This is a genomic window from Citrobacter sp. Cpo142, from assembly GCF_030332425.1.
Classification (GTDB): Bacteria; Pseudomonadota; Gammaproteobacteria; order Enterobacterales; family Enterobacteriaceae; genus Citrobacter; species Citrobacter portucalensis.
Genome location: NZ_JAOWHW010000115.1, coordinates 1 through 57,671, shown reverse-complemented (window position 1 = coordinate 57,671; position 57,671 = coordinate 1). Strand labels below are relative to the sequence as shown.

The 57,671-nt window shown below is 51.9% G+C and carries 50 protein-coding genes and 1 pseudogene (1 of these 51 running past the window's edge); 38 read left to right on the top strand and 13 right to left on the bottom strand.

Going from position 1 to position 57,671, the window contains the following annotated elements; genetic code table 11:
• The 3 genes from OGY18_RS12145 to queF form a co-directional block, all read right to left on the bottom strand.
• Positions 1-82, bottom strand: partial view of an HAAAP family serine/threonine permease gene (locus OGY18_RS12145; protein ID WP_003034073.1) — the 5' end (the start) only. Its footprint begins 1,208 nt before the window's first position; only the first 82 of its 1,290 coding nucleotides appear in the window; its start codon is at positions 80-82; its stop codon lies off the left edge, out of view.
• A 560-nt stretch (positions 83-642) separates the two neighbouring features.
• Positions 643-2,007: a nucleotide 5'-monophosphate nucleosidase PpnN gene (gene ppnN / locus OGY18_RS12140; RefSeq protein ID WP_003034076.1), complete on the bottom strand. Its 1,365-nt coding sequence runs from the start codon at positions 2,005-2,007 to the stop codon at positions 643-645.
• Positions 2,008-2,120: 113 nt separating this feature from the next.
• Positions 2,121-2,969, bottom strand: a complete 849-nt coding sequence (gene queF / locus OGY18_RS12135; protein ID WP_003825665.1) for an NADPH-dependent 7-cyano-7-deazaguanine reductase QueF — start codon at positions 2,967-2,969, stop codon at positions 2,121-2,123.
• A gap of 68 nt (positions 2,970-3,037) precedes the next feature.
• Here queF and syd point away from each other — a divergent pair, with 68 nt between their 5' ends.
• From syd to OGY18_RS12085, 10 genes are all read left to right on the top strand, one after another.
• Complete coding sequence (syd, locus tag OGY18_RS12130; protein ID WP_003825668.1) at positions 3,038-3,583, top strand: SecY-interacting protein; 546 nt, start codon at positions 3,038-3,040, stop codon at positions 3,581-3,583.
• A gap of 632 nt (positions 3,584-4,215) precedes the next feature.
• Positions 4,216-4,545, top strand: coding sequence for a YqcC family protein (locus OGY18_RS12125; RefSeq protein WP_003825670.1), 330 nt, complete (start codon positions 4,216-4,218; stop codon positions 4,543-4,545).
• The gene (truC, locus tag OGY18_RS12120; RefSeq protein WP_003825671.1) at positions 4,545-5,327 is read left to right on the top strand and encodes a tRNA pseudouridine(65) synthase TruC; all 783 of its coding nucleotides are present in this window, start codon (positions 4,545-4,547) and stop codon (positions 5,325-5,327) included. Before OGY18_RS12125 ends, truC begins: the two co-directional genes overlap by 1 nt.
• Before the next feature lie 19 nt (positions 5,328-5,346).
• Positions 5,347-5,796 (top strand): flavodoxin, encoded by a 450-nt coding sequence (locus tag OGY18_RS12115; RefSeq protein ID WP_191213990.1) that lies wholly within the window; start codon positions 5,347-5,349, stop codon positions 5,794-5,796.
• Positions 5,797-6,119: 323 nt separating this feature from the next.
• The gene (locus OGY18_RS12110) at positions 6,120-7,790 is read left to right on the top strand and encodes a DUF8093 domain-containing protein (RefSeq protein WP_286553143.1); all 1,671 of its coding nucleotides are present in this window, start codon (positions 6,120-6,122) and stop codon (positions 7,788-7,790) included.
• Complete coding sequence (locus OGY18_RS12105) at positions 7,768-8,184, top strand: hypothetical protein (protein ID WP_191236034.1); 417 nt, start codon at positions 7,768-7,770, stop codon at positions 8,182-8,184. The genes OGY18_RS12110 and OGY18_RS12105 overlap by 23 nt, the downstream gene beginning before the upstream one ends.
• A 525-nt stretch (positions 8,185-8,709) precedes the next feature.
• Entirely contained in the window at positions 8,710-10,062 is a 1,353-nt protein-coding gene (gene gudP, locus OGY18_RS12100) for a galactarate/glucarate/glycerate transporter GudP (RefSeq protein WP_166465432.1), read from the top strand.
• A gap of 2 nt (positions 10,063-10,064) precedes the next feature.
• A complete protein-coding gene (locus OGY18_RS12095) occupies positions 10,065-11,405 on the top strand; it encodes an enolase C-terminal domain-like protein (RefSeq protein ID WP_286553140.1) in 1,341 nt (446 codons plus the stop codon).
• Between the two features lie 20 nt (positions 11,406-11,425).
• Positions 11,426-12,766 carry a glucarate dehydratase gene (gudD, locus tag OGY18_RS12090; RefSeq protein ID WP_003034111.1) on the top strand — a complete coding sequence of 447 codons (1,341 nt, stop codon included), beginning with the start codon at positions 11,426-11,428 and terminating at the stop codon, positions 12,764-12,766.
• A gap of 82 nt (positions 12,767-12,848) precedes the next feature.
• Complete coding sequence (locus OGY18_RS12085) at positions 12,849-13,991, top strand: glycerate kinase (protein ID WP_286553138.1); 1,143 nt, start codon at positions 12,849-12,851, stop codon at positions 13,989-13,991.
• Between the two features lie 178 nt (positions 13,992-14,169).
• On the opposite strand, the gene barA is transcribed toward OGY18_RS12085, so the two are convergent.
• Entirely contained in the window at positions 14,170-16,926 is a 2,757-nt protein-coding gene (gene barA, locus OGY18_RS12080; protein ID WP_286553136.1) for a two-component sensor histidine kinase BarA, read from the bottom strand.
• Between the two features lie 57 nt (positions 16,927-16,983).
• Between barA and rlmD the strand changes: the two genes are divergently transcribed.
• The 5 genes from rlmD to eno all read left to right on the top strand — a co-directional run bounded on the left by rlmD (position 16,984) and on the right by eno (position 24,787).
• Positions 16,984-18,282 carry a 23S rRNA (uracil(1939)-C(5))-methyltransferase RlmD gene (rlmD, locus tag OGY18_RS12075; RefSeq protein ID WP_008785684.1) on the top strand — a complete coding sequence of 433 codons (1,299 nt, stop codon included), beginning with the start codon at positions 16,984-16,986 and terminating at the stop codon, positions 18,280-18,282.
• 100 nt (positions 18,283-18,382) lie between these two features.
• A complete protein-coding gene (gene relA, locus OGY18_RS12070; protein ID WP_286553134.1) occupies positions 18,383-20,617 on the top strand; it encodes a GTP diphosphokinase in 2,235 nt (744 codons plus the stop codon).
• Between the two features lie 130 nt (positions 20,618-20,747).
• The gene (gene mazG, locus OGY18_RS12065; RefSeq protein WP_003825693.1) at positions 20,748-21,539 is read left to right on the top strand and encodes a nucleoside triphosphate pyrophosphohydrolase; all 792 of its coding nucleotides are present in this window, start codon (positions 20,748-20,750) and stop codon (positions 21,537-21,539) included.
• Between the two features lie 224 nt (positions 21,540-21,763).
• Entirely contained in the window at positions 21,764-23,401 is a 1,638-nt protein-coding gene (gene pyrG, locus OGY18_RS12060; protein ID WP_003034127.1) for a glutamine hydrolyzing CTP synthase, read from the top strand.
• Between the two features lie 87 nt (positions 23,402-23,488).
• Positions 23,489-24,787 carry a phosphopyruvate hydratase gene (eno, locus tag OGY18_RS12055; protein WP_003034129.1) on the top strand — a complete coding sequence of 433 codons (1,299 nt, stop codon included), beginning with the start codon at positions 23,489-23,491 and terminating at the stop codon, positions 24,785-24,787.
• A 55-nt stretch (positions 24,788-24,842) separates the two neighbouring features.
• On the opposite strand, the gene OGY18_RS12050 is transcribed toward eno, so the two are convergent.
• Positions 24,843-25,667 (bottom strand): MurR/RpiR family transcriptional regulator, encoded by an 825-nt coding sequence (locus tag OGY18_RS12050; protein ID WP_286553132.1) that lies wholly within the window; start codon positions 25,665-25,667, stop codon positions 24,843-24,845.
• 165 nt (positions 25,668-25,832) lie between these two features.
• Between OGY18_RS12050 and OGY18_RS12045 the strand changes: the two genes are divergently transcribed.
• From OGY18_RS12045 to queE, 3 genes are all read left to right on the top strand, one after another.
• Positions 25,833-27,389, top strand: a complete 1,557-nt coding sequence (locus OGY18_RS12045; protein ID WP_286553130.1) for a maltose/glucose-specific PTS transporter subunit IIC — start codon at positions 25,833-25,835, stop codon at positions 27,387-27,389.
• Positions 27,389-28,078 carry an N-acetylmannosamine-6-phosphate 2-epimerase gene (locus OGY18_RS12040; protein ID WP_286553128.1) on the top strand — a complete coding sequence of 230 codons (690 nt, stop codon included), beginning with the start codon at positions 27,389-27,391 and terminating at the stop codon, positions 28,076-28,078. The genes OGY18_RS12045 and OGY18_RS12040 overlap by 1 nt, the downstream gene beginning before the upstream one ends.
• A 71-nt stretch (positions 28,079-28,149) precedes the next feature.
• Entirely contained in the window at positions 28,150-28,821 is a 672-nt protein-coding gene (gene queE, locus OGY18_RS12035; RefSeq protein WP_003034139.1) for a 7-carboxy-7-deazaguanine synthase QueE, read from the top strand.
• Positions 28,822-28,912: 91 nt separating this feature from the next.
• Here queE and queD read toward each other — a convergent pair whose 3' ends face one another.
• Complete coding sequence (queD, locus tag OGY18_RS12030) at positions 28,913-29,275, bottom strand: 6-carboxytetrahydropterin synthase QueD (RefSeq protein WP_286553124.1); 363 nt, start codon at positions 29,273-29,275, stop codon at positions 28,913-28,915.
• 305 nt (positions 29,276-29,580) lie between these two features.
• On the opposite strand from queD, the gene cysJ reads away from it, so the two are divergent.
• The 3 genes from cysJ to cysH all read left to right on the top strand — a co-directional run bounded on the left by cysJ (position 29,581) and on the right by cysH (position 33,928).
• Positions 29,581-31,380 carry an NADPH-dependent assimilatory sulfite reductase flavoprotein subunit gene (cysJ, locus tag OGY18_RS12025; protein ID WP_148361526.1) on the top strand — a complete coding sequence of 600 codons (1,800 nt, stop codon included), beginning with the start codon at positions 29,581-29,583 and terminating at the stop codon, positions 31,378-31,380.
• Complete coding sequence (gene cysI / locus OGY18_RS12020; protein ID WP_149281298.1) at positions 31,380-33,092, top strand: assimilatory sulfite reductase (NADPH) hemoprotein subunit; 1,713 nt, start codon at positions 31,380-31,382, stop codon at positions 33,090-33,092. Before cysJ ends, cysI begins: the two co-directional genes overlap by 1 nt.
• 101 nt (positions 33,093-33,193) lie before the next feature.
• A complete protein-coding gene (gene cysH, locus OGY18_RS12015; protein WP_003825712.1) occupies positions 33,194-33,928 on the top strand; it encodes a phosphoadenosine phosphosulfate reductase in 735 nt (244 codons plus the stop codon).
• Positions 33,929-33,973: 45 nt separating this feature from the next.
• On the opposite strand, the gene OGY18_RS12010 is transcribed toward cysH, so the two are convergent.
• The gene (locus OGY18_RS12010) at positions 33,974-35,017 is read right to left on the bottom strand and encodes an aminopeptidase (protein ID WP_286553122.1); all 1,044 of its coding nucleotides are present in this window, start codon (positions 35,015-35,017) and stop codon (positions 33,974-33,976) included.
• 402 nt (positions 35,018-35,419) lie between these two features.
• Between OGY18_RS12010 and cysD the strand changes: the two genes are divergently transcribed.
• The 12 genes from cysD (at position 35,420) to rpoS (ending at position 45,246) form a co-directional block, all read left to right on the top strand.
• The gene (cysD, locus tag OGY18_RS12005; RefSeq protein ID WP_003034152.1) at positions 35,420-36,328 is read left to right on the top strand and encodes a sulfate adenylyltransferase subunit CysD; all 909 of its coding nucleotides are present in this window, start codon (positions 35,420-35,422) and stop codon (positions 36,326-36,328) included.
• A 9-nt stretch (positions 36,329-36,337) separates the two neighbouring features.
• On the top strand, positions 36,338-37,765 hold the full coding sequence (gene cysN, locus OGY18_RS12000) for a sulfate adenylyltransferase subunit CysN (protein ID WP_166465434.1): 1,428 nt from the start codon (positions 36,338-36,340) through the stop codon (positions 37,763-37,765).
• Positions 37,765-38,370, top strand: a complete 606-nt coding sequence (gene cysC / locus OGY18_RS11995; RefSeq protein ID WP_003034157.1) for an adenylyl-sulfate kinase — start codon at positions 37,765-37,767, stop codon at positions 38,368-38,370. Before cysN ends, cysC begins: the two co-directional genes overlap by 1 nt.
• A 47-nt stretch (positions 38,371-38,417) precedes the next feature.
• Positions 38,418-38,741 (top strand): DUF3561 family protein, encoded by a 324-nt coding sequence (locus OGY18_RS11990; protein ID WP_003825718.1) that lies wholly within the window; start codon positions 38,418-38,420, stop codon positions 38,739-38,741.
• Between the two features lie 214 nt (positions 38,742-38,955).
• The gene (ftsB, locus tag OGY18_RS11985; RefSeq protein ID WP_003034163.1) at positions 38,956-39,267 is read left to right on the top strand and encodes a cell division protein FtsB; all 312 of its coding nucleotides are present in this window, start codon (positions 38,956-38,958) and stop codon (positions 39,265-39,267) included.
• 18 nt (positions 39,268-39,285) lie between these two features.
• A complete protein-coding gene (gene ispD / locus OGY18_RS11980) occupies positions 39,286-39,981 on the top strand; it encodes a 2-C-methyl-D-erythritol 4-phosphate cytidylyltransferase (RefSeq protein WP_286553119.1) in 696 nt (231 codons plus the stop codon).
• Positions 39,982-40,036: 55 nt separating this feature from the next.
• Positions 40,037-40,516: a 2-C-methyl-D-erythritol 2,4-cyclodiphosphate synthase gene (ispF, locus tag OGY18_RS11975; protein WP_003034167.1), complete on the top strand. Its 480-nt coding sequence runs from the start codon at positions 40,037-40,039 to the stop codon at positions 40,514-40,516.
• Positions 40,513-41,562, top strand: a complete 1,050-nt coding sequence (gene truD, locus OGY18_RS11970; protein ID WP_126317487.1) for a tRNA pseudouridine(13) synthase TruD — start codon at positions 40,513-40,515, stop codon at positions 41,560-41,562. The genes ispF and truD overlap by 4 nt, the downstream gene beginning before the upstream one ends.
• Entirely contained in the window at positions 41,543-42,304 is a 762-nt protein-coding gene (gene surE, locus OGY18_RS11965) for a 5'/3'-nucleotidase SurE (protein WP_003825728.1), read from the top strand. Before truD ends, surE begins: the two co-directional genes overlap by 20 nt.
• Complete coding sequence (locus OGY18_RS11960; RefSeq protein WP_003034172.1) at positions 42,298-42,924, top strand: protein-L-isoaspartate(D-aspartate) O-methyltransferase; 627 nt, start codon at positions 42,298-42,300, stop codon at positions 42,922-42,924. Before surE ends, OGY18_RS11960 begins: the two co-directional genes overlap by 7 nt.
• Before the next feature lie 184 nt (positions 42,925-43,108).
• Entirely contained in the window at positions 43,109-44,191 is a 1,083-nt protein-coding gene (gene nlpD / locus OGY18_RS11955) for a murein hydrolase activator NlpD (RefSeq protein WP_223240872.1), read from the top strand.
• A 62-nt stretch (positions 44,192-44,253) separates the two neighbouring features.
• On the top strand, positions 44,254-45,246 hold the full coding sequence (gene rpoS, locus OGY18_RS11950; protein WP_000081498.1) for an RNA polymerase sigma factor RpoS: 993 nt from the start codon (positions 44,254-44,256) through the stop codon (positions 45,244-45,246).
• 142 nt (positions 45,247-45,388) lie between these two features.
• On the opposite strand, the gene OGY18_RS11945 is transcribed toward rpoS, so the two are convergent.
• A complete protein-coding gene (locus tag OGY18_RS11945; protein ID WP_191236041.1) occupies positions 45,389-45,793 on the bottom strand; it encodes a MarR family winged helix-turn-helix transcriptional regulator in 405 nt (134 codons plus the stop codon).
• A 160-nt stretch (positions 45,794-45,953) separates the two neighbouring features.
• Between OGY18_RS11945 and OGY18_RS11940 the strand changes: the two genes are divergently transcribed.
• From OGY18_RS11940 to OGY18_RS11930, 3 genes are read left to right on the top strand one after another with little or no spacing between them, the layout of a single operon-like run.
• Positions 45,954-46,547: a non-oxidative hydroxyarylic acid decarboxylases subunit B gene (locus tag OGY18_RS11940; RefSeq protein WP_149281301.1), complete on the top strand. Its 594-nt coding sequence runs from the start codon at positions 45,954-45,956 to the stop codon at positions 46,545-46,547.
• Positions 46,547-47,974 (top strand): non-oxidative hydroxyarylic acid decarboxylases subunit C, encoded by a 1,428-nt coding sequence (locus OGY18_RS11935; protein WP_003825816.1) that lies wholly within the window; start codon positions 46,547-46,549, stop codon positions 47,972-47,974. Before OGY18_RS11940 ends, OGY18_RS11935 begins: the two co-directional genes overlap by 1 nt.
• Positions 47,975-47,984: 10 nt before the next feature.
• Positions 47,985-48,221: a non-oxidative hydroxyarylic acid decarboxylases subunit D gene (locus tag OGY18_RS11930; RefSeq protein WP_126956672.1), complete on the top strand. Its 237-nt coding sequence runs from the start codon at positions 47,985-47,987 to the stop codon at positions 48,219-48,221.
• A 92-nt stretch (positions 48,222-48,313) separates the two neighbouring features.
• On the opposite strand, the gene mutS is transcribed toward OGY18_RS11930, so the two are convergent.
• The 3 genes from mutS to OGY18_RS11915 all read right to left on the bottom strand — a co-directional run bounded on the left by mutS (position 48,314) and on the right by OGY18_RS11915 (position 52,385).
• Positions 48,314-50,881, bottom strand: coding sequence for a DNA mismatch repair protein MutS (gene mutS / locus OGY18_RS11925; protein WP_148361533.1), 2,568 nt, complete (start codon positions 50,879-50,881; stop codon positions 48,314-48,316).
• Between the two features lie 206 nt (positions 50,882-51,087).
• Positions 51,088-51,600 carry a YqeJ family protein gene (locus OGY18_RS11920; RefSeq protein ID WP_003825820.1) on the bottom strand — a complete coding sequence of 171 codons (513 nt, stop codon included), beginning with the start codon at positions 51,598-51,600 and terminating at the stop codon, positions 51,088-51,090.
• A complete protein-coding gene (locus tag OGY18_RS11915) occupies positions 51,600-52,385 on the bottom strand; it encodes a winged helix-turn-helix domain-containing protein (protein ID WP_003825821.1) in 786 nt (261 codons plus the stop codon). The genes OGY18_RS11920 and OGY18_RS11915 overlap by 1 nt, the downstream gene beginning before the upstream one ends.
• A gap of 455 nt (positions 52,386-52,840) precedes the next feature.
• On the opposite strand from OGY18_RS11915, the gene OGY18_RS11910 reads away from it, so the two are divergent.
• A complete protein-coding gene (locus tag OGY18_RS11910) occupies positions 52,841-53,446 on the top strand; it encodes a helix-turn-helix domain-containing protein (RefSeq protein WP_071687043.1) in 606 nt (201 codons plus the stop codon).
• A gap of 42 nt (positions 53,447-53,488) precedes the next feature.
• Here OGY18_RS11910 and OGY18_RS11905 read toward each other — a convergent pair whose 3' ends face one another.
• A complete protein-coding gene (locus OGY18_RS11905) occupies positions 53,489-54,862 on the bottom strand; it encodes an HlyD family type I secretion periplasmic adaptor subunit (protein ID WP_149384692.1) in 1,374 nt (457 codons plus the stop codon).
• Positions 54,849-57,041, bottom strand: a complete 2,193-nt coding sequence (locus OGY18_RS11900; protein ID WP_286553110.1) for a type I secretion system permease/ATPase — start codon at positions 57,039-57,041, stop codon at positions 54,849-54,851. The genes OGY18_RS11905 and OGY18_RS11900 overlap by 14 nt, the downstream gene beginning before the upstream one ends.
• 234 nt (positions 57,042-57,275) lie before the next feature.
• On the opposite strand from OGY18_RS11900, the pseudogene OGY18_RS11895 reads away from it, so the two are divergent.
• A pseudogene (locus OGY18_RS11895) lies at positions 57,276-57,671 on the top strand (transposase); the annotation flags it as partial.

Genomic DNA, 57,671 nt, shown 5'->3' with positions numbered 1-57,671 from the left:
CCAGCATCCACATGGTGTCTGTTTTGCGCCATGCGCTGCGGGTCTGGCCCGTAACGATAGTGCTGGTTTGAGTGTTTTCCATCTATTTCTCCTGGAGGAAGCTTAAAAAGTCGGGTTTGGGGTCAATCCAATGAGAAAGTACCCGACTGTAAATCGAAATTCGTTGAGCGATTTTTATATAATTTTTCGCCGTAATAATTTTCGGGCGGAAAGATACATTTTAGTAATGAATGTATCAGTGATCGGGATCCCAAATGCAATAATCCACCTTTTATGTGGATAAATTTGGGCCATTAATCTGTTAAAAAATAGTCAAAGCGAATTTACGGGCGCGAAGGCTAACATTAACGACATATCTCATGAAAGCGAAGGCGCGAAGATAGGCGTGTTCAGCTGTAAAAACTGTTGTTTTTAGATGATTTCGGCGACTAATAATAATTTTCTAAGATAAATCACGGTTGGTTTTTCAAGGTAATCGTTTGCGTGGCTCGCTGTTTTTTATGAATCATCACTGGCATTTATATGATTGTCGGAGCTATGTGACTGGTATCACTAAAAAAAGCCGGGAGGCAAGTGCGCCAAACCCGGCTTTGATATGGACAAAACTGTCACCGCTATAGCGCTGCTAGCGGGTGTTGAAGGTTAGGCGCAGATCTCGTAACAAGGGATATACGCAGTGCCCGGTAACTTCATACGATGTTGTGCAACAAAGCCCTGCAAGAGATCGTCCATGCGGCGCATCATTTCACGATCACCGTGGATTTTATACGGGCCAAACTCTTCAATAGCGCGGATGCCAACTTCTTTCACGTTACCCGCCACAATACCGGAGAATGCGCGACGTAGATCGGCCGCCAGTACTTCAACGGGTTGATCCGGGTACAGCTTCAGGTTGGCCATGTTTTCATGAGACGGTTCGAACGGCATTTGCAGATCGGGCGCGATACGAATCGACCAGTTAAAGCTGTAAGCATCACCTGTGTCGCGACGGTTTTCTTTCACCAGCGGCATCGCTTTTTTCATCAGACGCGCCACTTCCGCTGCATCGTCAATGATAATGCGATAGTGGCGACGCGCATCTTCCCCCAGCGTGTGCACGATAAATTCGTCCAGCACGCGGAAGTAATCCGCACTCTCTTTTGGTCCGGTCAGGATCAGCGGTAGTACCTGATCTTTGTTCGCTGGATTCATCAGGATCCCCAGCAGATACAGCAGCTCTTCTGCTGTCCCTACGCCACCCGGGAAGATGATAATACCGTGGGCGATACGCACGAACGCTTCCAGACGTTTTTCAATGTCCGGCATGATGATCAGTTCGTTTACCAGCGGGTTAGGCGGTTCAGCGGCGATGATTGACGGTTCGGTCATGCCAATAAAGCGGCTGTCTTTGTATCGCTGCTGGGCGTGGCCGACCGCAGCGCCTTTCATTGGCGCTTCCATCGCCCCCGGACCGCAGCCGGTACAGATGTTTAGTTCGCGCAGGCCCAGTTGGGTGCCGACGCGACGGGCGTACAGGTATTCATTCTCGTTGATTGAGTGACCGCCCCAGCAGACGACCATGTTCGGCGCTTCACCAACGTGCAGCGCCCGTGCATTACGCAGGATCGAGAATACGAGGTTGGTAATATGCACCGAGCTTTCGAGATCCAAATGCTGAAAACGACCAGCGTTATGGATCTGGCCATTGACGAACAGAATGTCACGCAGCACGGCAAACAGGTTTGCCTGTAGCGCACGAATAATGCGTCCGTCAACAAACGCATCTTCAGGTGGGTTGATCAGTTCCAGCTTCACGCCCCGTTCGCGGCGCAGTACGTTAATATCGAAACTTTCAAAGCGTGACAGCAGTTCTTTGCTGTTGTCGGTCAAACTGCCGGAGTTCAGAACGGCAAGCGAACAGTTACGAAACAGTTGATACAGGTCGCTGCTGGCCGTGCGTTTAAGCATATCGACTTCCAGCTGCGACAACATGTCCATTGAGCCAAGCGGGCTAATATGTGTAATCAAGTAAACTCCTTATGGGACGCAACACGTCATTCCCTATTGATTACAATAGCCCTGGCTTATGACCTTTCACAACCTTGCGCGCGGAATCCGACACGCAAAATTGAGAAAAAAGATTACTGACGTACCAGACGACCGGTTGCCGGAGTGAAATCGGTGTTGGTGCGCCATGGGTTAATGTCCAGGCCGCCACGTCGCGTGTAGCGTGCGTAGACGCTCAGTTTCTCTGGCTGGCAGAAGCGCAGAATGTCATTGAAAATACGTTCCACGCACTGCTCATGAAATTCATTATGGTGGCGGAAGGAGACCAGATAACGCAGCAGCTTCTCTCTGTCGATTTTCCGTCCACGATACTGAATTTGTATGGAGCCCCAGTCGGGTTGATGGGTAATCAGACAGTTGGATTTCAGCAGGTGGCTGACCAGCGTCTCTTCCACTGCTTTTTCACCGCTCACGGCATTTTCCAGATACGCAGTGCTGAACTGGTAGTTGTCGATGACGATATCCTGATTGTCGATACAGGTCCCATTAAAGTGGGCTATCGGCTGCCCTTCCAGTTCGTCAAGGCGGTACAGCGCCACGCTGACATCACCTTGAGCGCAGGCGCGAAGATCGTTTTCCAGTGTCTGGCGTACCGCGTCCCAGGAATCAAAACGCGTCTGGTTAAAACTGTTCAGGTAAAGCTTAAAGCTTTTCGACTCAATCAGATTTACGCTGGTGTAATCCAGTTCCACGTGACCGACCGCGACTTGCGGTAAGCCGTTGGCATTCAGCCACGACAGTTCATATAGCGTCCAGATATCCGCACCGTGAAAAGGCAAGTTATCGGCCTTTAAATCCAGCGGGTCGCGATTCAGGCTGCGCGGAACGCCCTGCAACAGACTTGCATCGTAATTGTCTCGGTAATCCGTTGATTTACCAAGAGTCAGGCCGTTAAGCGCCTGATGATTTTCATAAGAGGACATGTTTCACCGTCATAAACCAGATACACTATGCGACAAGTGTATCCTGGCTTTTGTGAAGAGAGAAATCAGTGGACGAATTGACAGCGCAGGCGTTGATAGCCTTTACGACGCGTTATTGCGACGCATGGCATGAAAAAAACAACAGTTGGCCGCTCAGCGAAGAGCTGTATGGCGTACCTTCTCCGTGTATCATTTCTTCCACAGACGATGCCGTATTTTGGCGGCCTCAACCATTTGTCGGCGAAAATAACCTCAATGCGGTTGAACGGGCATTTGATATTGTGGTACAACCTGCCGTTCACGCTTTTTACACCACCCAGTTTGCTGGTGATATGCACGCGCAGTTTGCGGATGAAAAGCTCACGCTGCTGCAAACCTGGAGTGAAGATGACTTCAGGCGCGTTCAGGAAAACCTGATTGGTCATCTGGTTACGCAAAAGCGCCTCAAGCTATCACCTACGCTTTTTATTGCCACACAAGATAATGAGCTTGACGTCATTTCGGTGTGCAATCTGTCCGGTGAAGTGTGCAAAGAAACGCTGGGAACCCGTAAACGAACGGTGCTGGCGGCCTCACTTGCGGAATTCCTCACTCAACTTAAGCCAGTTCTGTAATCCAGTTTGCCCTGAATCTTGTGAGAGATCTCTTACAAACCCTGTAGGACATTGCCAGGTGATAAGTAAAGACTTAATGAATTGATAAAATAATAATTTATTATTATTCAATTGGTTAGTGTTTTATTGTCAACTTTCATACGAAAATAATCGTAAGGGTAAGCCTGTAAGCATCTTGTAAGACAAAGCGAAACAGGCGATTCTATATCTGTCGACAAGGAGTCGCACAACGAAGAGAACATCAGGATGATGGCTCTTCGACAGGACACACCAGGACGGTGTTGCAAGGACAGGCTTCAGGACGAAGCAAAGAGGAAGACGCTGGATGCGTTAAAGGACACCTCCAGGATGGAGAATGAGAGCCGGTCAGGATGTTCGGCGGGTCTGGATGGCCAGGATACTTCAGGATGAAGTTTTCACATCGGGGTGATGTGAGCAGGATGCAAAAGTTCAGGATGAACACGGTCGTAAGACCACAGGAAAAGTTGTCACGGATGAGCAGGGAGCACTAAAAGTAGCTGGAATGCTGCGAAACGAACCGGGAGCACTGTTTTTACAGTGCTCCCTTTTTTTATTTCCCTTCACTAGTGCTATTCTTCGCGCCAGATTCTTTCATCATTGAGGTTAATTTCATGACGACTCATGACCGTGTGCGCCAGCAGTTACACGCACTTGAAGCGCTACTGCGTGAACATCATCACTGGCGGATGGATGAGCCAGCAGAGCATCTGTTTACCAGTACGCAGCCTTTTTGTATGGATACCATGGAGCCGGTCGAGTGGCTGCAGTGGGTGTTGATTCCCCGCATGCATACGTTGATTGATAACGCGCAGCCGCTTCCGCAGGCTTTTGCCGTCGCACCGTATTACGAAATGGCGCTGGCAGCCGATCACCCGCAACGCGACATTCTCCTGGCTGCATTGCAGGAGCTGGATGCGCTGTTTACAAGTGATAACGCCTGATGCTGGAAATTCTTTATCAGGACGAATGGCTGGTCGCCGTCAATAAACCTTCGGGCTGGTTGGTTCACCGCAGTTGGCTCGACCGGGATGAGAAAGTGGTGGTGATGCAAACGGTGCGCGACCAAATTGGTCAGCACGTATTTACCGCCCATCGACTCGACAGACCAACCTCCGGCGTGCTGCTGATGGGACTGTCCAGCGAAGCCGGGCGTTTACTGTCCCAGCAGTTTGAACATCATCAAATTCAGAAACGCTATCATGCGATTGTGCGTGGCTGGCTGATGGATGATGCCGTGCTGGATTACCCGCTGGTCGAAGAGCTGGATAAGATTGCCGATAAGTTTGCCCGCGATGATAAAGGCCCGCAGCCTGCTGTCACCCATTATCGTGGCCTGGCAACGGTAGAAATGCCGGTAGCGACCGGGCGTTATCCGACTACCCGTTACGGGCTGGTGGAGCTGGACCCTAAAACCGGTCGCAAGCACCAGCTCAGACGCCATCTGGCGCACTTGCGCCATCCGATTATCGGCGACAGCAAGCATGGTGATTTGCGGCAAAACCGCAGCGCCGCAGAGCATTTCGGTTGCCAGAGATTGATGCTGCATGCCAGCCAGCTTGCGCTGACCCATCCTTTCACCGGCGAACCGCTGGTTATTCGCGCCGGGCTGGATGACGTCTGGATGCAGGCGTTATCACAGTTTGGCTGGCGTGGACTTCTCCCTGAGAATGAAAGGGTTGAGTTCAGCGGGCTGTCAGGTCAGGATGAGCAGATAGATTCTTAAGTCCCAGGAGATTACGGTTATGGCGGAAATTGGAATTTTTGTCGGCACGATGTACGGAAACGCGCTGCTGGTTGCCGAAGAGGCCGAAGCTATTTTGACGGCGCAGGGTCATAAAGCTACGGTGTTCGAAGATCCGGAGCTTAGCGACTGGCAGGCATATCAGGATAAATATGTGCTGGTAGTGACCTCAACGACCGGGCAGGGCGATCTGCCGGATAGCATCGTGCCGCTGTTTCAAGGGATCAAAGATAATCTCGGTTTCCAGCCAAATCTGCATTACGGCGTTATTGCGCTGGGCGACAGTAGCTACGTTAATTTCTGCAATGGCGGCAAACTGTTCGATGCTTTGTTGCAGGAACAAAGCGCCCACCGGGTAGGGGAAATGCTGCTGATTGATGCCAGCGAGCATCCTGAACCGGAAAGTGAATCCAATCCCTGGGTAGAAAACTGGGGAACTTTGCTTAAATAATCTCTCGCCCGGCGGCGATTTGCTTGCACGGGCCTGTAACAAATGATGGACATGGAGAGACCAATCTGATTATCAATAAGGAAAATTTTCTTTAATTTATCTGTATTATAAATACAATCGCATAGTTTTATTTCTAACCCGAATTTATACAAATTAAATTCGGGTTTTTTATTATTTATGATAGCAAAAGCACAAACAAGTAACCCAGTTATCATGCTTTAATAAAAACAGGCTTAAAAAACTGGGTTTTGTGAATGAATTAATGAGATGAATAAATGAGATAAAATGATAATAACGGAAATTATTAAACTAAGGAGGGGAACTTGTTTACTTTGTATAACACTCGGGATTTTAGCCAAAGTGCCAGATTAGAGGACTTTGAAAAAATAGTGTCACCTAAAGAAGGTCTTAGGCTAGCAAGGGTATATTATGAACTTGATAATAAAAATCAGCGCTCAGCTATAGTTGGTCTACCACAGAGAAAATGGAATGTAAACCAATATTCTTCCGTTGCGTATGAAAGCCCCACCAATGGTAGATCTAATCCCATTTATGATGAGATACAACACAAATTATACGTGGGCTGGATAATAGCGATTGATTGTGGTGAGCATTGGTCCTGGGACAGAAATCCTTTTTATTTTGATGAGGACGGAGAGTTAGTTTATGAACCATTTATGCCCGATGTATTCGACAGCATCTTCGAAGAGAGCGTAAGGAGAGCTTATCAGGAAACTCTCGACAGAGAACAGGGGAGAAAAACAAGGCCTACTCGAAAGATTGAGTATGGCGCACCAGGTTATATTGCACCCACACTAAAACCTCTTACCGTAGTACCAGGGCCTTCATGTCCGGTTGAAGAGGATAAACCGCCCCGCGAACCTGTAGATGCGGGATTTTGTGTACTGCCCTATGAGGCCACACCGTCATCTTTTGAATCCAGGTTTTTTATTAATCCTCCGGATGGTACACGTGAGTTATACCACAAGCTCAATCCAGATATAAAAAAACAACCGGGTTCAATTCTGCTTGTAGTTGATCCTGAAATGCAAGATCAGCAACAGATTGAAACATTGCAAAAAGCGCGTGATAGAATTGATAAAGCGCTTGCACCATTAACACTGCCAGAAGCCCGAGTGTTACACGAAAACAGAGCTTCCGTAGATATTTTTTCTTCACAATTATACAGCGATGCTTTAGGACAAAGCGGGGATATCCTGGGTTATATAAAGGATGCCGGTGGGGGGTATTATGAAGAAATAAATAAAACACTCAATGAAATACAGGAGCTTTATAAGAAAACATATAGTGGTAATTCTGGTCGTATTTCTGGAGAGGAGTTTTTTGGTCAACGAGAACGGCTATTTAAAAAATTAGACGGTATTTTGAATAAATTCTCAAAAGAACGGCTAAATTTAAAACAATATGAAGATATAAAGCAGGTATTAGGTTTATCAACCAAATCAATTATGCATAAGTGGGATCAAACAGGAGTAAAAGATATTGAGGGGTATGCAAGCTATATAGAAACATCAGCGAAACTGATAAAAATAATGAGAACAACAGGCTATATAGGTGTTGGTCTTGATTTTGCGAGTTATACCACTAACGTTTATGAGGCTTGCGCAAAAGGACGTGAAAGCGAATGTAGAAAGGCAGCGATAACGGAGTACAGTAAATTCGGCCTCAAACAAACAGCAAGTTTTGCTGGCGGAGCTGCCGGGGGAATTATGGGGAGAGCCGCTTGTACATGGGTTCTGGGATTGATTACATCAGAAGCTGGAGGTATTGGCGCAATTGTATGTCTGGTAAGTGGCATTGCTTCAAGTATTGCAGGAAGTAAATATTCGGAAAAAGTGGGTGAGAAACTAGGTGATAGGTTTGGTGGATTAGTGAATGACGATCTTGATAATCCAGAATTTAAACGATATGACCCAGATTCATTTAATGAAGCAGCAGGTGTCATAATATATGAAAAAGTTTTTAACAGATAATATAGATGTCATTAATATGAGCCTTGGCATAATGCTGGTTATTATAACGTTGATCTTAATATTTATGTCTTATGTGATAAATGATGAGAAGTATAAAAAAATAGTGATATTATACGAGGGGAAATTTGGTCGTCTTCCTATCACTGCAAGTTTGGCGAGAACAGCAAGTTTAATTGGTACTCCCGGTATCTACTTTGCAAAGATAGATTTCATTATGTCTAGTCTGATTTTTCCCTATAATAGGGTTTTTAATAATGATATGAGTATTGAAGCATATCATTTTATTCGTTCCTTACCCAAAGAGTTAACCACGGGGTTTAAAGTTGAAGCGGCGTTCTGGTTTGTTGAATTTATTGTTCTGGCTTTTTTGGTGATCCTTTATTATTTTTTATGAAAAATCTAATGTTAATAGGGACTCCAATAAACTAGAGTCCTTTTTTTATTTCAATTTCCCAAATTCCTGAACAACAATCTCATCATAAGTTGCAGCAGGTAATAACCCACTAAAAAAATTTGAGTTACGTTAGGCGTTGGTCTGCAATCTAAGAGATCAGCTTCCCAAATTGTTAGTCATCATAAGTCGTTGCGCCTTAAACCCAGATGAGTACCGCTGGTTAGATGTTGCCACCACGCGGTAACAAAACGCCCACCAAACGCCAATTTCGTGAAGCATCTTCAATTCCCTTAGGCTTATGCCATAAACAACCTCATTCCCCCCTCGCAATGTTGTGTTTTTGCACGGTGAGGGTCAGTGGCACTCCTTCATATACTTTTCCCGTCAGTTCCCGGAATGGCAGCGAGTCAGAATAAAACGGCCCTGAGCTGTACCAACACTGCCACACACTAACCTCTCATTCTGATCACCCTACAGGTGCTGTACAGAATGAACTGGCGAAAGCCAGGATTCAGGAGTGCAACAATGAGTTCATTAAGTCAGGCGGCGAGCAGCGCGGAAAAACGCACTAACGCTCGCTACTGGATAGTGGTGATGCTGTTTATCGTCACATCCTTCAACTACGGCGATCGCGCCACCTTATCCATTGCCGGTTCGGAGATGGCCAAAGACATTGGTCTGGATGCGGTAGGGATGGGTTATGTATTCTCCGCTTTCTCATGGGCCTATGTTATCGGCCAGATCCCTGGCGGCTGGTTGCTCGACCGCTTTGGTTCAAAGCGCGTTTATTTCTGGTCCATCTTTATTTGGTCCATGTTTACCCTGCTGCAGGGTTTTGTCGATATCTTCAGTGGTTTCGGCATTATTGTTGCGCTGTTTACTCTGCGCTTCCTCGTCGGTTTAGCTGAAGCGCCCTCCTTCCCCGGCAACAGTCGTATTGTGGCGGCGTGGTTCCCGGCACAGGAAAGGGGCACGGCGGTCGCTATCTTTAACTCTGCGCAATACTTTGCCACCGTTATCTTCGCGCCAATCATGGGTTGGCTGACCCATGAAGTGGGCTGGTCGCATGTGTTCTTTTTTATGGGCGGCCTCGGGATCATTATCAGCTTCGTCTGGCTGAAGGTGATTCATGAACCGAACCAGCACCCGGGCGTAAACCAAAAAGAGCTGGAGTACATTGCCGAAGGTGGGGCGCTGATCAACATGGATCAGGCGGCAGCCAAAACTAAAGTGCCGTTTAGCGTGAAGTGGGGGCAAATCAAACAGCTGCTGGGTTCACGGATGATGATCGGGATTTACATCGGCCAATACTGCATTAACGCGCTGACCTACTTCTTTATCACCTGGTTCCCGGTTTATCTGGTGCAGGCTCGCGGTATGTCGATTTTGAAAGCTGGCTTTGTTGCTTCGGTTCCGGCCATTTGCGGATTCGCCGGCGGCGTGCTCGGCGGCATTATTTCCGACTGGTTGATGCGCCGTACCGGTTCGCTGAATATCGCCCGTAAAACGCCAATCGTACTCGGTATGCTGCTGTCGATGGTGATGGTGTTCTGTAACTACGTCAATGTGGAGTGGATGATCATCGGCTTTATGGCGCTGGCCTTCTTCGGCAAAGGTATCGGTGCGCTGGGCTGGGCGGTGATGGCTGATACTGCACCTAAAGAGATCAGCGGTCTGAGCGGCGGTTTGTTCAACATGTTTGGCAACATCTCTGGCATCGTCACGCCAATTGCTATCGGCTACATCGTAGGGACCACCGGCTCGTTTAACGGCGCGTTGATTTACGTCGGGGTACATGCGCTGATTGCGGTGGTGAGCTATCTGGTGCTGGTGGGCGATATTAAACGTATCGAACTGAAACCTGTCACAGGACAATGATGATGACAACACAATCGAGTCCCGTTATTACCGATATGAAGGTCATCCCGGTGGCCGGTCATGACAGCATGCTGCTCAATATTGGTGGGGCGCATAACGCATACTTTACTCGTAATATCGTGGCGCTCACCGATAACGCCGGAAATACCGGTGTCGGTGAAGCGCCAGGTGGCGAAGTGATTTATCAGACGCTGGTGGATGCGATTCCACAGGTGTTGGGCCAGGAAGTCGCGCGCCTTAATAAGGTGGTGCAGCAGGTGCATAAAGGCAACCAGGCCGCTGATTTTGACACTTTTGGCAAAGGCGCCTGGACCTTTGAACTGCGGGTCAATGCGGTAGCGGCGCTGGAAGCCGCATTGCTCGACCTGTTGGGTAAGGCGCTGAACGTGCCGGTTTGTGAACTGTTAGGGCCGGGCAAGCAGCGCGATGCGGTCACCGTACTCGGCTATCTGTTCTACGTGGGCGATCGCACAAAGACCGATTTACCGTATCTGGAAAGCACGCCGGGAAACCATGAGTGGTATCACCTGCGTCATCAGCAGGCGATGAACAGTGAGGCGGTGGTACGTCTGGCTCAGGCTTCGCAGGATCGCTACGGCTTTAAAGATTTCAAACTCAAGGGCGGTGTACTGCCTGGCGAACAGGAAATCGACACCGCTCGCGCGCTGAAAAAATGCTTCCCGGATGCACGTATTACGGTTGATCCCAACGGTGCCTGGCTGCTGGATGAAGCCATCTCCCTGTGTAAAGGGCTGAACGATGTTCTGACCTACGCCGAAGATCCATGTGGCGCTGAACAGGGTTTTTCTGGCCGCGAAGTGATGGCCGAGTTCCGCCGTGCAACCGGTCTGCCGGTAGCAACGAACATGATAGCCACCAACTGGCGTGAAATGGGCCATGCGGTGATGCTGAACTCAGTAGATATTCCGCTGGCCGATCCGCACTTCTGGACCCTTTCTGGCGCGGTACGCGTGGCACAGTTATGCGATGACTGGGGCCTGACCTGGGGCTGCCATTCTAACAATCATTTTGATATTTCCCTGGCAATGTTTACCCACGTCGGCGCTGCTGCACCGGGTAATCCAACGGCTATCGATACCCACTGGATCTGGCAGGAGGGCGATTGCCGCCTGACCAAAAATCCGCTGGAGATTAAAAACGGAAAAATTGCGGTACCCGATGCGCCCGGTCTGGGCGTGGAACTGGATTGGGATCAGGTACAGAAAGCGCATGAAGCCTATAAGGCGCTGCCCGGCGGCGCACGTAATGACGCAGGCCCAATGCAGTATCTGATCCCCGGATGGACTTTTGACCGTAAACGTCCCGTTTTCGGCCGCCACTAATTTTGAATAAGGACTTAATTATGAGCGCACAATTTTCTACCCCATTGGTTACCTCTATGCAGGTTATTCCGGTTGCGGGTCATGACAGCATGCTGATGAACCTGAGCGGCGCACATGCTCCGTTCTTCACGCGCAATATTGTGATTATTAAAGATAACTCCGGTCATACCGGTGTGGGTGAAATTCCCGGCGGCGAAAAAATCCGCAAAACGCTGGAGGATGCGATCCCGCTGGTGGTAGGTAAAACGTTAGGTGAATACAAAAACGTGCTGAATGCGGTACGTAATACTTTTGCCGATCGTGATGCGGGCGGCCGCGGTTTGCAGACCTTCGATTTACGTACCACTATTCATGTGGTTACTGGGATCGAAGCGGCGATGTTGGATCTGTTAGGTCAGCATCTGGGCGTAAACGTCGCCTCTTTACTGGGTGATGGCCAGCAGCGTAGCGAAGTTGAAATGTTGGGTTACCTGTTCTTCGTGGGTAACCGTAAGGCAACGCCGCTGCCGTACCAGAGTCAGCCGGATGAGAAATGCGACTGGTATCGTCTGCGTCATGAAGAAGCGATGACCCCGGATGCGGTAGTGCGCCTGGCGGAAGCCGCATATGAGAAGTATGGTTTTAATGATTTTAAACTGAAAGGCGGCGTGCTGGCCGGGGAAGAGGAAGCAGAATCTATCGTTGCGCTGGCGAAGCGCTTCCCGCAGGCTCGCGTCACGCTGGATCCGAACGGCGCGTGGTCGCTAAATGAAGCGATTAAGATCGGCAAATATCTGAAGGGTTCTCTGGCCTATGCGGAAGATCCGTGCGGTGCCGAGCAGGGCTTCTCAGGTCGTGAAGTGATGGCGGAATTCCGTCGCGCCACCGGTCTGCCGACCGCCACCAACATGATCGCCACCGACTGGCGTCAGATGGGGCATACGCTGTCGTTGCAGTCTGTTGATATCCCACTGGCGGACCCGCACTTCTGGACCATGCAGGGTTCTGTCCGTGTGGCGCAGATGTGCCATGAGTTCGGGCTGACCTGGGGATCGCACTCTAACAACCACTTTGATATTTCGCTGGCGATGTTTACGCATGTTGCGGCGGCGGCTCCGGGTAAAATAACCGCTATCGATACCCACTGGATCTGGCAGGAAGGCAATCAGCGCTTGACCAAAGAGCCGTTTGAAATCAAAGGCGGCATGGTGCAGGTTCCGGCAAAACCGGGTCTGGGCGTGGAGCTGGATATGGATCAGGTCATGAAAGCGCATGAACTGTACCAGCAACATGGACTGGGTGCGCGTGATGATGCGATGGGTATGCAGTATCTTATCCCGAACTGGACGTTTGATAATAAGCGTCCGTGCATGGTTCGCTAAGTGATCCAGGACCGCTCCTATAGAGTGAGCGGTTTTGCTCCTGGTGTATGCTTAACATAGTCAACATGCGTAAGGATGCTTTATGAAAATAGTAATCGCACCAGATTCCTATAAGGAAAGTTTGAGTGCGCTTGAGGTGGCAACGGCTATAGAGCAGGGGTTTCGTGAGATCTGGCCCGATGCGGATTACGTGAAGATTCCGGTTGCAGATGGCGGTGAAGGAACGGTCGAAGCGATGGTTGCCGCAACGCAAGGTCACCTTGTGCATGTTGATGTTACCGGCCCTTTGGGCAACACAATTCAGGCATTTTATGGTTTATCCGGTGATGAGCGCTCGGCGTTTATCGAAATGGCGGCCGCCAGCGGACTGGAACAGGTTCCTGCGGGATTACGCGATCCGCTGAAAACGACATCCTGGGGAACCGGGGAGTTAATCCGTCATGCGTTGGACGCAGGCGTTGAGCATATCATCATTGGAATTGGCGGAAGCGCCACCAATGATGGCGGTGCCGGGATGGTGCAAGCGCTGGGAGCAAAATTGCTGGATGCGCAAAATAACGATATTGCCCATGGCGGGGCTGGCCTCGAATCGCTCGCCCGAATTGATATTTCTCATTTAGACCAGCGACTTGCCGCGTGTCGTATTGAAGTAGCCTGCGATGTGACCAACCCGTTGACTGGAAAAGAGGGCGCTTCTGCGGTTTTTGGCCCGCAAAAAGGGGCGACGCCGGAGATGATTACCCGCCTGGATCGGGCACTCACGCACTATGCGCAACTCATTGTTCGCGATCTGGACGTCAACGTGCTGGATCTGGCCGGCGGTGGCGCTGCTGGTGGTATGGGGGCGGCACTCTATGCGTTTTGCGGCGCACAGCTACGCTGCGGTATTGAGATAGTGACCGATGCGTTACACCTCGACGCCTGCGTTGAGGATGCGGATTTGGTGGTGACGGGTGAAGGGCGAATCGACAGCCAGACTATTCACGGTAAGGTTCCGGTTGGCGTGGCGAAAGTCGCAAAGCGTTACAACAAACCGGTTATTGGCATTGCCGGTAGCCTGACGGCGGATGTCGGTGTGGTCCATGAGCATGGGCTGGATGCGGTTTTCAGCGTCATCTACTCCATTTGTACCCTGGATGAGGCGCTGAAGAACGCGAGCGACAACGTACGAATGACGGCGCGAAACGTAGCCGCAACGCTTAAAGCAGGGCAGCAATTACGCTGAGTTGTTAGCCGCATTCGGCGATGTGCCCGATGCGCGACGCTTATCGGGCCTACGGTAAACAGCGAAACCTGTAGGCCGGAGAAGGCGTTTACTGACCGATGCACGACGCTTATCGGCTCTACGGTAAACAGTGAAACCTGTAGGCCGGATAAGGCGTTTACGCCGCATCCGGCGAATATTACCCTAACAACTTCTTCGCTTCGCGTGCAACGTTGTCCATCTCATCCAGAAGCTCTAAAAACTCAGGTTCCAGCTCTTCTTCTTTGGTTCCACTGCGTAGCTGTTGTTCAATGAGCTGACACAGGTTTTTCATGCGGGGGACACCACTATAACCACAACTGCCGTGCAGCTTGTGAATCATATCCACTAGCCCTTCGGGGTTCTCTCCGACCAGTTGCTCTTCGATTTTGTTACGCACCTCAGGCAGAAAATCGATCAGCATTTGCAGCATATCCCGCGCCAAATCGTTCTTACCCGCGGCTTGCCTTAATGCCAGTTGCCAGTCGAGCGTCGTGTTCGGATTGACGACTGGCTCAAGAGGTTCTGCGGTGAGTGCCCGCAGCGATGTGCTTGTACCCGGTTTGTAACGTAACAGCAGATTATGTAGCTTATCTTCCTCGATAGGCTTCGCCAGGTAATCGTTCATCCCGGCGCTGAGCAGCTTCTCTTTCTGCCCGGCCATCGCGTGTGCGGTGACCGCAATGACAGGTGTCTGCTGTTGATGAGGAAGCTGGTGGATAAGTTCACAAGCGCGAATGCCGTCCATATCAGGCATCTGAATATCCATCAGGATCAGATCAAATTGCATTTGTCTGGCGCGATCCACCGCCTGATGCCCGCTGTCGCAGAGCACGACGTGCTGTACCTTATCTTCCAGCAATGCGCCAATCAGCTTGAGGTTCGCCGGGTTGTCGTCTACCGCCATGACGGTCATCGCGATTTTGCTCTCGTCTAACAGCAGCGGATCCGCGCTGTGGTTCAGCTGACAATACTCTGTCAGCGCAGGCAGTAAGCGGGTTGAGGTGAGAGGTTTCAACAGACACGCCGCCGCGCCGCCCTGTTTTAACTTCTCGGCGTTAATCTGCGCATGGCAAGGGAGGGCCAGTAACAAAAAGTCGGTCATCGCCGCAGCGCTTGCCAGCCGCTCATGCTGCATGGTGAGCGGTTCGCGTAAAGTGACCGGAATGCCGAGCAGCAGAATATCGTAGTGATCCTTCGGCAGCCCGGAGAATGAAGGGCTGTAAATCACCTCCAGCGGCGTTTCACTCAAGATATCTAACGTGCACTGTGCGGCAGTGGCGTTCGGTTCGACGTAGGCCAGTCGTTTACCGGCCAGGCAGAGCGTGGTTGAGCGGTCAACAAGAACGTTAGGGTTGAGATCGAGGCTGATATGGAACCAGAACGTGGAACCCCGGTTCGGCTGGCTGTGGAAGGAGATATCCCCGCCCATTTCGTTGACCAGTTTTTGCGTAATGACCAGGCCCAGCCCGGTACCGCCGTGGCGGCGGGAAATACTGGCATCCGCCTGGCGGAAGGCCTGGAACAGACGGGATTGATCGCGCTCAGGAATACCGATCCCGGTATCGCGGATTTGTACTTCAATTTGCACTTTCGTGTTACTAAGGGCTCGCTTCTCGACCAGGATGTCGATGTTGCCGCCTTCGGTAAATTTGATGGCATTGCCGACCAGATTGGTGATCACCTGCTGTAAACGCAACGGGTCACCGATGACGTTGTCCGGTACGTCATTCTTAATATTCAGCGTCAGCTCAAGCCCTTTATCATGGGATGAATGTGCTAACAGCGTAACGACGTCATCCAGCGTGCTGCGCAGTGGGAATGGAATGCTTTCCAGAATCAGCTTGCCCGCCTCAAGTTTGGAGAAGTCGAGTACATCATTGATGATGGCTAACAGATTGTTGGCCGAGCGTTCAATGGTATTCAGATGATCGCGCTGTGTGGTGTTGAGTTCGGTTTTTAGCGTCAGACGGGTGAAGCCAATCACGCCATTCAGCGGTGTTCGCAGCTCGTGGGACATGTTTGCCAGAAACTCAGACTTAATACGTGCCGCTTCCTGGGCGCGTTTCTTCGCCAGATCCAGCTCGACGTTCTGGATTTCCATCTGCTCCAGCGTTTCGCGCAGGTCAGAGGTGGCCTGATCGATGTTGTGCTGCATCTCTTCATGGTAAGCCGCGAGAGACATTGCCATCGAGTTGATGCCATTTTTAAGCATATCCAGCTCGCCCAGCATGAAACCTTCCACGCGGCTGTCGAGCTGTCCTCTACGTATTCGGTCAACGGTATTCACCATATTGCGAATCGGGCCGGTCACGTCGCGCATAAGACGCCAGCCGAAAATTAACGCGATACCAATACAAAACAGCATCATTACGCTGGAGATAAAGATCTCTTTGTACTGCTGCAATCGTACGGACTTAAGGTCCAGCTCAAGCGCCACATACCCCAGCATATTTTTGGTGTTTTTGGCGTCGCTTACGGCGGATTCATCCGGTGAATAGCTTTCCGATATAATAGGGGTTCGCAGGATCATGATATCCCCGTGCCGGGTGACGCTCAGCTTACGGGGAAACGGTGAACCGGTCGCCAACTGCATTTCAGACGGATCGAGATGAAAATTAGAGGTGACGAACAGTCGGTTATTTTCGTCATAAACAGAAATTGCCCGCACGATATCGGAATGGCGACGATGCAGCACGCTGATAAGCTGGCCGATGGATTCCCTGTTTTGCAGGTTCATGCCATATTCGCTGGAGACCGCGAGTGGTTCAATGATGCTGGCACCAGCATCTTCCAGTTGACGCTGCAAGTCGTTATAGCGATGCACAACAAAAAAGATACTGAGCAACAAACCTATCAGGACGGTCGGGGCCAGGATCAGAATCATCATGCGTGCGCGCAGGCTGTAGTTGGTCATGGAGTTCCGTTATGGGACAATTAGGGTCACACTGTTAAATAGAGAAATATCTCGTCGATGGCGCAATTCTACTCTGCAAAACGACGCGTGACGACGCGTCAGATCATAACCGTTACCGTCAATGACCTCGATCCTTTTGGTCAGGGCGTCGCTCGCCATAACGGAAAGGCGTTGTTTATACCGGAATTGCTACCCCAGGAAAGCGCCGAGGTGGTGATTACCGAAGATAAAAAACAGTTTGCCCGCGCGCAAGTAAAACGACGTTTAAACGACAGCCCACAGCGTGAAGTGCCACGTTGCCCGCATTTTGGCGTGTGCGGCGGTTGCCAGCAGCAGCATGCCAGCATCTCATTGCAGCAGCGTAGCAAAAGCGCGGCGTTGTCGCGTTTAATGAAATGTGAGGTGTCGGATGTTATAGCTGATGCCCCGTGGGGCTATCGTCGTCGCGCACGTTTGAGCCTGAACTATCGGCCAAAAGAACAAAAATTGCAGATGGGGTTTCGCAAATCCGGTTCCAGCGACATTATCGATGTCAAACAATGCCCTATTTTGGTGCCCCAGCTTGAGGCGTTATTGCCCCATCTCAGAGCGTGTCTGGAAAGTCTGCAAGGGTTACGCCATCTAGGCCATGTTGAGCTGGTACAGGCGGGAAGCGGAACCCTGATGATTTTGCGCCACACGGCGCCATTGAGTGCTGCGGATAAAGAAAAACTGGAATGCTTTTCGCATTCTCAGGGGCTGTCTTTGTTTCTGGCCCCGCAAAGCGAGATACTGGAATCAATATCAGAAGAATCGCCCTGGTATGATTCAAATGGACTACGGTTAACCTTCAGCCCGCGCGATTTTATTCAGGTCAATGAAGGGGTAAACCAACAAATGGTCGCCCGTGCGCTGGAATGGCTCGATGTACAACCTGAAGATCGTGTACTCGATTTGTTCTGTGGCATGGGCAATTTTACCCTACCGCTGGCAACTCGGGCAGCAAGCGTGGTTGGTGTGGAAGGGGTTCCTGCGTTGGTGGAAAAAGGCCGAGAAAACGCGCTGAATAACGGATTACACAATGTGACATTCTTTCATGAAAACCTTGAGGAAGATGTTACCCGACAGCCGTGGGCGAAAAACGGATTCGACAAAGTATTGCTCGATCCTGCGCGTGCGGGGGCTGCAGGTGTGATGCAACATATTATAAAATTAGAACCTATACGCGTTGTTTATGTATCCTGTAACCCAGCAACGCTGGCTCGTGACAGCGATGCTTTGCTCAACGCTGGATACGCCATACGGCGACTGGCGATGCTCGATATGTTTCCGCACACTGGACACCTGGAATCAATGGTCCTGTTTGAGCGTTTGTAATGAATTTTGTACCCATTGGATTTCGGGTTGTAATGCAGCATGAAAGACAATGGGTAGGGCTTGTCGACTTCGACAGGCCTGGCCCCTTAAGGAGAGGACAATGGTTGCGGTAAGAAGTGCACATATAAATAAAGCTGGTGAGTTTGATCCAAAGAAATGGATCGCGAGTCTGGGGATCTCCAGCCAGCAGTCGTGTGAACGCTTAGCCGAAACCTGGGCGTACTGCCTCCAGCAGACACAGGGGCATCCGGATGCGGATCTGCTGCTGTGGCGTGGCGTGGAGATGGTAGAAATTCTCTCTATGTTGAGCATGGATATCGACACGCTGCGTGCAGCAATGCTGTTCCCTCTGGCTGATGCCAACGTGGTCAGTGAAGACATCCTGCGCGAGAGCGTGGGCAAATCTATTGTTCATCTTATCCACGGTGTGCGTGATATGGCGGCGATACGCCAGCTTAAAGCCACGCATACCGATTCAGTTTCTTCCGAGCAGGTCGATAACGTCCGCCGCATGCTGCTGGCAATGGTAGATGACTTCCGCTGTGTGGTCATCAAGCTGGCAGAGCGGATTGCCCATCTGCGTGAAGTGAAAGACGCGCCGGAAGATGAACGCGTTCTGGCGGCAAAAGAGTGCACCAATATTTATGCGCCGCTGGCCAACCGTTTGGGAATCGGGCAATTAAAATGGGAGCTGGAAGATTATTGCTTCCGTTATCTGCACCCGGCTGAATACAAACGCATAGCCAAGCTGCTGCATGAACGACGTATCGACAGGGAACATTACATTGATGAGTTCGTCGGTCATTTGCGCTCAGAGATGAAAACGGAAGGCGTCAAAGCTGAAGTGTACGGACGTCCGAAGCATATCTACAGCATCTGGCGCAAAATGCAGAAAAAGCAGTTAGCCTTCGATGAACTGTTCGATGTACGCGCAGTGCGTATCGTGGCAGAGCGTTTACAGGACTGCTATGCCGCACTCGGGATAGTACATACTCACTATCGCCATCTGCCGGATGAGTTCGATGATTACGTTGCTAACCCGAAACCCAACGGCTATCAGTCAATCCATACGGTTGTGCTGGGGCCGGGCGGGAAAACCATTGAAATTCAGATCCGTACCAAACAGATGCACGAAGATGCCGAACTTGGCGTTGCGGCACACTGGAAGTACAAAGAGGGCACTGCTTCAGGCGCGGCGCGTTCTGGCCATGAAGATCGCATTGCGTGGCTGCGTAAGCTGATTGCCTGGCAGGAAGAGATGGCGGACTCCGGTGAAATGCTGGATGAAGTTCGTAGCCAGGTCTTTGATGACCGCGTGTACGTCTTTACGCCAAAAGGCGACGTTGTGGACCTACCAGCAGGCTCCACGCCGCTCGATTTTGCTTACCACATTCATAGCGATGTGGGGCATCGATGCATTGGCGCGAAAATTGGTGGGCGCATTGTACCGTTTACCTACCAGCTGCAGATGGGCGATCAAATTGAAATTATCACCCAGAAACAGCCAAACCCAAGCCGCGACTGGTTGAACCCTAACCTTGGCTACGTAACCACCAGTCGTGGGCGTTCGAAGATCCACGCCTGGTTCCGTAAACAGGACCGCGATAAGAACATCCTTGCAGGTCGCCAGATCCTCGACGATGAGCTGGCGCATTTAGGCATCAGCCTGAAAGAGGCGGAAAAACACCTGCTACCGCGCTACAGCTTCAATGAGCTGGACGAGTTGCTGGCGGCGATTGGTGGGGGAGACATCCGCCTCAACCAAATGGTGAACTTCCTGCAGGCGCAGTTTAATAAGCCAAGCGCTGCCGAACAGGATGCCGCCGCACTGAAACAGCTTCAGCAGAAAACGCAGGTACCGCAGAGTCGTCGTAAAGACGACGGTCGTGTGGTGGTGGAAGGGGTAGGTAACCTGATGCACCACATCGCCCGCTGCTGCCAGCCGATTCCAGGCGATGAGATTGTCGGGTTTATTACCCAGGGACGCGGTATTTCCGTGCACCGGGCGGATTGTGAACAGCTGGCTGAGCTGCGCTCCCATGCGCCGGAACGTATTGTTGATGCGGTCTGGGGCGAAAGCTACTCGGCAGGGTATTCGCTGGTGGTTCGCGTCCAGGCCAACGATCGCAGCGGCTTGTTACGTGATATCACCACGATCCTCGCCAACGAGAAGGTGAACGTGCTGGGAGTTGCCAGCCGAAGTGATACCAAACAACAGCTGGCCACCATCGATATGACCATCGAAATTTATAACCTGCAGGTGCTCGGGCGCGTGCTCGGCAAGCTGAACCAGGTACCGGATGTGATCGACGCACGTCGCTTGCACGGTAATTAATGATTTTGTAGGCCGGATAACCTTGTAGGCCTGATAAGACGCGTTAGCGTTGCCATCAGGCATTGCTATGTTGCTGGGTGTCGGTTGTCGCGTTATCCGGTCTACTATATTGAAATTTCAGGACATTCCAATGAATCAAATCGACCGACTGCTCGGTATTATGCAGCGCCTGCGCGACCCGGAAAACGGCTGTCCGTGGGACAAAGAGCAGACATTCTCCACTATTGCTCCTTACACTCTCGAAGAAACCTATGAAGTGCTGGACGCGATTGCGCGTGAAGACTTTGACGACCTGCGCGGAGAGCTGGGCGACCTGCTGTTCCAGGTGGTGTTTTACGCCCAGATGGCGCAGGAAGAAGGACGCTTCAACTTTGATGATATTTGTGCTGCGATAAGCGATAAGCTTGAACGCCGTCATCCACATGTTTTTGCTGATGTTTCTGCCAGTAACAGTACTGAGGTTTTGACCCGCTGGGAAAAAATCAAAAGTGAAGAACGTGCCCAGAAGGCACAGCATTCCGCACTCGACGATATTCCCCGCAGTTTACCGGCATTAATGCGCGCCCAAAAAATCCAGAAACGCTGCTCAAATGTTGGCTTCGACTGGAAAACATTAGGACCGGTTGTCGACAAGGTTTACGAAGAGATCGACGAAGTCATGTTTGAGGCTAAGCAGGCTGTTGTCGACCAGGCTAAACTGGAGGAGGAAATGGGCGATCTGCTGTTTGCTACGGTCAATATGGCCCGGCATTTAGGCACTAAAGCAGAGACCGCATTGCAGAAAGCGAACGAGAAGTTTGAGCGGCGTTTTCGTGAAGTTGAGCGAATTGTGGCTTCGCGCGGTCTGGAAATGACTGGTGTTGATCTGGAAACTATGGAAGAAGTCTGGCAACAGGTAAAACGGCAGGAAATTGATCTCTAAGGGATTTCGTCGGTCAAGGGCGATTTGTGTGATTTTTTAAATAACAAGCGCTTGATTTACGTCAAAAACATTTACCCCAAAGGGGCTATTTTCTCACTCCCGATGTTAATGTGAGCCTGGTGAAGAGGAGGAATAATGAAAGTTTGTGGCGCTCGTCATGTTCGGGTATACTACTTTCCCGTCTTGGTAATTCCATCGTTTCACCCTAACTTCTCAGGTCCAGCATGACAACGAACTATATTTTTGTGACCGGCGGGGTCGTATCCTCTCTGGGAAAAGGCATTGCCGCAGCCTCCCTGGCAGCTATTCTTGAAGCCCGTGGCCTCAATGTAACCATGATGAAACTGGATCCGTACATCAACGTCGATCCAGGTACTATGAGCCCAATCCAACACGGGGAAGTGTTCGTTACCGAAGACGGCGCTGAAACCGACCTGGACCTGGGTCACTATGAGCGTTTCATTCGTACCAAAATGAGCCGCCGTAACAACTTCACCACCGGTCGTATCTACTCCGACGTTCTGCGTAAAGAACGCCGTGGCGACTACCTGGGCGCAACAGTTCAGGTTATCCCGCACATCACGAATGCCATTAAAGAGCGCGTTCTGGAAGGCGGTGAAGGTCATGATGTTGTTCTGGTCGAAATCGGCGGAACCGTTGGGGATATCGAATCTCTGCCGTTCCTTGAAGCGATTCGCCAGATGGCCGTAGAAATTGGCCGTGAGCACACGCTGTTTATGCATCTGACGCTGGTTCCGTACATGGCGGCGGCAGGTGAAGTCAAAACTAAACCGACTCAGCACTCTGTAAAAGAGCTGCTTTCTATCGGTATTCAGCCAGATATCCTGATTTGCCGCTCCGATCGCGCAGTTCCGGCTAATGAACGTGCAAAAATTGCATTGTTCTGTAACGTTCCGGAAAAAGCGGTGATTTCTCTGAAAGATGTCGATTCCATCTATAAAATCCCGGGCCTGTTGAAATCTCAGGGCCTTGACGATTATATTTGTAAACGATTCAGCTTGAACTGTCCGGAAGCTAATCTGTCAGAATGGGAACAGGTTATCTACGAAGAAGCGAATCCGGCAGGCGAAGTGACTATCGGTATGGTCGGCAAGTACATTGAACTGCCGGATGCCTATAAGTCAGTTATCGAAGCGCTGAAGCACGGTGGTCTGAAGAATCGTGTCACCGTCAACATCAAGCTGATCGATTCGCAAGATGTCGAAACGCGTGGCGTTGAGATCCTGAAAGGTCTTGATGCAATCCTGATCCCTGGCGGCTTCGGCTACCGCGGTGTTGAAGGTAAAATCGCGACGGCGCGTTTTGCGCGTGAGAACAATATTCCTTATCTGGGCATTTGCCTGGGTATGCAGGTTGCGTTGATTGAGTTTGCACGTAACGTAGTGGGTATGGACAACGCCAACTCCACGGAATTTGTGCCAGACTGTAAGTACCCGGTGGTGGCCCTGATTACCGAATGGCGCGATGAAGACGGCAACGTCGAAGTCCGTACAGAGAAGAGCGATCTGGGCGGCACAATGCGCCTTGGCGCGCAGCAGTGTCAGTTGAGCGACGATAGCCTGGTTCGTCAACTGTACGGCGCGCCGACAATTGTTGAACGCCATCGCCACCGTTATGAAGTCAACAATATGCTGTTGAAACAGATTGAAGCTGCGGGTCTGCGTATTGCAGGCCGTTCCGGTGATGATCAGTTGGTCGAGATCATTGAGGTACCGAATCATCCGTGGTTCGTGGCCTGTCAGTTCCACCCGGAATTTACTTCCACGCCACGTGATGGGCACCCGCTGTTTGCCGGCTTTGTGAAAGCCGCCAGTGAACATCAGAAGCGTCAGGCGAAGTAAGAAGTAAATAAGTTAGAACGGCAATGCACCCATTAGGGTGCATTGTTTGTCTGGAGTTTTAGTTTAACTTGTACTGAGGAAAATCTAATGTCCAAAATCGTTAAAATCATCGGTCGTGAAATCATCGACTCCCGTGGTAACCCGACTGTTGAAGCCGAAGTACACCTGGAAGGTGGTTTCGTTGGTATGGCAGCAGCTCCGTCAGGTGCTTCTACTGGTTCCCGCGAAGCACTGGAACTGCGCGATGGCGACAAATCTCGTTTCATGGGTAAAGGCGTACTGAAAGCTGTTGCAGCTGTTAACGGCCCAATTGCTCAGGCTCTGCTGGGTAAAGATGCTAAAGATCAGGCTGGCATCGACAAGATCATGATCGATCTGGACGGTACTGAAAACAAATCCAACTTCGGTGCAAACGCCATCCTGGCTGTGTCCCTGGCGAACGCCAAAGCAGCAGCAGCTGCAAAAGGCCTGCCGCTGTATGCACACATCGCTGAACTGAACGGTACTCCGGGTAAATACTCCATGCCGGTTCCGATGATGAACATCATCAACGGTGGTGAGCACGCTGACAACAACGTCGACATCCAGGAATTCATGATTCAGCCGGTTGGCGCTAAGACTCTGAAAGAAGCCGTTCGTATGGGTTCTGAAGTGTTCCACAACCTGGCTAAAGTTCTGAAAGCTAAAGGTATGAACACTGCAGTTGGTGACGAAGGTGGCTACGCGCCGAACCTGGGTTCCAACGCTGAAGCTCTGGCTGTAATCGCTGAAGCGGTTAAAGCAGCTGGCTACGAGCTGGGCAAAGACATCACCCTGGCGATGGACTGTGCAGCTTCTGAATTCTACAAAGACGGTAAATACGTTCTGGCTGGCGAAGGCAACAAAGCATTCACCTCCGAAGAATTCACTCACTTCCTGGAAGAACTGACCAAACAGTACCCGATCGTGTCCATCGAAGATGGTCTGGACGAGTCTGACTGGGACGGTTTCGCATACCAGACTAAAGTACTGGGCGACAAAATCCAGCTGGTTGGTGACGATCTGTTCGTAACTAACACCAAGATCCTGAAAGAAGGCATCGAAAAAGGCATCGTTAACTCCATCCTGATCAAATTCAACCAGATCGGTTCTCTGACCGAAACTCTGGCTGCGATCAAAATGGCGAAAGACGCTGGCTACACCGCTGTCATCTCTCACCGTTCTGGCGAAACTGAAGACGCTACCATCGCTGACCTGGCTGTTGGTACCGCTGCAGGCCAGATCAAAACTGGTTCTATGAGCCGTTCTGACCGCGTTGCTAAGTACAACCAGCTGATTCGTATCGAAGAAGCTCTGGGTGAACAAGCACCGTACAACGGTCGTAAAGAGATCAAAGGTCAGGCGTAATCCTGTTCTTTAACTCTTAACGTAAAAACCCGCTGCGGCGGGTTTTTTTATGCCCTTAAAGCAGTAGAGGAAGGGTTGCGCTGGCGGTTTTCTGGCTCACATCACTGTACTTTTCATCCAGAGCAATCAGCGACGTAGTCAGTAGTTCTACCAACAGCATCACTCCCACCTTGGCGTTTAGCGCGCCAGCACTCAACGGACCTTCTGGTTTGGCTGCGACCAGTTGAATATCGCTCAGCGAAGCCAACGGGCTGCGCGGCGTATTACTTAACGCCAGTACGCGCACGCCTTGCTTACGCGCCAGTTTAACGACATGCAGTAGATCGCGCGTCGAACCTGAACTGGAAATCGCTACCACCAGCGTGTCTTTGTTAAGCGTTGTGGCGTTCATGGCTGCACGATGCATGTCACTGAACAATTGTGCAGGTTTGCCGAGGCGCAGGAGTTTGTAATGTAAATACTCCCCCAGAATAGCGCTGGCCGCTACGCCATAAATCTGTACCGACTGGGCCTGATGCAGTGCCAAAGCGGCGGATTCCAGTAATGTCCTGTCGAGTAATTTTGCTGTGTCCTGCAACGCTTGTACGGATTCATTGACCACATTGTCAATTTCATCCCCGCTGTGCTCTACCGGCTGTCCTTGCTGGAGATCGAGTGCCAGCGCCATTTTGAATTCGTTATAACCCTTACACCCAAGTGCGCGGCACAGACGTGTGACGCTCGCCTCGCTGGTGTCGCTTTCACGCGCCAGTTCGGTAATCGTCAGGTAGACAACTTTTGCCGGATCGCTGAGCACAAACTCTCCCAGCTTCTGCTGTGTTCGGCTATATCCGTCAACGCCCTGGCGCAATCTCAGCAGCAGGTTTTCATTTTCTGACATGCAAAATCCTTAATGCGTTTCTCTGTTGATAGTGTGGCGGAAAGCAGGGGAGAGATGCCAGTCATTTTAAAAAAGTATGATCGGCTTCCTGGATTTTGATGATAATTTTCATTATCTATATTAAATGTGATAATAATTTTCATCATTAATCGGAGAGATGAAAAAATGATGCAAATGTTTAGCGGCGCTTCATCGGGCGCATGGTTCGAAAAGGCACAGCGGTTCGGCAAATCGTTCATGCTGCCGATTGCGGTACTGCCTGCTGCGGGGCTGTTGTTAGGGATTGGCGGCGCGCTGTCGAATCCAAACACATTGACTGCTTATCCATTTTTGGACGTTGACTGGTTACAGGCAATTTTCACGATCATGACCAGCGCAGGTTCTATTGTGTTTGCCAACCTGTCGGTGCTTTTTGCGGTAGGTGTCGCAGTAGGACTGGCGAAAACGGATAAAGGTACCGCCGGGCTTGCGGCATTGCTGGCATTTCTGGTGATGAACGCCACCATCAACGCTTTATTGACGCTCAACGGAACGCTGGCGCACGAGAATCCCGGTGCCGTAGGCCAGGGGATGACGCTGGGTATTCAGACACTGGAAACGGGTGTGTTCGGTGGGGTGGTGATTGGGCTTGTCACCTGCGCGCTGCATAGCCGTTTCAATAAAGTCTCATTACCTCAGTTCCTTGGTTTCTTCAGCGGTTCGCGCTTTGTACCGATTATTAGCTCCCTTGCCGCGATTGTCGTGGGTGCGGTCATGACGGTGGTTTGGCCGCATTTCCAGAAACTCATTTTTGGACTGGGTGGTCTGGTGGATGCGACAGGCTATCTGGGGACGCTGTTGTATGGCTTCATCCTGCGTATGCTTGGCCCACTGGGTTTACACCATATCTTTTATTTGCCGTTCTGGACGACAGCGCTTGGCGGAAGTGAAATCGTCAACGGCCAGTTAGTTGAAGGTACTCAGCGTATTTTCTTCGCGCAACTTGCCGATCCGAATACGCAGCAGTTCTATGCGGGCACCTCGCGCTTTATGTCCGGGCGCTTCATCACCATGATGTTTGGCCTGCTTGGCGCATGTCTGGCGATGTACCACACCGCCAGGCCTGAGAACAGAAAACTTGTCGCTGGTCTGCTGTTGTCAGCGGCCCTGACCTCTTTCCTGACAGGTATCACTGAGCCTATCGAGTTCTCCTTCCTGTTTGTCGCACCCGTGTTATACGTCATTCACGCCTTCTTCGATGGTCTGGCGTTTATGATGGCGCATATTTTACATATCACCATCGGGCAAACCTTTTCGGGTGGGCTTATCGATTTCCTCCTTTTCGGCGTGCTACAGGGGGAAGCTAAAACCAACTGGATGTACGTCCCCATGGTGGGGATCCCGTGGTTCTTCCTTTACTACTTCACCTTCCGCTATTTGATTAACCGCTTTAACTGGTTGACACCAGGTCGTGAAAACGCAGCGCCGACTGAATCCGGCCTGCCGCAGAGTGAGCGAGCTGCGGCAGTGATCGCCGGGCTGGGAGGCAAAGAGAATCTGGAAGAGGTGGATTGTTGCGCCACACGCCTGCGCGTGACGGTGAAAGAGAGCAGCAAGGTCGATGAAGCGGCGCTGAAAGCGACCGGAGCCCGTGGCGTAATTATTCGCGGCAACGGGGTTCAGGTGATTTATGGCCCGCATGTCACCATCATTAAAAACGAAGTCGAAGAGAGCTTATCGTAATGAAAACTGTACTGGATTCCCTGAAAGGTAAATTAATTGTCTCCTGTCAGGCGCTGGAAAATGAGCCCCTGCACAGCCCATTTATTATGTCACGTATGGCGCTGGCGGCAGCGCAGGGTGGTGCGGTAGGTATTCGTGCGAACAGCGTGGTGGACATTCGCGCGATCAAAGAGAGCGTCTCCCTGCCGGTGATTGGGATTATCAAGCGTGATTATCCGGGTAGCGATGTGTTTATCACGGCCACTTTACAGGAAGTCGATGAACTGATGACCGTTGAGCCGGAAATTATTGCTCTGGATGCGACAGCGCGCCCGCGCCCCGGTGGGCAATCGCTGGAAGAACTGGTCACGCAAATCCGCGCTCGCTATCCGTCCGTACTGCTGATGGCGGATATTGCCACCGTAGACGAAGCGGCGACCGCCGAGCGCCTGGGTTTTGACTGTGTGGGCACCACGCTCTACGGTTATACCGCTGACACTGCCGGGCATGTGCTGGCGGAAAACGACTGCGGTTTTTTACGTGATGTGTTGGCTGCGGTCAGCGTCCCGGTTGTGGCGGAAGGGAACGTTGATACCCCTGAACGTGCTGCACGATGCCTGGCATTAGGCGCTCATACCGTGGTGGTTGGTGGAGCTATCACGCGCCCGCAGCAGATAACGGTACGCTTTGTCGCGGCGATCGCCTCGTAAAGCATCGATGGGGCATGATACTTTGGCGGGGATCTGCGATAATTATCGTTTATCCCCATATTGAGAGCGCTATGCAGTACCCGATTAACGAGATGTTCCAGACCCTGCAAGGTGAGGGTTACTTTACCGGCGTCCCCGCCATTTTTATTCGTTTACAGGGATGCCCGGTTGGCTGTGCCTGGTGCGATACCAAACACACCTGGGATAAGCTTGAGGATCGGGAAGTCTCCCTGTACAGCATCCTGGCCAAGACCAAAGAAAGCGATAAATGGGGCGCTGCGAGCAGCGAAGATCTGCTGGCGGTCATTTCGCGTCAGGGCTATACCGCCCGTCACGTGGTGATCACTGGTGGTGAGCCCTGCATTCATGACCTGATGCCGCTGACTGACCTGCTGGAAAAGAACGGCTTTAGCTGCCAGATTGAGACCAGCGGCACGCACGAAGTACGCTGTACGCCGAATACCTGGGTGACCGTATCGCCGAAGGTGAATATGCGCGGTGGCTATGATGTGCTGTCACAGGCACTGGAGCGCGCGAATGAAATCAAGCATCCGGTTGGCCGTGTCCGCGATATTGAAGCGCTGGATGAACTGCTGGCGACGTTGAGTGACGATAAACCGCGAATCATCGCCTTACAGCCAATCAGCCAGAAAGAGGATGCGACGCGTTTGTGCATTGATACCTGTATTGCGCGAAACTGGCGTCTGTCGATGCAAACCCATAAGTATCTGAATATTGCCTGATAACTGTGCCGGGGGCGTTTCGCTTACCCGGCCATAGTTTATTGCTCAATGCAGGCCGGAGAAGATGCGTTGCCATCCGGCAAGCCTACAATCACTCGCCGCGATAAACGCAGCCCGCTGTGCAGGTCTCTTTCACCATTACAGCACTCAGCAGAGGGATCACAGGTTTAACCTGATCCCAAATCCATTTGGCCAGCACTTCGCTGGTTGGATTTTCTAAGCCAGGAATATCGTTCAAATAGTAGTGATCGAGTCTGTCGTAAGTCGGCTTAAACGCGGCTTTTAACTCAGCAAAATCCATGATCCAACCGGTATGCGGATCGACTTCACCGGTAATTTCAAGACGCACCATAAATGAGTGACCATGCAGGCGGCCACACTTATGCCCTTCCGGTACATGCGGCAGGTGGTGAGCGGCTTCGAAGGTGAAATCTTTAAACAAGGTGGTGGACATTATTTACTCTCAAGAATGCGAAAAACCGCGGTAGGGTACCGTAAAGAGGAAATTTTATCATTATTTAAAAGGGTGCTGAGTATCAGAACGATTCATTCATGACGTTAATATTTGGTAATTTTTTATATATCAAATGCTTATATAATCTGTTTTGCAGTTAATAACTATAACTAAAACAGGTTAGTCCATTTGGTTATTTGTTATTTCCATCCCTTCTTTAGTTGTTACTATCCCCGCCGTTAACCTTATCTTCAGTTTGGGTTTTATTGCTGAAATCCGCTTTGCTTACTGGAACATGACAACGCATGACGACACAGGCCCCACCTTCTGCTTTGCTACCGCTAAACCCGGAGCAACTGGCACGCCTTCAGGCGGCCACGACCGATTTCACTCCCGCACAGCTTGCGTGGGTTTCTGGCTATTTTTGGGGCGTGCTGAATCAGCAGCCTGGCAGCAACGCGGTGGCGCCTGCGCCTGTCGCTGAAATGCCAGGCATTACGCTTATCTCCGCCTCGCAAACCGGTAATGCGCGCCGTGTGGCGGAAGCCCTGCGCGATGATCTGATCGCCGCGAAGCTCAACGTCACTCTCATCAACGCTGGCGACTATAAATTCAAACAAATCGCCAATGAAAAACTGCTGATCGTGGTGGCATCAACGCAAGGGGAAGGTGAGCCGGCGGAAGAAGCCGTGGCGTTGCATAAATTCCTGTTCTCGAAAAAAGCGCCAAAGCTTGATAACACTGCTTTTGCCGTGTTTGGTCTTGGCGACACCTCTTATGAGTTTTTCTGCCAGGCAGGAAAAGACTTCGATACCAAATTGGCTGAGCTGGGCGGTGAACGTCTGCTCGATCGTGTAGATGCCGATGTCGAATACCAGGCAGCGGCTGCGCAGTGGCGTGCCCGTTTGGTTGATGTCCTGAAAGCGCGTGCGCCTGCGGCACCGTCTGTGCAAGTTGCCGCGAGCGGTGCAGTAAATGAAGTACACACCAGCCCATACACCAAAGAAGCGCCGCTGACGGCGTCGCTTGCGGTGAATCAGAAAATTACCGGCCGCGACTCTGAAAAAGACGTGCGCCATATTGAAATTGATTTAGGCGATTCCGGCCTGCGTTATCAGCCGGGCGATGCGCTGGGCGTCTGGTATCAGAATGACCCGGCTCTGGTTAAAGAACTGGTTGAACTGCTGTGGCTGAAAGGTGATGAGCCGGTCACGGTTGAAGGAAAAACCCTGTCGCTCGCTGAAGCGTTGCAGTGGCATTTCGAGCTGACGGTTAACACCGGCAATATCGTGGAAAACTATGCCACCTTAACCCGCAGCGAAACTTTGCTGCCGTTAGTGGGTGACAAAGCACAGTTGCAGCATTACGCCGCAACCACGCCCATCGTCGATATGGTGCGCTTCTCTCCGGCGCAACTGGATGCTCAGGCGTTAGTTGATCTTCTGCGTCCGCTGACGCCGCGTTTGTACTCCATTGCTTCTTCCCAGGCGGAAGTGGAAAGCGAAGTGCATGTCACCGTGGGCGTGGTGCGTTATGAGATAGAAGGTCGCGCCCGTGCTGGTGGTGCTTCCAGTTTCCTCGCCGACCGCGTGGAAGAAGAAGGTGAAGTTCGCGTGTTCATTGAACACAACGACAACTTCCGTCTGCCAGCGAACCCGCAGACGCCGGTAATTATGATTGGACCGGGTACGGGGATTGCGCCGTTCCGTGCATTCATGCAGCAACGTGCGGCTGACGGAGCCGAAGGCAAAAACTGGCTGTTTTTTGGTAACCCACACTTTACCGAAGATTTCCTGTATCAGGTGGAATGGCAGCGTTACGTCAAAGAGGGCGTACTGAGCCGTATCGATCTCGCCTGGTCCCGCGATCAAAAAGAAAAAGTCTACGTACAAGATAAACTGCGCCAACAGGGCGCGGAACTGTGGCGCTGGATTAACGACGGTGCGCACATTTATGTCTGCGGTGACGCCAATCGCATGGCGAAAGACGTTGAGCAGGCGTTGTTGGAAGTGATTGCCGAATTCGGTGGTATGGATATCGAAGCGGCGGATGAATTTTTAAGTGAGCTGCGCATTGAGCGCCGTTATCAGCGAGATGTCTACTAATGAGCGAAAAACATCCAGGACCATTGGTGGTCGAAGGCAAACTGTCCGACGCTGAGCGTATGAAGCTGGAAAGCAACTATCTGCGCGGTACCATTGCCGAAGATTTAAACGACGGCCTGACCGGCGGGTTTAAAGGCGACAACTTCCTGCTGATCCGTTTTCACGGTATGTACCAGCAGGATGACCGCGATATCCGCGCCGAACGTGCCGAGCAAAAGCTGGAGCCGCGTCACGCGATGCTGCTGCGCTGTCGTCTGCCGGGTGGGGTGATCACCACCAAGCAGTGGCAGGCGATCGACAAGTTCGCCCATGACAACACTATTTACGGCAGCATTCGTCTGACCAACCGTCAGACCTTCCAGTTTCACGGCATTCTGAAGAAGAATGTTAAGCCAGTACACCAGATGCTGCACTCCGTCGGCCTGGACGCGCTGGCGACCGCCAACGATATGAACCGTAACGTGCTGTGCACCTCCAACCCGTATGAATCTGAGCTGCACGCGGAAGCCTACGAGTGGGCGAAAAAGATCTCCGAACATCTGCTGCCGCGAACCCGCGCCTATGCAGAGATCTGGCTGGATCAGGAAAAAGTCGCGACCACCGACGAAGAGCCGATCCTCGGTCAAACCTATCTGCCGCGTAAGTTTAAAACCACGGTCGTGATCCCACCGCAGAACGACATCGATCTGCACGCCAACGACATGAACTTCGTGGCGATTGCGGAAAACGGCAAGCTGGTGGGCTTTAATCTGCTGGTGGGCGGTGGTTTGTCGATTGAGCACGGCAATAAGAAAACCTATGCCCGTACGGCAAGCGAGTTTGGTTATCTGCCGCTTGAGCATACGCTGGCCGTGGCTGAGGCGGTGGTGACCACGCAGCGTGACTGGGGTAACCGTACCGATCGTAAAAACGCGAAAACCAAATACACGCTGGAACGCGTAGGCGTTGAGACCTTTAAAGCTGAAGTTGAGCGCCGCGCGGGGATCAAATTTGAGCCGATCCGCCCGTACGAGTTTACCGGTCGCGGCGATCGTATCGGCTGGGTGAAAGGGATCGACAATAAATGGCACCTGACGTTGTTTATTGAAAACGGCCGTATCCTCGATTATCCGGGCCGACCACTGAAAACCGGTCTGCTTGAGATCGCGAAGATCCACAAAGGTGAGTTCCGCATTACCGCGAACCAGAACCTGATCATTGCTGGCGTGCCTGAAAGCCAAAAAGCGAAGATCGAGAAGCTGGCGCGCGATCACGGTCTGATGAATGCGGTGAAGCCGCAGCGCGAAAACTCCATGGCCTGCGTGTCGTTCCCGACCTGTCCGCTGGCGATGGCGGAAGCCGAACGTTTCCTGCCGTCATTCACTGACAAAGTGGAATCGATTCTGGAAAAACACGGCATTCCTGAAGAGCACATCGTGATGCGCGTGACCGGCTGCCCGAACGGCTGTGGCCGTGCGATGCTGGCCGAGCTGGGGCTGGTGGGGAAAGCGCCGGGCCGCTACAACGTGCATCTGGGCGGTAACCGTATGGGAACGCGCATTCCGCGTATGTATCGCGAGAATATTACGGAAACGGAAATTCTGGCATCCGTCGACGAACTGGTTGGGCGCTGGGCGAAAGAGCGCGAAGCGGGTGAAGGCTTCGGCGACTTTACGGTGCGTGCGGGCATCATTCGCCCGGTGCTCGATCCAGCGCGTGATTTCTGGGAATAACCTGAATTGCCGGATGGCGGCATAAATGCCTTATCCGGCCTACAGCCTGCGTAGGCCTGATAAGCGAAGCGCCATCAGGCAAGGCATACAGTGAGGAACTTATGTCCCAACTCGATCTAAACAAGCTAAACGAACTGCCAAAAGTGGATCGCGTATTAGCGCTGGCCGAAACCAACGCCCAGCTGGAAAAACTGAGCGCCGAGGATCGCGTAGCGTGGGCGCTGGAAAACCTGCCTGGTGAATATGTACTGTCATCAAGTTTTGGTATCCAGGCGGCAGTGAGCCTGCATCTGGTAAATCAGATTCGCCCGGATATCCCGGTGATCCTCACCGATACTGGCTACCTGTTCCCGGAAACCTATCAGTTTATTGATGAGTTAACGGACAAGCTTAAGCTTAATCTGCAAGTCTACCGGGCGAAGGAAAGTGCGGCCTGGCAGGAAGCGCGCTACGGCAAACTGTGGGAGCAGGGCGTTGAAGGTATTGAAAAATACAATGACATCAACAAAGTCGAGCCGATGAACCGGGCGCTGCAGGAGCTGAACGCGCAAACATGGTTTGCCGGTCTGCGTCGAGAGCAATCGGGCAGTCGTGCGCATTTGCCGGTGCTGGCTATCCAGCGCGGTGTGTTTAAAGTTCTGCCGATCATCGACTGGGATAACCGTACGGTTTACCAGTATCTGCAAAAACACGGTTTGAAATACCATCCGTTGTGGGATCAGGGCTATCTGTCGGTAGGCGATACCCACACCACCCGCAAATGGGAGCCGGGTATGGCGGAAGAAGAGACGCGTTTCTTCGGATTGAAGCGTGAGTGCGGACTGCACGAAGGATAACAGGAAAGGGGGCCGGTAAGATTTACATCCTACCGGATCCCTTCTTCAGGATTTACCCGCTTTTGCCAGTTCTTTTACCAGTGGCAGCATAATGCGTACCACGTCGCGGCTACGGTGCTCTATCCGGCCCGGTAACGCTTTATCGATATGCTGCTGGTTATCCAGTCGCACATCGTGCCAGCTGTTGCCTGCCGGGAATGAGGCGCTTTTGGCGCGCTGCTGATAGCCATCTTTCTTGCCCAGGTTCCAGTTGGTCGCTTCAACGGAGAGAACGGCAATCCCCGCGTTGTCGAAGACCTCTGCATCGTTACAACATCCAGTGCCTTTCGGATAGTCTTTGTTCAGACCTGGATTGGTGCTGGCAACGATACCGCGGCTGTGCGCGATAGCTAGTGCCCGGTCGCGCGTCAGTTTTCGTACCGCTTCCGGGGTTTTCTTACCGCTATTGAAATAGAGCTTATCACCGACAATCAGGTTATCGAGGTTGATAACCAGCAGTGTGTTTTTCTTCTCGGCGGCGCTCATTCGCTTCAGGATGTTCTCCGCGCCCAGTTTGCCTTCTTCCTCACCGCTGGTGGCGATAAATCGAATACCGTACTGCGTCGGCACGTTTTTGAGTTTTTCCGCCAGTTCCAGCATCACACCAACACCTGCGGCGTTGTCATCGATCCCTTGCAGGGTTAATCCACCCAGATTGGCATCTGAATCGGCGTCGCTTTGTGCGGCGTAGGTGTCGAGGTGCGCCATAATAATAATCTGCTGCGGTGCTTTACCTTCATGTGCTGCAATAACGGTGCTTCCCGTTACGTTATGCCAGTTTTTACGGTTATCTTTGGCGGTATAAACATAACGGCTGTTAAACGTCCGAATATCGCTGCTATAGCCCATCTGCTGAAATTGTTGACGTATATAATCAGCAGACAACATTTCTGCCGGAGATCCCGTCACGCGGCCTGGGAAAAACGTTGCGATATATCGAGCCTGGGTATTTGCGATATCTCCAGGTTTGGAAGATGTTGCCTGTGCAGGAAGGATGAAGCACGCGCCGAGCGCCATGGCGGTAGTCAGGTGGCGCGATGCGAGAAACATAATGAGTCCTTAAGAGCCTATCCCATTTGGCTATTTTATTTGTCATTTTGAATCCGGGCAGTGCTCACAATCCTAACGTACTGCATGTACGCTCCGGTTGTTCCGCGCTGTCCGTATCCAAACTGACAGCAACAATGTACGCCTAATGGGATAGGCTCTGAATACCAAGCAGAAATTTTCAGCCGCTAGTATGAAACCGTGATCGAGGTAAAACAATTTCATTTGCTCCTAAATGCCCGAATTCCGGTAGCTTAAGCACTTTTTGATATTTGCTTTTCCGGATCGTTATTCCTTTGAGGAACTACTCATTCCAATTCGTAATTTCATTCGCCCTCTTGCCCTCCCTATAGTCAGGTTATCTGAGCATCGTTAGCAAAATAACGGCATTACATAGGAACGGTTATGGATCAAAAACGACTTACCCACCTGCGGCAACTGGAAGCGGAGAGCATCCATATCATTCGTGAGGTGGCCGCCGAGTTTTCTAATCCGGTGATGATGTATTCCATCGGCAAAGATTCCAGCGTAATGCTGCATCTGGCGCGTAAAGCGTTTTATCCGGGCACGCTGCCGTTCCCATTGCTGCACGTTGATACCGGCTGGAAATTCAGCGAAATGTACGAGTTTCGTGACCGCACGGCGAAAGCCTACGGCTGTGAACTGCTGGTGCATAAAAACCCGGAAGGGGTGGCGATGGGCATCAACCCGTTCGTCCACGGCAGCGCCAAGCATACCGACATTATGAAAACCGAAGGGCTGAAGCAGGCACTGAATAAATACGGTTTCGATGCCGCGTTTGGTGGTGCTCGTCGTGACGAAGAGAAATCACGTGCCAAAGAGCGCATTTACTCTTTCCGCGATCGTTTTCATCGCTGGGACCCGAAAAACCAGCGCCCGGAGCTGTGGCATAACTACAACGGGCAGATTAACAAAGGCGAAAGCATTCGCGTCTTCCCGCTCTCTAACTGGACTGAACAGGATATCTGGCAATACATCTGGCTGGAAAATATCGACATCGTGCCGCTGTATCTGGCGGCGGAGCGTCCGGTGCTGGAACGCGACGGCATGCTGATGATGATTGATGACGACAGAATCGATCTGCAGCCCGGGGAAGTGATTAAAAAACGCATGGTGCGTTTCCGTACGCTCGGCTGCTGGCCGCTGACAGGCGCGGTGGAGTCGAATGCGCAGACGCTGCCGGAAATTATCGAAGAGATGCTGGTCTCAACCACCAGTGAACGTCAGGGCCGCGTGATTGACCGCGACCAGGCGGGCTCCATGGAGCTGAAGAAACGTCAGGGGTATTTCTAAGGAGCCGCCATGAACACGACACTTGCACAACAAATTGCTAATGAAGGCGGCGTTGAAGCCTGGATGGTTGCCCAGCAACACAAAAGTCTGCTGCGTTTTTTAACCTGCGGTAGCGTGGATGACGGGAAAAGTACCCTGATTGGCCGTCTGCTGCACGACACGCGTCAGATTTATGAAGATCAGCTTTCATCGCTGCACAACGACAGTAAACGTCACGGTACTCAGGGCGAAAAGCTTGACCTGGCGTTATTGGTTGACGGCTTGCAGGCCGAGCGCGAGCAGGGCATCACCATCGACGTGGCGTACCGTTATTTCTCTACCGAGAAGCGTAAATTTATTATTGCGGACACTCCCGGACATGAGCAGTACACCCGTAATATGGCGACCGGTGCATCGACCTGCGATCTGGCGATCCTATTGATCGATGCGCGTAAAGGCGTGCTGGATCAGACTCGTCGTCATAGCTTTATCTCCACGCTGCTTGGGATCAAACACCTGGTGGTGGCGATCAACAAAATGGATCTGGTGGACTTTAGCGAAGAGACATTTAACCGCATTCGCGAAGACTATCTTACTTTTGCTGAACAACTGCCGGGCAACCTGGATATCCGGTTTGTGCCGCTCTCTGCACTGGAAGGCGATAACGTGGCTTCGCAAAGCGCCAGTATGCCGTGGTACAGCGGTCCGACGCTGCTGGAAGTGCTGGAAACCGTTGAGATCCAGCGCATTGTTGATACTCAGCCGATGCGCTTCCCGGTGCAGTATGTGAACCGACCGAATCTGGATTTCCGTGGTTATGCCGGAACGCTGGCCTCTGGTAGCGTGAAGGTCGGGCAGCGCGTCAAAGTGCTGCCGTCCGGCGTTGAGTCGAGCGTGGCGCGGATTGTGACCTTTGATGGCGATTTACAGGAAGCGCATGCAGGTGAAGCGATTACCCTGGTGCTGAAAGATGAGATCGATATCAGCCGGGGTGACCTGTTACTGGATGCCGGTGAAACGCTGCCGACAGTACAAAGCGCTGCCGTTGATGTGGTGTGGATGGCGGAACAACCGTTGTCGCCAGGGCAGAGCTACGACATCAAAGTGGCAGGCAAGAAGACCCGTGCACGCATTGATAGCGTGCAGTATCAGGTCGATATAAACAACCTGACCCAGCGTGACGTTGAAGCGCTACCGCTGAACGGCATCGGTCTGGTTAATCTGACTTTTGATGAGCCGCTGGTGCTGGATACCTATCAGCAGAATCCGGTTACGGGTGGGCTGATTTTCATTGATCGCCTGACTAACGTTACCGTTGGCGCGGGGCTGGTGCGTGAACCAATCGTCCAGGAGCTTGCCACAGCTTCTCAGTTCAGCGCGTTTGAGCTGGAGCTTAATGCACTGGTGCGTCGCCACTTCCCACACTGGGGTGCGCGCGATCTGCTGGGAGGAAAATAATGGCGCTGCATGACGAAAACGTCGTCTGGCATGCCCATCCTGTTACACCGCAACAGCGGGAACAACGCCACGGTCATCGTGGTGTTGTGCTGTGGTTTACCGGGCTGTCAGGTTCTGGTAAATCCACGGTAGCAGGGGCGCTGGAAGAGGCGCTGCATAAGCTAGGGGTGAGCACCTATCTGCTGGATGGCGATAACGTGCGTCACGGTCTGTGCAGCGATCTTGGGTTTAGCGATGCCGATCGCAAGGAGAATATTCGTCGGGTTGGTGAAGTGGCTAATCTAATGGTAGACGCCGGCCTGGTGGTGTTGACTGCGTTTATCTCTCCACATCGCGCCGAGCGAAAAATGGTTCGCGAGCGCGTGGGCGAAGGGCGTTTTATTGAGGTTTTTGTCGATACGCCATTAGCAACGTGTGAAGCACGCGATCCAAAAGGGCTGTATAAAAAAGCGCGAGCGGGGGAATTGCGTAATTTCACCGGAATTGACTCGGTTTACGAAGCGCCTGAATCGCCAGAGATTCATCTTGATGGTGAACAATTGGTAACAAATTTGGTTCCTCAATTATTAGACCTGCTGAGGCAGGAAGATATTATCAGATCCTGAGACACCCGAGCTTGCATGCCCGGTCAGTCACAGTCACAGGATTAGATATGCGTAACAGCCATAACATTACTATTACAGAGTCAGATACCTTCGCTGCCGACGACGAAACTACCTGGTCACTCCCAGGAGCCGTGGTCGGTTTTATCGCGTGGTTGCTGGCGCTGGGATTCCCGTGTCTGATGTATGGCCCTAACACACTGTTTTTCTTCCTCTATACCTGGCCCTTTTTCCTCGCGTTGTTGCCCGTGGCGATTGTCGCGGGTATTGCCCTGCATTCGCTATTGAAGGGGAGATTGCTGCTGAGTATTGCCTGTACCCTGCTGGTGGTTGGCGCAATGTTTGGCGCACTGTTTCTGTGGCTACTGGGTTAGGCATACGTCCTTTCACGCGATCGCCGCTGTTGTTCACTGTCTGGCCATAATTCAAACCGTAACCAACAATGAGATTATGTTCTCCTTACACGGGGTATACGTAACAACGAGCAAATGTGGTACATTTGCCCGCGTTGTCGCGGCATTCCCGTCCGTTGATGTAAAGTTGTCAGCGGAGTTTATGGGATGTTGATGCCGTTTTTCAGGGGGCAGGATGGGTAAACTTACGTTGCTGTTGCTGGCTTTATTAGTCTGGCTACAGTATTCGCTGTGGTTCGGTAAGAACGGCATACATGACTATAGTCGCGTCAACGATGATGTTGCGGCGCAGCAAGCTACAAACGCGAAACTGAAAGCGCGTAACGATCAGCTTTTTGCCGAAATTGACGATCTCAATGGCGGGCAAGAGGCTATCGAAGAGCGCGCGCGTAACGAACTCAGTATGACTAAGCCAGGCGAAACCTTTTATCGTCTGGTGCCTGACGCGTCTAAACGCGCTCAGACTGCAGGGCAAAACAATCGATAAACCGTCCAGGGATTTAACATGGCAGCCACTTTAATGGACGTTTGCGCCGTGGTGCCGGCTGCCGGGTTTGGCCGCCGAATGCAAACAGAGTGTCCTAAGCAGTACCTCTCTATTGGCAATAAAACCATTCTCGAACACTCGGTTGATGCGCTGCTGGCTCATCCCCGGGTGACGCGAGTCGTCATCGCTATTAGCCCAGGCGACAGTCGCTTTGCCCAACTTCCACTCGCAGCGTACCCGCAAATTACCGTGGTGGATGGTGGCAACGAGCGTGCCGATTCTGTCCTGGCCGGTTTGCAAGCCGCAGGTGAGGCCAGTTGGGTACTGGTGCATGATGCCGCGCGTCCGTGCCTGCATCAGGAAGATTTATCTCGTTTGCTGGCAATAAGTGAAACCAGCCGCATCGGCGGGATCCTTGCTGCGCCGGTGCGCGACACGATGAAACGCGCGGAGCCGGGCCGAACAGACATCGCACATACGGTCGATCGCACCGATTTATGGCATGCGTTGACGCCGCAGTTTTTCCCTCGCGAGCTGTTGCATGACTGTCTGACCCGTGCGCTAAACGAAGGCGCAACCATTACGGACGAAGCCTCGGCGCTGGAATATTGCGGTTTTCATCCGCTGCTGGTCGAAGGACGCGCTGACAACATCAAAGTCACCCGCCCGGAAGACCTGGCGCTGGCGGAATTTTATCTGACCCGAACTATCTAGATACATCATTCTTCAGGCTGCCTGGAGGATGTTGTGTATATCAGGAGAAGGCATAATGCGAATTGGACACGGTTTCGACGTACACGCTTTTGGCGGAGTTGGCCCAATTATCATTGGTGGTGTGCGCATCCCGTATGAAAAAGGATTGCTGGCGCATTCTGATGGCGACGTGGCGTTACACGCGTTAACCGATGCTCTGCTGGGCGCGGCTGCGCTGGGGGATATCGGTAAACTCTTCCCGGACACCGACCCGGCCTTTAAAGGTGCAGATAGTCGTGAATTATTGCGTGAAGCCTGGCGGCGTATTCAGGCCAAAGGCTATACGCTTGGTAATGTGGATGTGACGATTATTGCTCAGGCGCCGAAGATGCTGCCGCACATTCCGCAAATGCGCGTGTTTATTGCCGAAGATCTCGGCTGCCATATGGATGATGTTAACGTGAAAGCGACCACCACGGAAAAACTCGGTTTTACCGGGCGTGGGGAAGGGATTGCCTGTGAAGCGGTGGCGTTACTCATTAAGGCAACGAAATGACTGCGTTTGAAGATCTGACGTATCTCCATGGCAAACCACAAGGCCATGGCGTTCTGAAAGCGAATCCGGAAGACTTTGTCGTCGTCGAAGATTTAGGCTTCGAACCGGATGGCGAAGGCGAGCACATTTTGGTGCGTATCCTGAAAAACGGCTGTAATACCCGTTTTGTGGCTGACGCGCTGGCGAAGTTCCTGAAAATTCACGCCCGTGAAGTGAGCTTTGCTGGCCAGAAAGACAAGCATGCAGTCACGGAACAGTGGCTGTGCGCGCGCGTGCCGGGCAATGCAATGCCTGATTTAAGCAAATTTGAACTCGAAGGCTGTAAAGTGCTGGAGTACGCGCGCCACAAGCGTAAGCTGCGTTTAGGGGCGTTGAAAGGTAACGAATTTACGCTGGTGCTGCGTGAAGTGAGCCAGCGAGAGGACGTTGAAGCGCGTTTGCAGGCGATTAGCGAGCGCGGCGTACCGAACTATTTTGGCGCTCAGCGTTTTGGTATTGGCGGCAGCAACCTGCAAGGGGCGCTGCGTTGGGCGCAAAGCGATGCGCCGGTGCGCGATCGCAATAAGCGCAGTTTTTGGTTGTCGGCGGCCCGTAGCGCGTTGTTTAATCAGATAGTCAGTGAACGCTTGAAAAAAACAGACTTTAATCAAGTTGTTGACGGCGATGCGCTACAATTGTCGGGACGCGGAAGTTGGTTTGTCGCCACGCAGGAAGAACAAACCGAATTACAGCGTCGCGTCGATGATAAAGAATTGATGATTACAGCGGCATTACCGGGCAGCGGTGAGTGGGGAACTCAGCGCGACGCGCTGGCGTTTGAAGAAGCCGCTATTGCTGATGAAACCGTGCTGCAGTCGCTATTATTGCGCGAGAAAGTCGACGCATCGCGTCGTGCTATGTTGCTGTATCCACAACAATTAAGCTGGAACTGGTGGGATGACGTAACCGTTGAGTTACGTTTCTGGCTACCGGCAGGTAGCTTCGCCACCAGTGTTGTAAGGGAACTTATTAACACAATGGGTGATTATGCGTATATTGCTGAGTAACGATGATGGGGTCCACGCACCCGGTATACAAACGCTGGCGAAAGCACTGCGTGAGTTTGCTGACGTACAGGTGGTTGCCCCGGATCGTAACCGCAGTGGCGCGTCTAACTCGCTGACGCTGGAATCCTCACTTCGCACGTTCACCTATGATAACGGTGATATCGCCGTACAAATGGGTACACCTACCGATTGCGTCTATCTGGGCGTGAACGCATTAATGCGTCCGCGTCCGGACATTGTCGTGTCTGGTATTAACGCAGGTCCTAATCTGGGCGATGATGTTATCTATTCCGGTACCGTTGCGGCGGCGATGGAAGGTCGTCACCTGGGCTTTCCTGCGTTGGCGGTCTCACTTGATGGGCATAAACACTACGATACTGCTGCCGCAGTAACCTGCCGTATCTTACGGGCGCTGAGTCGTGAACCGCTGCGCACCGGGCGAATTTTGAATATCAACGTGCCGGATTTACCGCTGGATCAGATTAAAGGTATCCGCGTCACCCGCTGCGGTAGCCGCCATCCTGCGGATCAGGTGATCCCACAGCAGGACCCGCGCGGTAATACGCTGTACTGGATCGGGCCGCCGGGCGAAAAGTGCGACGCCGGACCGGATACAGATTTTGCCGCCGTCGATGAAGGCTATGTTTCCATTACGCCGCTGCATGTCGATTTAACCGCCTACGGCGCGCATGAAGTTGTTTCTGACTGGTTAGACAGCGTGGGAGCCGACACGCAATGGTAAGCAGACGCGTACACACTCTTCTTGAACAATTACGTGCGCAGGGCATCAGAGATGAGCTTGTTCTCGATGCACTTGCCGCCGTGCCGCGTGAAAAATTCATTGATGAGGCGTTTGAACATAAGGCCTGGGACAATATTGCTCTGCCGATTGGTCAGGGGCAGACGATTTCACAGCCCTATATGGTTGCGCGGATGACTGAGCTGCTTGAGTTAACGCCGCAGTCCCGGGTGCTGGAAATTGGTACCGGCTCTGGTTACCAAACGGCGATTCTGGCACACCTGGTGCACCATGTATGCTCTGTTGAGCGCATTAAAGGTTTGCAGTGGCAGGCGCGTCGTCGACTTAAACAGCTTGATTTACATAATGTTTCTACCCGTCATGGTGATGGATGGCAGGGCTGGCAAGCGCGAGCCCCGTTTGACGCTATCATTGTTACGGCAGCGCCGCCTGAGATCCCAACCGCATTGATGATGCAGTTGGATGAAGGCGGCATTCTCGTCTTACCCGTGGGCGACGAGCACCAGTTTCTGAAACGGGTGCGTCGTCGGGGAGGCGAATTTATTATCGATACCGTGGAGGCCGTACGTTTCGTTCCCTTAGTAAAAGGGGAGCTTGCGTAGATACAGGCTCTGAATACCTGGAGTTTTCCTGGATATTCTGGAATTAGTAAGCGTATCGTGGTCACGTTTCCAGTGCCCAGTCCGATGCCTTGCACGGTGATTACGTCACTGGTTTTAACCAAATTTTCCTGGGGGATAAATGAGCGCGGGAAGCCACAAATTTACCGTTCGCCGCATTGCGGCATTGTCACTGGTTTCATTATGGCTGGCAGGTTGTTCAAATACCTCGAATCCACCAGCGCCGGTCAACTCGGTTGGTGGCAGTGCATCAACGAACACCAATTCCGGCATGCTGATTACGCCTCCACCAAAAATGGGCTCGACGTCGACAGTACAGCAAACGCCACAGATCCAGCCGGTGCAGCGTCCGACCACACAGTCAACACAGATCCAGCCTGTCGCGGAACAGCCTGTGCAGATGGAAAACGGTCGTATTGTGTACAACCGTAAGTATGGGAACATTCCGAAAGGTAGCTATACGGGCGGCAGTACCTATACTGTTAAGAAAGGCGATACCCTTTTCTATATTGCCTGGATTACCGGGAACGATTTCCGTGATCTCGCACAACGCAATAACGTTCCGGCCCCGTATGGCCTGAATGTCGGTCAAACTCTGCAAGTGGGCAACGCGTCGGGTACACCGATTACTGGTGGTAATGCTATTACCCAGGCGGATGCAGCACAGCAAGGAGTTGTGACCAACCCTGCACAAAATTCCACCGTTGCTGTTGCTTCGAAACCAACAATTACGTATTCTGAGGATTCAGGTGAACAAAGTGCTAATAAAATGTTGCCGAACAACAAGCCTGCTGGGACCGTTGTCACAGCGCCTGTAACGGCTCCAGCAGTTAGCGCAACCGAATCAACTGCAAGCTCAACGTCAACCAGCTCGCCAATCTCTACCTGGCGCTGGCCGACTGACGGCAAAGTAATCGAAAACTTTGCGGCTACTGAAGGTGGCAATAAAGGGATCGATATTGCAGGCAGTAAAGGACAGGCTATTGTCGCGACCGCAGATGGACGCGTCGTATATGCCGGTAACGCACTGCGCGGTTACGGTAATCTTATTATCATCAAACATAACGATGATTACCTGAGTGCCTACGCCCATAACGATACAATGCTGGTCCGGGAACAACAAGAAATCAAGGCGGGGCAGAAAATAGCTACCATGGGTAGCACCGGAACCAGTTCAACACGCTTGCATTTTGAAATTCGTTACAAGGGGAAATCCGTAAACCCGCTGCGCTATTTACCGCAGCGATAATTCGGCGGAACCAGGCTTTCACGTGCTAGTTCCGTTAGGGATCACGGGTAGGAGCCACCTTTATGAGTCAGAATACGCTGAAAGTTCATGATTTAAATGAAGATGCGGAATTTGATGAGAACGGAGTAGAGGCTTTTGATGAAAAAGCCTTGAGTGAAGAGGAACCCAGTGATAACGACCTGGCTGAAGAAGAGCTGTTATCGCAGGGGGCCACACAGCGTGTGTTGGACGCGACTCAGCTTTACCTTGGTGAGATTGGTTATTCACCACTGTTAACAGCCGAAGAAGAAGTTTATTTTGCGCGTCGCGCACTGCGTGGGGATGTCGCATCCCGCCGTCGCATGATTGAAAGTAACCTGCGTCTGGTGGTGAAAATTGCTCGTCGTTATGGCAATCGTGGTCTGGCATTGCTGGACCTGATTGAAGAGGGCAATCTGGGACTGATCCGTGCAGTCGAGAAGTTTGACCCGGAACGCGGGTTCCGCTTCTCAACATACGCAACCTGGTGGATCCGCCAGACGATCGAACGGGCGATTATGAACCAAACCCGTACGATCCGACTGCCAATTCACATTGTAAAAGAGCTGAACGTCTATCTGCGTACCGCGCGTGAGTTGTCGCATAAACTGGACCACGAACCGAGCGCAGAAGAGATTGCTGAACAACTGGATAAACCGGTTGATGACGTCAGCCGTATGCTCCGACTCAACGAGCGTATTACCTCGGTAGACACCCCGCTGGGTGGCGATTCCGAAAAAGCGTTGCTGGATATTCTGGCCGATGAAAAGGAAAACGGCCCGGAAGACACCACGCAAGACGATGATATGAAACAGAGCATCGTCAAATGGCTGTTCGAACTGAACGCCAAACAGCGTGAAGTGCTGGCACGTCGTTTTGGTCTGCTGGGGTACGAAGCTGCGACACTGGAAGATGTGGGCCGTGAAATTGGTCTCACCCGTGAACGTGTTCGCCAGATTCAGGTTGAAGGTCTGCGTCGTCTGCGTGAAATTCTGCAGACTCAGGGACTGAATATCGAAGCGCTTTTCCGCGAGTAAGCACAAGTTCTATCAAGAAAGGCCAGTCTCATTGAGACTGGCCTTTTTCTATGTTTGTTGCCTGATGGCACTGCGTTTATCAGGCCTACGGGGAGCAGGACTTTGTAGGCCGGATAAGACATTTATGTCGCCATCCGGCAGATTAGTTCATCATCTTACGCACCAGACGTGTGAACTGCTCACGTTCTTCATCAGATAATCGCCCCAGAAACTCATCATCCACGCTATCGCCTAACGGAGTTGCGCTGGCCAGTAATTCTTCTCCTTGTGCGGTCAAATAAACAAACCGCCGACGCTTATCTGCCGGGTCATGTTCACGCCTGACCAGCTCCCGTTTTTCCATTCGGCTTAGCATTTCCGCAAGCGTTGCCTTGGTACAGACTGCGGCTTCGGTCAGGGCGACCTGCTCAATGCCGGGATGCTCGGCAATGGCACGCATCACTGCATACTGCGGTTTGGTCAGGTCCGGTAATTCATGTTGCCAGCGGGACGTATGCTGCTGGAAGAGCTGACGTAAAAGGTGAAATGCTTTATTTCGTAACGGCATGAGCGCTCCGGAATTCCTGTCAGTCTCTATCATAGCGGGTTACGCATCTTTTTTTAACAATTGCGGCTTTAGCGATCTGTGCGCGATGGCCTTGCCCGAAATGTTATGTGAGAGTATTTTAATCAAAATGTTCGTACACGAACAAAAATTGAGAAACTAAATGAGATTAATTGTCGGAATGACCGGGGCAACCGGCGCACCGCTTGGCGTGTCGCTATTGCAGGCGTTGCGGGAAATGCCCGAAGTGGAAACCCATCTGGTGCTGTCAAAGTGGGCCAAAACCACTATTGAACTGGAAACGCCGCACAGCGTCCGTGATGTGTCTGCGTTGGCCGATTATTGCCACAACCCGGCGGATCAGGCGGCGACCATCTCCTCTGGATCGTTTCGCACTGACGGCATGATCATTATCCCCTGCAGTATGAAAACCTTGGCCGGTATTCGTGCAGGCTACGCGGAAGGGCTGGTGGGTCGCGCTGCTGATGTGGTGCTGAAAGAAGGGCGCAAGCTGGTTCTGGTACCGCGTGAAATGCCGCTGAGCACGATTCATCTGGAAAACATGCTCGCGCTTTCCCGCATGGGCGTGGCGATGGTCCCGCCGATGCCCGCGTTTTACAACCACCCGCAAACGGTCGATGACATTACTCAGCATATCGTTGCGCGTGTGCTCGATCAGTTTGGTCTGGAGCATCCAAACGCCCGTCGCTGGCAGGGTTTACGGCAGGCGCAGAATTTTTCACAGGAGAATGAATAATGGCATTTGATGATTTGCGCAGCTTTTTACAAGCGCTGGATGACCAGGGGCAATTGCTGAAAATCAGTGAAGAAGTTAACGCCGAGCCGGATCTGGCTGCGGCAGCCAATGCGACCGGACGCATTGGTGATGGTGCGCCAGCGCTGTGGTTTGACAATATTCGTGGTTTTACCGATGCCCGCGTGGCGATGAACACTATTGGTTCGTGGCAGAATCACGCCATCTCTTTAGGCCTGCCGCCAAATACCCCGGTGAAAAAACAGATTGATGAGTTTATTCGCCGTTGGGATAAATTTCCGGTTACGCCGGAGCGTCGCGCCAATCCGGCATGGGCTGAAAACTGTGTTGATGGTGATGAGATCAACCTGTTTGATATTCTGCCGCTGTTTCGCCTGAACGATGGCGACGGCGGTTTCTATCTTGATAAAGCCTGCGTGGTGTCGCGCGATCCGCTGGATCCGGACAACTTCGGTAAACAGAATGTCGGCATTTATCGTATGGAAGTGAAGGGCAAACGCAAGCTTGGCCTGCAGCCGGTACCGATGCATGATATCGCGCTGCACCTGCATAAAGCCGAAGAGCGCGGTGAAGATCTGCCGATTGCCATCACGCTGGGTAACGATCCCATCATCACCCTGATGGGGGCCACGCCGCTGAAGTACGATCAGTCGGAATACGAAATGGCGGGAGCGCTGCGTGAAAGTCCGTATCCGATCGCTACCGCGCCGCTCACCGGCTTCGACGTGCCATGGGGTTCAGAAGTGATCCTCGAAGGGGTCATTGAAAGCCGTAAGCGTGAAATCGAAGGGCCGTTTGGCGAGTTTACCGGGCACTATTCCGGTGGACGTAATATGACGGTCGTGCGTATCGATAAAGTCTCTTATCGCACCAAACCGATTTTTGAATCGTTATATTTGGGGATGCCGTGGACGGAGATTGACTACCTGATGGGTCCGGCAACCTGCGTACCGCTTTATCAACAGCTGAAAGCCGAATTTCCGGAAGTGCAGGCGGTGAATGCCATGTATACCCACGGTTTGCTGGCGATTATCTCCACCAAAAAACGCTACGGCGGCTTTGCCCGCGCGGTGGGGCTGCGCGCAATGACGACGCCGCATGGCCTGGGTTACGTGAAAATGGTGATTATGGTTGATGAGGATGTTGATCCGTTCAACCTGCCGCAGGTGATGTGGGCGCTGTCTTCGAAGGTCAATCCGGCGGGCGATCTGGTGCAATTGCCGAATATGTCGGTGCTGGAGCTTGATCCGGGTTCCAGTCCGGCGGGGATTACCGACAAGTTAATTATTGATGCGACTACGCCGGTTGCGCCGGATAACCGTGGGCACTACAGCCAGCCGGTATGCGATTTACCAGAAACGAAAGCCTGGGCAGAAAAACTGACCGCCATGCTGGCCAACCGTAAATAAGGAGTAGCAGATGATTTGTCCACGTTGTGCCGATGAACATATTGAAGTGATGGCAAACTCGCCGGTAAAAGATGTCTGGACGGTATATCAGTGCCAGCATTGTCTATACACCTGGCGTGATACTGAGCCTCTACGCCGTACCTGCCGCGAGCACTACCCGCAAGCGTTTCGCATGACGCAGAAGGATATTGATGACGCACCGATGGTGCCGAGTATTCCACCGCTGCTGGCAGAAGATAAGCGCTAATCAACACGCCGGGTGCGGCTTCGCCTTACCCGGCCTACATATAGCGATATTTTGCAGGCCCGATAAGCGTATCACTATCGGGCATTACGGCGTTACACCAGACTCTTCAACCGGTAGATCCACTCCAGCGCCTGACGAGGCGTTAGCGAATCCGGGTCGAGGTTTTCCAGGGCTTCAACGGCGGGCGACGTTTCTTCCGGAGCTGACAGGAGCGACATCTGTGTGCCGTCGACCTGAGTTGCAGCAACATTCGGCGCGATGCTTTCCAGTTCGCGCAGTTTTTGCCGCGCGCGTTTAATAACCTCTTTTGGTACACCTGCCAGGGCAGCTACCGCCAGACCATAGCTCTTGCTTGCCGCACCATCCTGTACGCTGTGCATGAAGGCGATGGTATCGCCGTGCTCTAACGCATCCAGATGCACATTTGCTACGCCTTCCATTTTCTCCGGTAACTGAGTTAGTTCGAAATAGTGGGTGGCAAACAAGGTTAATGCTTTGATTTTATTGGCCAGGTTTTCCGCGCACGCCCACGCCAGCGACAGGCCGTCGTAGGTGGAGGTGCCGCGTCCAATCTCATCCATCAGCACCAGGCTGTTCTCGGTGGCATTATGCAGAATGTTGGCGGTTTCAGTCATTTCTACCATGAAGGTAGAACGACCGGAGGCCAGATCATCCGCCGCACCGACGCGAGTAAAGATCCGATCGATCGGGCCTATTTCCACTTTCTGCGCCGGAACGTAGCTGCCGATGTAGGCCAGCAGCGCAATTAACGCAGTCTGGCGCATATAGGTACTTTTACCCCCCATATTCGGGCCGGTGATGATCAGCATCCGTCGCTGAGGCGAGAGGTTAAGCGGGTTGGCGATAAACGGCTCGGTCAGCACCTGTTCAACCACCGGATGACGTCCCTCGGTAATACGAATACCAGGCTTGTCGGTGAAGGTCGGGCAGGTGTAATTCAGGGTATAAGCGCGTTCCGCAAGGTTGACCAGTACGTCCAGTTCTGCCAGCGCGCTGGCGCTTTGTTGCAAATCAGCCAGGTGCGGCAGCAGCATGTCGAACAGCTCATCGTACAGCTGTTTTTCCAGCGCCAGCGCTTTGCCTTTTGATGTCAGAACTTTGTCTTCGTACTCTTTCAGCTCCGGAATAATGTAGCGTTCGGCGTTTTTCAGCGTCTGGCGACGCACATAGTTAATCGGCGCCAGATGACTTTGCCCGCGACTGATCTGAATGTAGTAGCCGTGAACGGCGTTAAATCCAACCTTCAGCGTATCCAGACCGGTGCGCTCGCGCTCACGAATTTCCAGTCTGTCCAGATAGTCAGTTGCGCCATCAGCCAACGCTCGCCACTCGTCCAGTTCTTCGTTATAGCCCGGTGCGATGACGCCACCGTCGCGAACCAGCACCGGTGGAGCTTCCACCACGGCGCGTTCCAGCAGTTCACGCAGGTCAGCAAACTCACCCATTTTCTCGCGCAGCATCTGTACGGGGGCACTGTCTACGCTTTCCAGTTGCGCGCGCAGTTCCGGTAATTGCTGGAAGGCATGACGCATACGGGCCAGATCGCGCGGGCGCGCAGTACGCAGGGCCAGGCGCGCCAGGATACGTTCAAGATCGCCGACCTGACGCAGAACGGGTTGCAATTCACTGGTGGAATCCTGTAGCGCGCCGATGGTCTGTTGGCGCTCAGTGAGGACTTTGGTGTCGCGGACCGGCATATGCAGCCAGCGCTTGAGCATACGGCTGCCCATCGGCGTCACGGTGCAGTCGAGTACCGAAGCCAGCGTGTTTTCAAAGCCGCCTGCCAGGTTCTGGGTAATTTCCAGATTGCGGCGCGTGGCGGCATCCATAATGATGCTGTCCTGCTGACGTTCCATGGTGATGGAACGAATATGCGGCAGCGAGGTACGCTGGGTATCTTTTACGTATTGCAGCAGGCAGCCAGCCGCGCATAATCCACGCGGGGCGTTTTCCACGCCAAAACCAATCAGATCCCGCGTGCCAAACTGCAGGTTTAGCTGCTGGCGAGCAGTATCGATTTCAAATTCCCATAGTGGACGACGACGTAATCCGCGACGTCCCTCAATCAGTGAGGTTTCAGCGAAATCTTCGGCATACAGCAGTTCAGCGGGATTGGTGCGCTGCAATTCTGCAGCCATCGTCTCGCGGTCGGCAGGTTCGCTGACGCGAAAACGCCCGGAGCTGATATCCAGCGTGGCGTAGCCGTAACCTTTACTGTCCTGCCAGATAGCGGCCAGCAGGTTGTCCTGGCGTTCCTGCAACAGCGCTTCATCACTAATGGTACCTGGCGTGACGATACGCACCACTTTGCGCTCAACCGGACCTTTGCTGGTCGCCGGATCGCCAATCTGCTCACAAATAGCAACGGACTCACCCTGGTTGACCAGCTTAGCGAGGTAGTTTTCTACCGCATGGTGAGGAATGCCCGCCATCGGGATAGGCTCGCCCGCAGACGCGCCGCGTTTGGTCAGGGAGATATCAAGCAACTGAGACGCACGTTTCGCATCGTCATAAAACAGTTCGTAAAAGTCGCCCATGCGGTAAAACAACAGTATCTCCGGATGCTGGGCTTTCAGCTTGAGATACTGCTGCATCATTGGGGTGTGGTTCGTGAAGTCCGTATCAAGTGACTCTTTCATATCGCTTTTGCTCTTTTTTTAATCTTTTTGGGGACCTGGGCAGTCTCACGTGAGCCCCTGGAAACTCACATAAACCCACAAATTTGTCATTCGAAAGCCGCCTGATGGGCAGTAACGACGAGCGTTGGCTCGACCTGAATGGTCTATCTTATCACCGACAACGACTGAGATTCATCCGTAGGTTTTGCCGCCAGAACGCTTATTGATTATTCATTTTCCGGCAAAGCATAATTCTGGCAGTACAGATAGGGGATCCCCTCTTTGGTAATCAGGTATGTCGCGCTGTTCAGCGCAAAAAAATCGACGTTGGATACGCTGGTGTTGGTTAGGAAAAAGTCGGGGAGGAGTTCCTGAATAAGGCTGGCGGGAGCCGTTTCGCGATTGGAAATTTGGATTTTCTGTGAAATCCAAACCGGGCTTGAGCCGTAGCTGGATTGTGTAAAAAGTACCATGCGTTGCACGGTTTGCTCATTATTTTCGGCATCTTTGATAATACCATCAATATTCACAATACCTTTACTGCCCCCGGTTTTAATATCAATAATCCCTCGGAACGAGCTTGTATTGCGTACAATTTCGATGGCAGAGCGGCAAGTGAGATCATGTAACTCGCCATTGTTCTTACTGTACCGATAGACGACAGTAAGAATAAGCGCAGCAAAACAAAGCAGCAGGATAATACCTGTCTGGATGCGGGACGTTCGGGGATATAAGTTCATTAGCTATCATACCGTGGATAATATACCGACTGACAGGCATTTTCTTGCCTGGCTTTTATCGGTGAGCGACACACCAGCACGGACAGTTTCTTAGACTCAGGATAGGTCGTGATATAGATAAATTTATGGCTCTGACACAGTCCTGGGTTTTTGTCGATAAACGCGGTATGCCGGGAGAAATTACTGGCATCGTTATTGAAATAATACTGACAGTCAGTGGGTGCTTTATCCGCAGTGATATAGCCGGAGAAATAATCATCGCTGGCTTGCCACGGATATAATATAAGCACACAAATTATCAGGGTAAGTGCCAACATTACTGTTTCTGCAGCCGTTATCAAAGGTTGACGCGGTGTGTCAGCCAAAAATTCCTCAATGGTGGCATCTGGCGCTAAGGATTCTTCCGCAGAAGCAGAGTTCTCCTCCGGTGTTTCAATGACCTGAATATCAAACTCTTCTTGAATGATCAGCCCTTTGCGGGGGATCGTTGTGATCAGCGGTTGTTCAAGCTCCAGCTGCTGCAAGCTTTTACGCAACGAGAGAATGCTTTGATAAAAGGCGTTGAAACTCACCTGGCGGTGATTTTTACCCCAACCGAATTCCAGTAATTCGTTTTGAGAAACCACTTGCCCGCGATGTTGAATAAGTAATAAAAGACATAACGACGCTGAGTGTTTGAGTTTTATCCGCTGATTGGGGTGATCTACCCGCGCCAGACATTGTGTGGCTGGCGTAAATATTATTCTATTTTCAATCAGATAACTGACATTGCCAGTCTCAGACATATTGTCTCTACTCTTGATGATGCGTCTGGTGGTTGTTTAGTCATGATACCACTGAGCCTATAAAGACCACCAGCATGGACCTGATTCCACAGCGAGAACCGCGAAGTGTTGCAATTTGGTATCATGATATAACAAGAATGATAACTTTTTAATGAAAATAAAACCCATTAAAATCAATTAATTGTATCTTTTTGGCTACTCTGCAAAGAACAGAAAGATGAAAAAATGTCGACAAAGATGATTGCCATTAATTCTTTATGGACAGCGCCATATACTGCCTGGCACCACCACGCGAAAACAGCATGAACCTTAACACGTCAATGGCACCAGGGAATGCCGGTGGTAGATGTAGATGGGAATAAATGTCAGCTTGTTTGCGAGCTGACATTTATTTTTAGTGCTGAGTAAATTTAACCATCTTTTTGACTAAGCCATAATTTGCGGTAGAGAGTCCCATGTTCCAGAAAGAAATTGAAAATGCTGTAGTGCTCGTTGGCGATGAAATGAAGAAGTCGGATAATGCCTGGCTATCGTTACGTAAAAAACGTCAGCGTATTGATTTGAAGACCGATGGACATATTCTATTTCTGGAGAAAGGGACTGTCTCTGTTTATCGTGTGGAAAACGATTTAGTGACCGTGAGTATTTCTGCACCTGCTATTCTCGGCCTGCCACAAATGCGTACGGAAGTGGCTGGTCACTATTTACGTTGTGATACCGATTGTGAAATGTGGGCGATGAGCGTCCAAAATGCCGATCTCCTGTTTACTGCTAAAAACTTGTGGAAGCAGGCGTTTGATATCTTAACGCATCACCTTCAACGTTATTTCCAGCGTGAGGCGTTGCAGTCGCACCGCACTATACGTGAGCAGATTATTGAACACGTGAAATATATCTGGGCGATGGAGCCTGGGGTACGTGAGAAAACATCCGTGTATACTTTTATTCTGACCCGTAACCATATTTCACGCAGCGCCATCCATAAGGTGTTACAGGAACTGGTTAACGACGGGAAAATCATCCTGAATCGTGGAAAGCTCTCCTTTTGCACGCCGTTATAAACTCATGCGCTCCCTGGCAATAATGAAAGGGAGCGCAACCGATCAACGTTCTCTGAGTGCTTCCGCGCGTGCGCGAATAATCGGTTTTAACAGGTAGCTCAGAATCGTTTTCTTGCCGGTGAGAATATCGACGCTCGCCACCATGCCGGGAATGATCAGCATCGGATGCTCTTTTGTTCCCAGGTAATTTTTGTCCGTTTGCAAACGCACAATATAAAAGCTGCGGCCCTGCTTATCGGTAACGGTGTCCGGGCTTATCTGCACTACTTCGCCTTGCAGACCGCCATAGATGGTGTAATCGTAAGCGGTAAATTTCACCATCGCATGTTGACCCGGATGGAGGAAGGCGATATCGCGCGGCTGGATTTTGGCTTCGATTAACAGTTTGTCATCCAGCGGAACGATTTCCACTAGATCGCTGCCCGGTTGAATGACGCCGCCGATAGTATTCACCATCACCTGCTGGACGATACCCCGCACCGGTGAGGTGACCATGGTACGGTTCACCCGATCCTCCAGTGCTTTAACGCTTGCCTGGGTTTTACTCAGATTGGTGCGAGCTTCATTGAGTTGGGCCAGCGCATCGCTCTGGAAACGGCCACGGCTTTCACCGATTTTATTCTCAATCTCTTTAATTTCTGACGTGGCCTTGGGCAGCGACAGGCTAATAGAATTGAGCTGCCCGGCGGTTTCCACTTCGGTACGACGCAGGCGCAGCAGTTCGACTTTTGAAATGGCACCTGAAGCGAGCAGCGGCTCGGACATTTTGATTTCCTGACGGATTAACCCGAGGCTGTGCTTAAACTGATCCTCCTTTGACTCAAAGTCGCGCAGCTCCTGTTTTTTCTGCACCAGTTGTTCTTCAAGCCCGGAAATTTCGTTGTGAAATTGTTCCCGGCGGCTGTTGTACAGCTCGGTTTCTCCCCGGGCGACATCCGGCGCCTGGCTGGCTATCTCGGGTGAAATCACAAAGTCCCGGTTTTCAACTTCCGCCGTCAGGCGTTCTACCTTGGCGCGCAGACCGAGTTTGTCGGCTTCAGTTTCGCCAACGTTGGAGGCGAAGCGCGTGTCATCGAGGTGCAGTAATGGGGTTCCGGCGTTAACGATTTGCCCTTCATGCACATATAGCTCGGTAACAATCCCCCCTTCCAGGTTCTGGATTTTTTGCAGTTTTGATGAAGGGATCGCTTTGCCTTCACCGCGTGTCACTTCATCAATTTTTGCAAAACCAGCCCAGATGAAGGACAGCAGCACCAGCGCGAGGATCACCCACAGCGTCAGTCGTATCACTCTTGGGGCGTCATCAATTATGGCCTGGCTAACCTCATTAATACTGTCAGTTTGATTTTCATCACGACCGCGAAAATAGTGCTGCATATAGCTGCGGGCACGAGTCAGGAGATCAGCGAGACGCATTAATTTGCCCCTTTTTCAACGCATCCATCACTACCCCTTTCGGACCGTCTGCGATGATGCGACCTTTATCAACAATAATCAGACGGTCAACCAGCGACAGCATGGAAGCGCGGTGTGTGACCAGTAATAACGTTTTTCCCGCGATACAGGGGGCCAGCGCGTGTTTGATCTTCTCTTCGCTGGTGTTGTCCATCGAACTGGTGGGTTCATCCAGTAGCAGGAGAGGGGGATCAAGCAACAGTGCGCGCGCGAGCGCCACCGCCTGCCGTTGCCCACCGGAAAGCTGGGAGCCGCGTTCGCCGACCTGCAGGTTATAGCCGTCGGGATGCAGGCGTGCGAATTCGTTGACGCCCGCCAGTTCTGCCGCTCGCAGCATGGTTTCGTCATCGACATAACGAGCCCCGCACAGCAGGTTATCGCGCAGTGTGCCATTGAATAGCTGGATGTCCTGCGGCACGTAGCCGATGCTGTGGCGCAAATCGTTCACATCCAGCTGACGAGAGTCGATACCGTCGATCAGCAGGTTCCCGGCGCTCGGCTGGTATAAATTGACGATAAGTTTACTCAGCGAACTTTTACCGGAACCGCTGCGCCCGATAATGCCGATGCGTTCACCGGGTTGAACTGTCAGATTAATTTTGTGCAGCGACAGGTTTTGTTGCTCCGGATAGCTGAAATCCACATCGCGAAATTCAATGCTGCCCTGTAACTGTTCACGCTTGAGTGGATTTTCATCCGCACGGCGCTCCTGCGTCAGCGACATCATTTTCTCAGTGTTTTTGATGGTCAGCTTCGCCTGCTGATAGCGGGCGATAAGGCCGGTGAGCTGACCCAGCGGCATCAAGGCCCGACCGTTAAGCATGTAGCAGGCGATCAAGCCACCCATACTCAGTTTGCCGTCGATAATCATGTACACCCCGACGATGATCATCACCACGCCTGAAATTTGCTGGAACCAGCCGGTGAGATTGCTCGCCAGGCTGGACAAGGTTTTTACCCGCAGTTCGAGACGGCTCAGGCTACCCAGCGTTTGTTCCCACTGGAACTGGCGTTCGCTCTGGGCATTATTCACTTTGATGGCATCCAGACTGCTCAGGGTTTCAATCAGTAGCGCCTGGCGTTCGCTGGCGAGGCTCATGGTTTTTGCCACCGCGGCGTTGACCGGCTTTTGTAGTGCCCAACTGCACAGCAGGGCAATCGGTAGCGTCAGCACGGGGATCCAGGCCAGCGCGCCGCCGATAATGCCGATGACGATCAACAGCAGCAGGGTGAAGGGCAGATCGATAATTGTCGTCAGAGTGAGTGATGAGAGGAAATCACGCAGCGACTGAAACTCGTGAATGTTTTGCGCAAAGCTGCCCACGCGTGCCGGACGCTCTTTCATCTCCATGCCGATAATGCGCTCAAACAGGGTCGAAGAGATGATGAGATCGCTTTTCTTACCTGCAATATCAAGGCAGATACCGCGCAGCATTTTTAAAATCAGATCAAATATAAAGGCCAGGCAGATGCCGACTGCCAGCACCCATAATGTGACCGTTGCCTGGTTTGGCACGACGCGGTCATACACATTCATGGTAAAGAGCGGTGTGCCGAGCGCAATCAGGTTGATCAGCAGGCTGGCCAACACCGCATCCATATACAGAAAACGCGACAGCTTCAGCGTGTCTTTAAACCAGGATTTGGTACGCGGTAGAAAGGCCTCGGCCTGCAAATCGAATTCGTGGCGCGGATGCGCAAAAATAACTTTGCCCGCATAGTTTTGCTCAAGCGTGGCGGCATCAACGCAAATTTCTCCACCTTCGCTTTCGCTGGGCATAAAGCGGGCGCTGCCGTCATCGTTCCAGGCCAGCAACACCCCGGTTCCCCCAGAGTTCAATAACAAGACCGCTGGCAGAGACATCGCTGGAATTTTATCGAGCGTGCGCGTGACGACTCGCGCCTTTAAACCGGCCCTTGCCGCAGCGCGTGGAAATATATTCAGCGTGAGCCGATCGTTTTCTAATGGCAGGCCACTGCTTAATGTTGAACGACTCGCCGGTTTTCCGTGCAGAGAACACAGAATCAGTAAGCTATCTAATAACGGATCGTCATTATGGCTACGTGGGTCGTGATGTTGAGAATTAGGACGAGCGTAATTCTCAGGGACGTCATTTAATAATTCGGCTTGTGCACTCATTTTCGCAACCATTCTGACCGAGCACGGTTAAATAATAGCAAGCTAATTATAAGCGTGCAGGTCAGGGATTTATTGGGGATTAATAATTATTAATGAAGTTCCGGTAAGCTATTTTCTTCTGCTGAATCTACCGGTTGCCCCGATGGCGGAGGTGTAATTTTTAGAATATTTGAATCGCCACGGGTTTAACAGACACCTCAGAGTCATTTAAGATGACTTAAAAGAGAGGTGCCCATGAGCGGTAAACGTTATCCCGAAGAATTCAAAACTGAAGCGGTCAAACAGGTTGTTGATCGTGGTTATTCTGTTTCCAGCGTTGCAACACGCCTTGATATCACCACCCACAGCCTTTACGCCTGGATAAAGAAGTACGGTCCGGATCCTTCCACTAATAAAGAACAGTCAGATGCTCAGGCTGAGATCCGCCGTCTCCAGAAAGAGCTGAAGCGGGTTACCGATGAACGGGACATATTAAAAAAAGCCGCGGCGTACTTCGCAAAGCTGTCCGACTGAGGTACGCCTTTATCCGTGACAACACCTGTTGCTGGCCTGTTCGCCTGCTCTGTCGGGTGCTGGATGTTCATCCCAGTGGTTTTTACGCCTGGCTTCAGCAGCCGCATTCACAACGCC

Excerpts from the sequence above, each read along its gene's own strand:
- OGY18_RS12050 (WP_286553132.1), bottom strand. The coding sequence starts at position 25,667 with ATGTCAGAAAATGAAAACCTGCTGCTGAGATTGCGCCAGGGCGTTGAC.
- cysN (WP_166465434.1), top strand. The coding sequence starts at position 36,338 with ATGAACACGACACTTGCACAACAAATTGCTAATGAAGGCGGCGTTGAA.
- OGY18_RS11935 (WP_003825816.1), top strand. The coding sequence starts at position 46,547 with ATGGCATTTGATGATTTGCGCAGCTTTTTACAAGCGCTGGATGACCAG.
- ispD (WP_286553119.1), top strand. The coding sequence starts at position 39,286 with ATGGCAGCCACTTTAATGGACGTTTGCGCCGTGGTGCCGGCTGCCGGG.
- OGY18_RS11940 (WP_149281301.1), top strand. The coding sequence starts at position 45,954 with ATGAGATTAATTGTCGGAATGACCGGGGCAACCGGCGCACCGCTTGGC.
- OGY18_RS11920 (WP_003825820.1), bottom strand. The coding sequence starts at position 51,600 with ATGAACTTATATCCCCGAACGTCCCGCATCCAGACAGGTATTATCCTG.
- mutS (WP_148361533.1), bottom strand. The coding sequence starts at position 50,881 with ATGAAAGAGTCACTTGATACGGACTTCACGAACCACACCCCAATGATG.
- OGY18_RS11990 (WP_003825718.1), top strand. The coding sequence starts at position 38,418 with ATGCGTAACAGCCATAACATTACTATTACAGAGTCAGATACCTTCGCT.
- OGY18_RS11910 (WP_071687043.1), top strand. The coding sequence starts at position 52,841 with ATGTTCCAGAAAGAAATTGAAAATGCTGTAGTGCTCGTTGGCGATGAA.
- OGY18_RS12095 (WP_286553140.1), top strand. The coding sequence starts at position 10,065 with ATGACAACACAATCGAGTCCCGTTATTACCGATATGAAGGTCATCCCG.
- rpoS (WP_000081498.1), top strand. The coding sequence starts at position 44,254 with ATGAGTCAGAATACGCTGAAAGTTCATGATTTAAATGAAGATGCGGAA.
- OGY18_RS12115 (WP_191213990.1), top strand. The coding sequence starts at position 5,347 with ATGGCGGAAATTGGAATTTTTGTCGGCACGATGTACGGAAACGCGCTG.
- OGY18_RS12040 (WP_286553128.1), top strand. The coding sequence starts at position 27,389 with ATGAAAACTGTACTGGATTCCCTGAAAGGTAAATTAATTGTCTCCTGT.
- barA (WP_286553136.1), bottom strand. The coding sequence starts at position 16,926 with ATGACCAACTACAGCCTGCGCGCACGCATGATGATTCTGATCCTGGCC.
- OGY18_RS12045 (WP_286553130.1), top strand. The coding sequence starts at position 25,833 with ATGATGCAAATGTTTAGCGGCGCTTCATCGGGCGCATGGTTCGAAAAG.
- queE (WP_003034139.1), top strand. The coding sequence starts at position 28,150 with ATGCAGTACCCGATTAACGAGATGTTCCAGACCCTGCAAGGTGAGGGT.
- truD (WP_126317487.1), top strand. The coding sequence starts at position 40,513 with ATGACTGCGTTTGAAGATCTGACGTATCTCCATGGCAAACCACAAGGC.
- mazG (WP_003825693.1), top strand. The coding sequence starts at position 20,748 with ATGAATCAAATCGACCGACTGCTCGGTATTATGCAGCGCCTGCGCGAC.
- eno (WP_003034129.1), top strand. The coding sequence starts at position 23,489 with ATGTCCAAAATCGTTAAAATCATCGGTCGTGAAATCATCGACTCCCGT.
- relA (WP_286553134.1), top strand. The coding sequence starts at position 18,383 with ATGGTTGCGGTAAGAAGTGCACATATAAATAAAGCTGGTGAGTTTGAT.
- cysJ (WP_148361526.1), top strand. The coding sequence starts at position 29,581 with ATGACGACACAGGCCCCACCTTCTGCTTTGCTACCGCTAAACCCGGAG.
- OGY18_RS11960 (WP_003034172.1), top strand. The coding sequence starts at position 42,298 with ATGGTAAGCAGACGCGTACACACTCTTCTTGAACAATTACGTGCGCAG.
- cysI (WP_149281298.1), top strand. The coding sequence starts at position 31,380 with ATGAGCGAAAAACATCCAGGACCATTGGTGGTCGAAGGCAAACTGTCC.
- OGY18_RS11905 (WP_149384692.1), bottom strand. The coding sequence starts at position 54,862 with ATGCGTCTCGCTGATCTCCTGACTCGTGCCCGCAGCTATATGCAGCAC.
- gudD (WP_003034111.1), top strand. The coding sequence starts at position 11,426 with ATGAGCGCACAATTTTCTACCCCATTGGTTACCTCTATGCAGGTTATT.
- OGY18_RS11900 (WP_286553110.1), bottom strand. The coding sequence starts at position 57,041 with ATGAGTGCACAAGCCGAATTATTAAATGACGTCCCTGAGAATTACGCT.
- surE (WP_003825728.1), top strand. The coding sequence starts at position 41,543 with ATGCGTATATTGCTGAGTAACGATGATGGGGTCCACGCACCCGGTATA.
- OGY18_RS11930 (WP_126956672.1), top strand. The coding sequence starts at position 47,985 with ATGATTTGTCCACGTTGTGCCGATGAACATATTGAAGTGATGGCAAAC.
- OGY18_RS12010 (WP_286553122.1), bottom strand. The coding sequence starts at position 35,017 with ATGTTTCTCGCATCGCGCCACCTGACTACCGCCATGGCGCTCGGCGCG.
- cysH (WP_003825712.1), top strand. The coding sequence starts at position 33,194 with ATGTCCCAACTCGATCTAAACAAGCTAAACGAACTGCCAAAAGTGGAT.
- truC (WP_003825671.1), top strand. The coding sequence starts at position 4,545 with ATGCTGGAAATTCTTTATCAGGACGAATGGCTGGTCGCCGTCAATAAA.
- ispF (WP_003034167.1), top strand. The coding sequence starts at position 40,037 with ATGCGAATTGGACACGGTTTCGACGTACACGCTTTTGGCGGAGTTGGC.
- OGY18_RS12105 (WP_191236034.1), top strand. The coding sequence starts at position 7,768 with ATGAAAAAGTTTTTAACAGATAATATAGATGTCATTAATATGAGCCTT.
- cysC (WP_003034157.1), top strand. The coding sequence starts at position 37,765 with ATGGCGCTGCATGACGAAAACGTCGTCTGGCATGCCCATCCTGTTACA.
- OGY18_RS11945 (WP_191236041.1), bottom strand. The coding sequence starts at position 45,793 with ATGCCGTTACGAAATAAAGCATTTCACCTTTTACGTCAGCTCTTCCAG.
- gudP (WP_166465432.1), top strand. The coding sequence starts at position 8,710 with ATGAGTTCATTAAGTCAGGCGGCGAGCAGCGCGGAAAAACGCACTAAC.
- queD (WP_286553124.1), bottom strand. The coding sequence starts at position 29,275 with ATGTCCACCACCTTGTTTAAAGATTTCACCTTCGAAGCCGCTCACCAC.
- cysD (WP_003034152.1), top strand. The coding sequence starts at position 35,420 with ATGGATCAAAAACGACTTACCCACCTGCGGCAACTGGAAGCGGAGAGC.
- OGY18_RS12125 (WP_003825670.1), top strand. The coding sequence starts at position 4,216 with ATGACGACTCATGACCGTGTGCGCCAGCAGTTACACGCACTTGAAGCG.
- pyrG (WP_003034127.1), top strand. The coding sequence starts at position 21,764 with ATGACAACGAACTATATTTTTGTGACCGGCGGGGTCGTATCCTCTCTG.
- OGY18_RS12085 (WP_286553138.1), top strand. The coding sequence starts at position 12,849 with ATGAAAATAGTAATCGCACCAGATTCCTATAAGGAAAGTTTGAGTGCG.
- OGY18_RS11915 (WP_003825821.1), bottom strand. The coding sequence starts at position 52,385 with ATGTCTGAGACTGGCAATGTCAGTTATCTGATTGAAAATAGAATAATA.
- rlmD (WP_008785684.1), top strand. The coding sequence starts at position 16,984 with ATGGCGCAATTCTACTCTGCAAAACGACGCGTGACGACGCGTCAGATC.
- queF (WP_003825665.1), bottom strand. The coding sequence starts at position 2,969 with ATGTCCTCTTATGAAAATCATCAGGCGCTTAACGGCCTGACTCTTGGT.
- ftsB (WP_003034163.1), top strand. The coding sequence starts at position 38,956 with ATGGGTAAACTTACGTTGCTGTTGCTGGCTTTATTAGTCTGGCTACAG.